We start from the raw sequence: 57,671 nt of genomic DNA, 5'->3' as shown, positions 1-57,671 counted from the left end.
GAAATCCAGTATAACGAAGGGGCAGTTCACTGGAATGCCAAAACTGCTTTTTCGTTTACCCATCATCGATTCTAACCTAAAGAATTTTACTTAATAATAGACTTTATTAGCTCAGGAACATTATCAGAGCTTTTGATACCTAACATAGGAATATTCAAGTTTTCCGCATTTATTCTATTACTAAGTTCACTCATAAAAATACCTTTACCGCTTATCTCTTTATTAAAATCTGATGTGGTTTCCACGCCACAGTTTGGCGAACGATTTGCACCAATAATCCCGATTATCTCAAAGCCATAGGTATTGTATTCTGTTATTTGTTTCATCACATAATCAACTTGGGCCATTAACGATTTGCGAGCTTCATCTTTTTGCATTTCCTTACGAATACGGGTATTTTCAATGACAACGGGAACATCTGCTCCATCGTTATTTCCTCTATTAAGCCCTAAACAGCAAAGTTCAGGACATGGCATTTGGACAATGCCAATATCAGCATCAAGAAAAATTTTTATTACATCCTTGAACGCTGCTGGAAAAACGGCTGTCCCGTCAGATATTGAATTTTGATTTAATATACAATGCGCTATAAAAACAACTTTTTTGCTTCGACCATCCGCAAACATAAATTTTCCTCTTTTCAATTCCGGATTTTAATTTTCTCTACAATTTCTGAAAAGGGAACATATGGTTCACAGCAGCTTTAACAGCTCAACATGGATATATCCATTTGTTCCCGCTACGCTGTTGCCCTTTTTGGGATCAAGCGGTTTCCCCATAAAATCAGTTACCTGTCCGCCAGCCTCCTGAATTAAAAGCATACCGGCAGCATAATCCCAGGGATTAAGGTATATCTCGAAATAGCCTCCCTGTCTGCCGCAGGCGGTATATGCCAGTTCCAGAGCAGCAGAGCCAATCCTGCGGACATCCTGGCACTGACCAAACACCCTGCGGAACCGGGCAAAGTTTTCATCGGCCAGCTCTCTTTTTGCTGTTCCCAACCCAATCATCGTATCGGATAGTTTTTCTGCGTTTGATACATGTATGGGGTGTCCATTTAGGAAGCTGCCCTTTCCCTTAATCGCTGAAAACACTTCTTCACGGAAGGGATCGTATACAATTCCCATAACAATTTCCCCCTGGCGGCAAAGTGCTAAAGATACAACGCTGTGCTGATAGTCGTGCATAAGGTTTGTAGTCCCGTCAACCGGGTCTAAAATCCAAAAGCTATCCGCTTTTATTTCCTGCAATCCGGTTTCTTCTCCAAGAAATTGAATATCCGGTGCAAGGGCAAACAGTTCCTTCTTTAAGAAATTTTGCACGGCAATATCTACCTGCGTTACATAGTCTGCAAGACCTTTCTCCTTCACATGAGCGGCCATTTCACGGTTCTTTATTAACCCCTGCGTCTTTGTTACTAAGCTGATAATTTTCTGAATATCCATATGCTTTTCCTCCATTGGATTAAACCATCCGATTACAAAACACTGTTCTCTTATTCATTGTTTCTCAAAACTAACTATGCTCTCCCGGATAAATACAATTAAACAAATCCATATTTGCTTATTCATCCGAAGCGTATTAACGATTCAGAAGTTTCGTTAAATCCTCCATGGAAGCATCCATTTTCACAGAGACTTCTTCCATAGTCATGCCAGAAGCAAGAAAACGCTTTATCACCATTTTCATATCCTCCCCAACCTCTATGATATGTCCGTCTAAATCGTAAAACCGAATAACCCGCTGGCCCCAACTATGCTCGATAACTTCTCCCAGATATTCAATGTCCGGGTATTTTTTCAGTTTGTTCAGAAAACCGTCAAAGTCCTGTTCCTCAAAGACGATTTCCGCATTGTTGGATTTCTTTAATACCTTTTCTTTCGGCAGATTCACAAGCCAGTCAAAATCCTGCTGCAATGCCAGACCGCAGGTAAAAGCGATGTTTCTTCCGTAATCCTGAAATACTTCCAATCCAAACAAATCCTCATAAAATTCTTTTGCAGCGTTAATGTCGGCCACCGATATAAGCATACACGTGTACTTCATATAAATATTCCTTTCAGTTTTGCTTTTCTCAATCCTTTTTTATTGTTGTTTGTCTCTGACAAATAATGATTGCTGTTTCCTAATCATCACTTTTTCTTGTGCAGTTTCAGATCAATCTTCCTATAAGATGCAGTATCTTGAAGCAGTCCTGTAACAAAAGCACTTTTTTCTTTGAGAGTCAGCATTTTTATGTCAGGTCTACGCTCAATTTCCCTAAGTACTGCTTGTAGCTCTTGCAGTTCCAAAAGATTTACTGCTACACAAAAGAGTGTCTTTTTCCGGCCATCATTATAGCCGGACAGGAGGATGTCCAGTATTCTTACCTTTTCTATCTGTTCCGCATTATAAGCTTCCACTCCAGACTGCCGAGCCTTTTCCAAATCAGCCTTTTGTCGGCGGTGCGTAATAAAGGAATCGAAGTCGTCAATATGATCGTATTTTTCACAAGGGTATTCACTGCACTGAAAGCAGTATTCTACTCCACCATGCTCTATGCTGCACCTTGCAATTTTGCATGCCTGGTTTCCTTCACCGCCGCCGCAGCCGGGGCAGTTTTTATTCAAAAACATGGGACAAAGCCCACAATTCAATCCACAGAGGGAAAATAATTGATTCTGTCGGTTAAATCCTTTCATGATACCTCCTTAAATCCTTTACCCGCATCCAATCCATCTGACGTGAGTGAATACTTGTACCTCTTCATGTTCCATGATATTTATCCCCTCTAACATTATATTGGGTCTGTAGAATTATTGTATTATTTAATGCTAAAGAATTTATTAATCATTTCCTAAGGTGTAGATAAATTATCATAATGCTTGAATCGCGCAGAAATAGCTTGCTCATAATCAACACAGACCTGATTTTTTAAAACCAGTAAATCTTCATAATGATTACCTGGCCGCAATGCTTCGGTCAGCATACTACTGGACTTACAGAGATTTGAAAACCCAAGATTTTCGCATATTCCTTTCAAGGTATGGGGTTCATAAACTTAATAACTCAAACTTCCTACACCCGATAGTGTGGAGAACCTTAAACAGCAAGGAGATTCATGCCATGTCAATCCCTATCCCGTACTTCGCTCCAAAGGGGCAGTCAGTGAACTGACGAATTCATAAAGACAGGTTAAAACGCATATCACAATAAGCATCCTAAGCTGTATGCGTTTTCCCACTACCAGAGGCCTCTTCGGCCGGAACCACATCCTCCCCAGGCAGCCATGCCTGCCCAAACTTCACATCGCGGAACAGGGCAGCCAGGCCAGTAATCTGCTTGAGCCTCAAAATCTCATCCCGGTCCATCCCCAGGTGTTTGGAAATCCATGCGTCAGAACGTCCTAACTCGTGCAGTTCCTTAATGATATTACTCATTAAGTCCACATCATGTGTTCCACGGGCGCGGTTATGCCGGATGGTGCTGGCCATACGGTCGGACAGCGGCTTATCGATTATCGAAACCGGCATCATCCCCTTCTCACGCTCATAAATATCCGGGTAATCCCGCATCACCCGCCAACGATGAAAGCCATCTACAATCACATACTTATCACTGCTTTTTGCATAATAACAGACAATCGGCATAGTATAACCGTCCTCCTTGATGCTGTCGTACAACAACCGCATTTCCGGTGGAGCCACGTTGTTCGGGTTATAGGTATTGGGTACAATCTTTTCAAATGGTACCGCAATGATGTTGTATACCGGGCTTCTGAATTCCTTATTTACCATCTATCATCCCTCCGTACTTGTATCTAATAATATCCACACGTTTTTGTTCTTGCCGCGTAAGCCCAAACCCCATAAACCGACAGGTATGGTCATTTTTCAAAATACAGTAGCACATCCGTTTCCAGCTTGGTATATCTTTAGTGCTTTTGATATCATCGGTATGATCGGGAATCGGTCCAAGAAAAATAATACGGGAATTTTTGTTGATTGTATAGTTAGAGATACCATTTCTCCGAATGTGGTATCCCTTTTCCACAAGCTCACGGATTGTTTCCTCCGGCAGCCCACCTCCGGTCTCATGCCAGAAATGGATGGAGGTGTTAAACTTTTTCACATAATTATTCCGCAGTCGGGCAGGCAATGTATCCAGCAAAAATTGGGTATAAGATTTCCAGGTATGACCTTCCGGTAACGTAATGCTGCGGTAACCCATCGCTTTTGTCTTTCCATAAATCGCACCAAAATTTGCTCCGCGCACCCGCCCCACCAGTTTCGCCCATATTTCCGGGTCGATGACCCGGTACAGATTCAAAGCGTCTTTGGAGTAGTCATTAAAAGGCGATGCTACCCGCATCTGGTCTATTTTTAATCCTGCCTTATAATACAGATCATATAAATTGTTGTAATCATAATCGAAGCGATAATTAGCGCACCATACGTCAGAATTTGACCAGTCGTATAAAGGTGAAGCACACCATACGTCTTTGAACTGCTTGGAAATCCAGCACTCGTTTTGATACCCGTATTTCTTATTGACAAACCCGCTGTACCGCTGCAAAGACTCATCCGCCCGCATACCAAGCAGGCAGACCGTCCTGCCATTCCCGTGCTCCTCCTTGTAGAATCGACCAAACTGCTTTGCCAAATCTTCCTGATGCATCCTGTAACGATAGTGGGTAAAAGGCTTCGCCAGATTGACGACATAGGAATACTCCGGTATCGGACGCACCCATATATCCTGTTTTGTATCATCCCAAGGATACCAATACATCTCATAACTACTCAGTGCTGTCCTGGTTGCCATAGGAAGGCAGACCCAGTAAAGATCTATGCCAGATTCGTTTTCCAGTCGCTTAAAAGTGCGGGTAATATAGTCCGTAGTCACGGTATACTGCGCCTCAAAATCCTGATGGAATACGCCAATCACACGATCTGAAGCATACTTATTCCGGTAATCCAGCAGCAAATTCAAAAGAACACCACTATCCTTGCCGCCACTGAATGAGATATAAATATTTTTAAATTCCTGAAACAAAAACGCAAATCTCTTCTGCAATGCATCGAATACATTCATATTAATGTATTCTTTTTTCATGTCTCTAATAAACTCCTTATCTTTCAAGTAAAAAACTTACAATAGCGTCTGTTGGGCAGCCGAATATCCTTCTAACTTTCCCAGACCATGACTGCCACTATCATTTTGTCTTGTCTCATTTATCATGTACTTTACTAAAATAATAATATGGATAACAGAAAAATTCAATATAATATATACTCAAATTGTGAATAATTACATTGAAGAAAATGCTGAAATTCAATTTTCTTTTTTCAGTCCTTATCCATCATTTTGAACTTCATGGAATAGAACACAATATACACAAGCATGGCAAACGGATACCCTCCTAATAATGGGGAGGGGATTTTAGATATATCTTTTGAAAAAATACATAATCAAAATTCCTGCTGCTATAATATTCCCACAGTGAATATCCATCCCACTTAAAAGCATATCAATTCCAGTTGCTGCTAATAAAGAAATCACTAAGACGGCAACATCACAAGTACAACTCTTCACAATAGTCTTTAATTCCTTACAAACCTTAAATCTTTTCATCTTCTCCCTCCCGGTTATATTGTTTAGGAGTAGTGGATTTATTCCTCCATACATGTCCAAGAATCGTCATATATACAGATTTTATCAAGGGTGTCATAGTTTGTTTTCTTTTCGTCCCTTTTTCGGGACCTGTACTCTGAGAAATGCAATAAAGGTAACAAATGCATTAAACATGTATTTCACGACCACCAAGATCATGGCCCCAAAGCGGTCGACAATCATAAAAAAATCCCCCTTCCTAATTATAAAACACCGCATAAAAGAACGGATATGAAAACACATCTGTGTAGCATATAGAGCTGGGCACAGATGTGTTAAATATCATTGGGAATATTTAAAATTACATACGCTATTTATTCCCAATACTGTTCCTTAAGCAGATTGTCTTTATTCCCATCAGCAGAACCTCCTTTTTGGGGTTTCATAGTCCCAACATCAAGGAGCAGACGCACGGCTCTGGATAAAAGGCAGCTTCGGGGTACGAATCATGTGAATAAACAGCGTCTGGCTCCACATGGATTCTACAAACCAGCCGGCCTGGAACATCCCCATATACTGCAGCTGAATTGCTGCGAGCTCTTTCCAAAACCATTAAGTCTTTTTCCAAAAGGATGATATCAGCTGATTCTTTTGCCACATCTACGGCTGTATCCACTGAAATACCGATGTCTGCGGACTTCATGGCTGCAGCATCATTGATTCCGTCACCCATGAAACCAACGGTATGGCCATTCTCTCGCAGTGCAGAAACCACACGTGCTTTCTGGTCTGGAGTCAATTTGGCAAATACATCGGTAGACTCCTTCGGTGGATCGAGGAACGCCAAATAGCCAATCAGCACCATATCGCATTCGTCCTTTACGCCAAAAGCGCCTACCGGGGATGGATTGCTTTTCTGTGCAATTGCAAGAACACGGAAGCCTTTGTCATTGAGTTTATCCACCGTTTTGAGAATCTGACAGCGAACTTCATCGGTTAGCGGCTGTACACCATCGTCACAATCCCCTCCAAAACATTGTTTTTCGTTTTCCCGAAAGAACAGTATTCAGCAACAATTTCAACTTTATCGCCAATAGCATCACCGCTTTCCAGATTAGCAAGCCAATTGCCGCCGTAAGCTCATATAAATCCCCTCCTCTAACCACAGGTAGTATATAAGCACCTCAAAGAGAATCACATGACTAAAATCTTGCAATTTTCTTGCGATTTGGCAAGATTTTGGTCAACGCCCAATTAATAATCATTCATGGATTACATATCCTTCCGGCCATCAGCCACAGCGTTTGCTGGATTTACATGAACCATGCAGTGTTTTACTTCCGGGAAGGAACTTTTCACGGCCTGCTGAACCTGTTCAGCAATGCAGTGTGCTTCCTTCAACTGCAGGTTTTCATCCACAGCGATCTCAACATCTACATATATTTTCTCACCAAACAGGCGGGTATGTAGCAGGTCAATATGTCTTACTCCGGAAATTCCAGCAATCAGGCCCCTGATTTTTTTTTCTTCAGCCTTACTGCAGGAACAATCCACCATTTTAGTAATTGCATCACGGAAAATATCTATGGATACCTTTGCAATCGCTACGCATATGATAACGCAGGCAATTGAATCTAAAACAGGATAGCCAAGCCTTGCCCCCAAAATTCCTGCAAGAGCGCCAACTGATGACATTGCGTCCGAACGATGATGCCACGCATCTGCCATCAGGGAACCGGAATGAATCTTTCTCGCCGCCAATCTGGTAAACCAGTACATCCACTCCTTTACAATAATGGATACAATAGCGGCTGTAAGCGCAAATGTTCCCGGAACCGTCAAGCACTCCCCCACACTTCCGGAAATGATTTTTTCCAACCCAACAATTCCAATTCCAATTCCTGTTGCCAGCAGCGCGCCTGAAAGAATAATAGATGATACACATTCGATACGCTCATGGCCGTAAGGATGTTCTGCGTCAGGTTCCTTACTCGACATTTTCACACCAACAATAACCACAATTGTGCTAAAAACATCGGATGCTGAGTGAACTGCATCCGAAATCATAGCATCGGATTTTCCAATGATTCCGGCAATCAATTTAAATAAAGATAAAAGGAAGTTAATTCCAATACTGATACAGGAAACGCGCATTACAGTTTTTTCTGCTGTATAATTGGAATTTAATTTTGTTTTCATATAATCCCTCTCTTCTGTCTTAAGAGTATTAATTAATCAGGACAAATCAATTCAATCCGTTCTCAAAACACTGGTATCCTATACGTTTGAGATATCCCTCCATGGAAATCGCCGGCCAATATTTTGCAGCATGCACGAATCTAATAGTATAATACAGGCAAAGAAAATCACATGGCGAAAATCTTGCGATTTTCTTGCTATTTGGCAAGAATTTAGGCAGGCTGTGTCCAGCCTGCCTATGTTACAATTGGTCATTAAATTTGTATCCGATGCCCCATATAGTCAAAATGTATTTTGGCGTGTCTGGAACAGGCTCGATTTTTTTTCGGAGTCTGCACACATTCAATTGGCTCTTCAGGAAATTACCGCAAGAGAAATCGTGCCACCCCGATGGCATAAGCAAAGGATAACCGCCCGGATGGATTGATGAAAATTTTGATATTGGTTCGCACATTCAAACAATTTCTTCATGGCTTTATACCTCCTGTTTTCCCAGATTTTTCATCTGTGCCATGCGGTGTTTCACGCAACGAATTGTGGCATACGGTTTATTCCCGAACACTTTTTAGCGTTCCCTGTCCTTTTTCCGTGTTACCTTCGGAGTCTACTCCACCGGGCAGATAAAGTCCTTTACCATCTCGGCATACTTTTCCTGTTCCTCTTCAAAGAACCGGATAAGAGGGGCATAATCGCCTTTCTGCTGGGCAATGTTCAGGCACTCATAATACTCTGCTTTCCTGTCATCCCCTATAATAAATGGCATGATATTGCTCCTCAAGCACTCCTTGAACAGGATGATCCGTCCCGTGCGGCCGTTGCCGTCCTGAAAGGGGTGGATCTTCTCAAACTTAGCGTGGAACTCTGCTAAATCTTCTAAATCATGGGGTTCTTTTTCATGATAGCTTTCCAACAGCAGCTCCATATCTTCCGCTACGTTTTCCGGGGAAGATGTGGTAATGTCAGACACCATGTTCCTTCTGTTTTTATACTCTCCGATGGGATAGCCGTTTGCGATATCCTCAAACACGCCCGCTTTCAGACGGTAATGATATGCCTTGATTAATTCCTGATTAAGCCTTTCCTCACAGGTGGAGAGCATATAGTTGAACATAGTAAAATGCCCTGTCATCTCTTCTACGTCCTTAGTCCGAAAGACACTGCCGTCTGCCCGGATGGTACCCGTCTCAAAAATGGAGGCTGTCTGTTTTTCCGTCAGCGTACTCCCCTCGATCCGGTTGGAATTATATGCCAGTTTCCTCTGCGTAAGCGCATAGACACCGCTTCTGTCCTGTCTCCCCGCCTCAATCTGAAACCGGTCTTTTAACAGGTATATCATCTTATTTTGCTCCATTTAGCCTGCTCCTTTACCAATATATTTTAATGAGTTTTACTCTATCTTTTCTGATGTGTCTTTTCACTTCTTCGATACCTTCTTATTATATATCAACAGCTTCCCTTTAAGCAACCGGAACCTCTGGCTTTCTTACCGCCACCACTACATTTCTGGCGCTTTCCCACTCATAAGAGCTTTACGAACAGCTCCTGAATCAGCAGGCCTGCACTGGCAGAGCAGATAATGACAAGCGCTGCCTGCAGGAAACGCATCTTATTTCGCTGTCTCTCATTGGTCTTGTCCGTTTCCCCTTTATGTTTCAGCTTTCTCTCCTTACTGTAGTAACCGCCAGCGCTGCGGCAGACAATCCGCAGTCTGCAAGCAGCAGCAACGGTTTCCACGGGTCATCCTCTGTCTTTGGAACAGAGGTCACTGGAGTTTCCGGTTTTCCGGTGTTCTCGCATCCTTCATCTCTACCTTCTGTACTTCCATCATATCTTCCAGTGTGAATTTCACATCTTCCGCAATCTCATAGCCTTCCGGCGCTGTGATCTCACGCAGGGTCAGTTCCACACCTACCGGAAGTTTTTCCACGGTATGGGGCTGTCTGTCACCCATTCTTCCAGAACTTTTTCTTCCTTATCCAGAATCTGAAGCTTTGCGCCCTCCAGTTCTTTTCCGGTGGTGATATCCGTCTTGGAGATCTCTGTCTTGGAATATTCGTCCTTCATCTCCACTTTGGTGACACTGCCATCCTCCAGCACTTCAAACGTGATATCGCTGGCAGACACATATCCCTCTTCGTAAGGAGCGAGTTCTTCATGCAGGGTATACGTTCCTTCCGGCAGGGCGTAGACCACATGCGGTTCCTTTGTACTGGTCCATTCCTCCACCACATTTTTATCCTGATCCAAAATCTGCAGTTTTGCACCTTCCAGTTCTTCCCCGATAGTGGCATCTGTTTTGGTAAACTGGCTCTCGGTGGGCTGGTTTTCAATTTCTCTGGTGAGGGTGATGGTGTCGATGTTCTGATCCTCATAGGACGCATCAAATTCCCATACTTCCTCATTTGGGACATAGCCCGGTTTTGGCCATCTCACTGCCCTGTCTTACGAACCCCTCCGGTGCTTTGACTTCTTCGATACGGTAGGTTCCGGCTTTTAATTCTTCCGGCGTTACCAGATAGCCTTCGTCATTGGTGGAAAATAACTAGCTTTATCTGCGTCCTGCATACCTTCGGGAGGGATTTGAAACCATCCCGATGGTTTTTATGTCAGGGCCAAACCCAATCCGTGCTCAGCAGATATCTGGGCCGGCCCGCCCGGAGTGTGGCACTTCTATGTTGGTTTTAGAAGTTTACCACAAAAAAACTGCACTATTTGAACGCTATCGAAAGGTTATGGGATATGGATAGCTCCATACGCCTTATTCTTTCTCTACCGTCAGATAGTGCAGCCTAAACCAAAAACAAAAACTACATAGGCAACGTCATGGCGAAGTTACATCTTCGCTCTTTTGCTATGCCGTTTTTTATTTCAAGTCTATTATACACCATTTTGGCCGATTTGCGAAGTTTCCTGAAAAGTAAAAAAAGCCGAAGCTCTCAAAAAAATCAAGAGTTTCGGCATAGTTTACTGGCGTTCCTGAGCGAATTTGGCTGCTTGGGCCGCCACCTTTTTATTCACAGATCTGTCAGAAACTTGTTTTTGTTATTTTATCATAGAATACTTGTTTTAACAATATCATCTCACGTCTCTGCCACTTCTTTCAGACGGCGGTAAATCTGGTTTTCACTTAATCCATATTCCTCCAGCAATTCCTCAGGTTTACCAGACCGACCGAAGATATCATTTACACCTATCTTTTTAAACTTCACACCGCAGCCTTCTGCCAGCAGCACTTCTCCCACCGCGTCCCCAAGACCGCCAATGACACTGTGTTCCTCCACAGTCACCACCTTGCTGCATTTTCCTGCGTATTTTATGATACAATCCCTGTCAATGGGTTTGATGGTATGCATATTGACTACCGTTATGAAGATGCCCTCAGCTTCCAGCTTCTTAGCGCATTCAAGTACAGTGGCAACCATAATCCCGCAGGCAAATACCACTACGTCTTTGCCCTCTCTCAGCACATTGGCCTTGCCGATTGTAAAGGGCATCTTCTCCTCAAATACAGGAGATGGCAGGCGTGCCAGACGCAGATAGGCAGGTCCCTGCATATCTGCCAGCGCCATAACGGCCCGGCGAGTTTCCTCTGCATCACAGGGAACCACCACTGTCATTCCGGGGATTACCCGCATGAGAGCCAGGTCCTCAATTGCCTGATGACTGCCGCCGTCCTCGCCCAGGGTGATTCCAGCATGGGTCATGCACAGCTTCACATTAAAATTGGGGTATGCACAGCCGTTTCTCACCTGATCGTAGGCGCGGCCTGCGCCAAACACTGCAAATGTGCTGGCAAACGGTATGTATCCCATGGTAGAAAGGCCCGCTGCCATATCTACCATATTGGCCTCAGCAATTCCCGCATTGAAAAAACGTTCCGGGAATTTATCTGCAAATGTAGCAGTCATAGTGGCATGAGCCAGATCCGAATCCAACACTACTGCCTTTTTATTCTTCTCTCCTAATTCAGCCAGCGCCTCTCCATAGGCGGCGCGAATTGCTTTTAACTCGCTCATGATTAATCCTCCAATTCCTTTAATGCCTGCTGACGCTCCGATTCGCTAGGCGCTTTGCCATGCCAGCCCACCTGGTTCTCCATAAATGACACGCCTTTGCCTTTCACTGTCCGTGCGATGATGCATTTTGGCCTGCCATCAGTTTCTGTGTCAAGAGCCTTGGATACAGCCTCCACATCGTTTCCATCTATCTCCAGAACATAGAATCCAAAAGATGTAAACTTGGCATTTAAATCTCCCAGACCCATTACCTGGTCATTAGTACCATCGATTTGAAGGCCATTGTTGTCAATAATAACTGTCAGATTGTCCAGTTTATAATGTGAAGCTGCCATGGAAGCCTCCCACACCTGCCCCTCCTGAAGTTCCCCGTCTCCCAACAGCGTATAGACCTTAACGCCGCTGTGATCCAGTTTCTTAGCACCCAAAGCCATGCCGACAGCAATAGAAATCCCCTGTCCCAGAGATCCGGTGGAGGCCTCCACACCAGGACATCTCTTAGCATCCGGGTGGCCCTGAAGGAAACTGTGAAGCTGCCTAAAGTTTTTAAACTCCGCCTTGTCAAAAAAGCCCTTCTCCCCCAGTACCGCATAGTAACAGGGCGCTGCATGTCCTTTAGACAGCACAAAACGGTCTCTGTCTGCCTTCTTTGGATTAGCTGGGTCAATATTCATCTTTCCAAAAAACAGGGTCGTAATAATCTCCACAGCAGATAATGACCCACCCGGATGGCCAGATGCTGCATCGGCTGTCATGTTAATAATATCACGGCGTACTGCCCGGCAAGTTTTTTCCATACTTGCAATATCCATTTGTTTTTCCTCCATACAATCAGTAAAATTTTTAGTTATAGCTTTACCGACATCATACAATCATACAATATAATCAAAGAATAACAGACGTATTCAAATATGTCAATAGTTACAAACATTAAATGATTCCATATGTCAAGCATTTTTGAAAATGTCCTAAAAAAGTTTATTTATGAGCACCGGCAACGCCGCTCATTGCCTTCATCGATAATAGTACCTTTCTCATTTCAAGTCTCCTCAATCTGTCTCATAGTCATGAGGGATAAGTATACCATCACATCTTGGAATGGGACATAATCATGTGCGGTATATAAGGACATTATCATAAATCAGCCAGATAGTTACAAACATTAAGATTCCATATTGACAAAACCATGCTTTGGTATTAGGATATAAAGACATTAAATTGTATGATGTATTACTCTAAGACAATTAAAGTACACTATAACATAAAGGGGGATTCTCATGGAGTCAGTAAAACGGGTTCCTGTTGTTCAGCAGGTAGTTGAAAAGATAAAAGAATATCTGTTTTCCGGTGAAGTATCCGTAGGAGATAAATTACCTGTGGAAAAAGAATTGTGCGAACAATTGGAAGTGGGCCGTGGTACTGTGAGAGAAGCCTTACGGATGCTGGAAGCCACTGGCTATGTGGAATTAAGACCCGGCAAGGGTACATTTGCCGCAAGGACTTCTGAAGTGGAACTGGGCGACATTATGCAGTGGTTCACAGAAAATGAGGTAGAGACCAAAGATTTTCTGGAAGTCCGTATGGCCATTGAACCTCTGTCCGTGCGTCTTGCCATAGAGCGCTGCTCCGACGAGGACGTAGCTCATCTTGAACGTCTTCACCAGAAATTCATCACCGCAGTGAATAACAAGGACGTTCCCAACATCGTGATTTATGATGAGAAGTTTCATGCTGATATTGTGGAATACAGCCGCAACCAACTGCTGATTAGCATCAGCAAGCAAGTTGAAAAGAATATGAAGAATTTCCGAAGCAGAACCTTCTATATCCCTCAGAATGCGGAAAATGCCATTCTTCCCCATCAGATGATTCTGGATGCCTTTAAGACGAAAGATGCAGCGGCAGGCGAGCGAAATATGCAGGAACATTTGAGCCTGATTGCAACTGATCTGGAAAAATCCACTACAAAATAATGAAGCCCAGTGATATGGCAATGCTGCCAATATCGCTGGGATTTTTTGTTATAGGCTTTAGCCTGTTGAGTATGTCGGAGTTTCTCAGGCAAGAAATGGAGACATGCGAAACTGAAAACCACCCGCTATGCGGATGTGAGTCTTTATGCTGACACATTTTTGTGCATATCGCACAAAATATTCATGTATTTTTATATCTTTTATGCATAGACAACCAATCTTATCATGTTATAATATTGTTAGCGCATAAGACATCATACAATCATACAATTTACTATTTTCAGGAGGGTTAAAATGAAAAGAATGTTATCTATTGCTCTATCCACTGCCATGGTGCTGTCCTTAGCAGGCTGCGGCGGATCAAGCAAAAACGAGATCACTACTGATTCCACCACTACCGCTACAGAAGCTGACAAACCTGCCGATGGATCCAGCGAAGCTGCATCCAATCTAGATGCATTAGAACCTGTTACACTGACCTTATATTCTCCCGGTAACGAAAATTCCGTTCCTACTAAGACCATACTCGAATACAAAAAGCTGGTTGAGGAGGCTTCCGGCGGCAAAATCACCCTGGATGCGCACCACTCCGGTGAGCTGGGCAACGATGCTGAAGCTCTTCAGTCCACGCGTATGGGTACTATTGATATCATTTTTGCAGGGACCTCCGGTTTTACAGAGTTCTATGACAAGGCCAAAATCCTGGATCTGCCCTTTATCTTTGACAGTGCAGAGCAGGCTTACGAGGTTGTAAACGGGGAAATCGGTGAAAAGATCTTCGCAGACCTTCCTTCCACCGGCCTGGTTTATTTGGCAGAGGGCGACAACGGAATGCGTCAGGTATCCACCACCAATCGAGCCGTACATACTGCTGCTGATGTAGAAGGACTGAAGCTGCGTGTTCCCACCAGCCAGATGTATCTGGACTGCTGGGAGACCCTGGGCGCCAACCCAGTAGCCCTGGCTTTAAACGAACTGGCAATTGCACTTTCCAACGGCACCGCAGAAGGCCAGGACAATGCCACCTATCATCTGGTAGCCAATGCCACCTACGATGATATCAAGTATTTTAGCTTTATCAACTATATGTGGATGGGCTGCACTATGGCTGTCAACTCTGATTCATTCGACAAGCTTCCAGCCGAATATCAGAAGATCTTAAAAGAACAGGCTAAAGCTGCCGCCAAATACTCCTTTGATACCATCGCTTCTGATAATGAAACTGCAACCAAAACTTTAAAAGAGGCGGGCGTGGAGTTTGACGAAAATCCTGATATCCAAAGTTTCAAGGATAAGCTGGGCGGCGAGGAATACTATGCGCGTTATGCCAACGAGCCTTGGTTCAACCAGGAGATCCTGGATGAAATCTTAGCTAAATAATAAGACTGACTGACAAAACAGGGGCTCCACTCCCGCCCGGGATGCAGCCCCTCTTAACTTCAAGGGAGTGATTACAGTGAATATATATAAGAAAATCACAGACATTTTCGTGAGAATTGTTTCCGCTGTCCTAATGCTTCTGGTGGCAGGCATTGTAGGAATCATGCTCTACGAGCTGTGTCTGCGCAACTTCTTGAACAAGTCTTTCCGTGCATCAACGGAAGCCTGCGGATTCCTGTTTATGTGGATGGCATTTCTGGGCATCATTGTACTTTATGACAAGGATCGTCTGATCACTCTGGACATGCTCTATGTACGGGCTCCCAGGAATGTGCAGAACATATTCTGGTTCATCAACAAGATTTTCAGCCTGGGCCTTGGCATTGTCATGATCGTGGCCTACGCAGGCATGTATAAAATCAACAGTACCAGCCATTTTTCAACTATGCAGTTCTTATCGAAGGCCTGGCATTTTCTTCCTATGGCAATCGCAGGCGGATTCATTGCAGTTAAAACCATCTATCAGCTTCTGGAGCGGATTATGTTAAAACACCAGAAGACAACAGTAAAGGAGGGATGATAAAATGACAATATTTTTCATCACTTTTATAATATTACTGCTGATTGGAGTACCCATCAGCATCTCCATCGGAGCCAGTGCGGTCCTGGGCTGTCTGGTCCTGGATTATCCTATGATGGTCATTGGCCAGAAGATGGTAACAGGTGTTGACTCCTATCTCCTGATTGCCATCCCTCTGTTTATCCTGGCAGGAAACCTGATGAACGCCGGTAAGATTACTGACAAGATTTTCAGTTTCGCCAAGGAACTGGTGGGCTGGATTCCAGGCGGCCTGGGTCATGCCAATATTGTAGCCAGTATCATTTTCGCAGGCATGTCAGGAAGCGCTGCTGCGGATGCTGGCGGCCTCGGCACCATTGAGATGGAAGCTATGACCAAGAATGGATACCGGGATGATTTTTCCGGCGCGGTAACGGCAGCCTCCTCGGTAATCGGGCCTATATTTCCTCCCAGTATTCCGCTGATTATATACGGTGCTACTGCCAGTGTCAGTGTGGCAAAGCTGTTTATGGGCGGCGTACTGCCTGGCCTTCTCATGGGGGTTGCCCTGATGGTTCTGGTTTTTATCTTTGCAGTGAAATACAAGTTTAAGCGTCATCCTTTCGATATAATAGCGCTAATCAAGCAGTTTTTTGGCTCCATCCTGTCCCTGATCACTCCACTGATTATCCTGGCTGGATTCACCTCTGGATGCTTCACTCCTACAGAAGCTTCCAGCATCGCTGTGGCCTACTCCCTGGTGATTGCAGTGGTGGTATATCACACCATAGATTGGAAAGCATTCAAAAACTGTTTGCTGGAATCAGCTATCACCTCTGCTAACACCCTTTTTATCATCGGAACCTCCACATTGTTCACTTATGTACTGGTGAAGGAGGGGGCTTCCAAGGCTATTGCAGACTTTATTCTGGGAATCAGCAGCAATCCTGAAGTGATTCTGCTTATCATTAATGTGGTACTTCTGATACTGGGTATGTTCATGGAACCAGGGGCGATCCTAACCCTGATGCTTCCGGTACTGCTGCCTATTGTCAAGGATCTGAATATTGATCTGGTACACTTTGGAGTTGTCATGGTACTGAATCTGATGATTGGCCAGGTAACCCCGCCCTTTGGTGTATGTCTGTTCGTCATATCCGACGTAGCTAAGATCAAGCTTGATAAGCTGTATAGATCCATTATACCGTTCCTGGCACCGTTAATCATTGTATTACTAATGTGTACCTATATCCCGGATATCGTTATATGGCTGCCCAACCTTCTGGTAAAATAAATATTTGCTAAACTCATCAATCATAAAAAGGAGAAAATAAGTATGAAAATCGCATTAATAAATGAAAACAGTCAAGCCGGCAAGAATAGTATGATCTGTGAGAACTTAAAGAAAATCGTAGAGCCAATGGGCCACACTGTATACAACTACGGCATGTATACCGCTGAGGACGAGGCACAGATTACATATGTTATGTGCGGTCTGCTGTCAGCTATTCTGTTAAACGCAAAGGCTGCTGACTATGTGGTTACTGGCTGCGGCACCGGTGAGGGCGCTATGCTGGCCTGCAACGCATTTCCGGGGGTACTGTGCGGACATATCGTGGATTCCGAAGATGCATACATGTTTGCCCAGATTAATGACGGCAATGCCATTGCCCTTCCATTCGCCAAAGGTTTTGGTTGGGGTGCAGAACTGAGACTGCAGTACATCTTCGAAAAACTGTTTGGCTGTGAGAGCGGCGGCGGGTATCCTAAAGAACGGGTAATTCCAGAACAGAGAAACAAGAAGATTTTAGACAACATAAAGGAAATTACCCACAAAGATATTATGACAATTTTAAAGACCATTGACCAGGAAGTTTTAAAAGCCGCAATCAGCGGCGAGAAATTTCAGGAATATTTCTTCGAAAACTGCCAGGTGAAGGAAATTGCGGAGTATTTGAAGGGTGTACTGAGAAAATAAACTTTAAGTATAGAAAGGCGCTGAATGACACATATTTAGCGCCTTCCTAATAAACGATTTAAATTAGTCGATATAAAATATGTTTTCTCTCCGAAGGAAAAACCGTTTTTTCTGAGAATGCTGTGGCTGCCGTCCAGAAATAATAGATGTTCAGCCGTAATGGCACTGGTATCATTCTCAAAAGGCCATGTCATAGTGTACCACCTTGTTTGGACATTTCCAATCGTTTTATTCAATTTCGCGCAATCTCTCCACAATGGATTTCTTTTGGAGAAAATAGATTGCTGCCTTTGTAATAATCACTGGCATCACAAGAACAACAACCGCATACAAGAGTGCAAACCATATCGGATACGCCCAGTGCAAATAATTCATGCCAATACTGTTCAGTCCCCAAATAAGCATAAACCCTAAAAATCCACCTACTAACAGAGTGATAATGATATTCCATACAGCAATCAATCCGGCTTCATACTGAACCATGTTATTGAGCTGCCGCTTTGTCATGCCAATAGACTGTAAAACCGACAATTCCCGCTTGCGGGTCATAATATTTGTCACCAGAGTATTGATAAGGCTGATCAGGCTGAACATCATGATAAAAATGCTAATGCCAATGATTGAAGTTAAAAGCGTGTTATACATTCCTGCCTTGCTATTGATAGAATCTCTCAAGGTGCGCATTTGCAAATCATCTGAGTTGGCAATAATTGCCTTCAACTGTTGCGTGATTTCCGACTCTTTGGAATCCCATTCTGTCGAGAGAAGCACTTCCGAATTGATATTGCAGCTTTCCGGCAGCATTGTATGAACGAGCTCGTCAGGCATTATAAACCAGCCAGATACACCGAGGGCAGTAAAACATTCTGGATTGCTGTATGCTTTTTCACTTGTAATTTCACCGCCAATGGAGAATACATCTTCGCGGTATTCTGTGCCGTCAAACCATTCAAATTTTATAGTGTCGCCGGGCTGGAATTTCCAGCCGTATATCTCTTCCACAGCGTCATTCTTTAAGACAAAGATTTCCTTGTTTTCTACAATATCCAAATAGCTCCGGTCTTGCGTTTCAATATACTTTGATAAATGAGTAAATTCTTCTTCCGTAAAGGGAACAATAAAATCATCGTCACGACGGCCATTATATTCAAATGTGCAGTACAGCTTCTCAAAAGGTATGATTTCTTTTACTCCGTTCACCCGGGAAATTTCCCGCACAAAAGTATCATTGAGCGGATTGTTGACTTGTATTCCTGCATATCCCTGTTCATTCACTTGTGCAGCGTTTTCTGATAAATAAATCCTAACTTCGCCATGTTCCATAATTCCATTTCTGGCATAAGCCTCCTGATTAAAGGAAGTCAAAAAGGTAGAACCAACCATAAAGATAATTCCACTGATTGCCAAAGAGAAAGAAGTCATAAGGAACTTTTTTCTGTTGCGGGAAGTGTTCATTTTTGCCATCGAAAAAGGAGTAATCCTCCTGAACAGGTGCTTAGGCGTCTTGAATTTTTGCAAAACTCCTTTTGTTTTATATGCTTCAATAGGTGATACCTTACTTGCAATTTTAGCAGGCTTACTAATAGAATATAAAACGGCGATATACTCTACCAAGATAATCAATGCACCCCAAATGAGAAAGTTTATCCATGACCATCCCTCTGAATTGAGAATCCACGCAAAAATTGAGCCCATGGCTAACCCCGATGGCGCGCCTATACAAAATAGTAAAGTACCCTCCCGTTTTACGATTCTTTTAATCTGTTTTCCAGTGGTTCCGATGGTTCTTAACTGTCCAAAATACTGAATACGGTTAATGATGGAGATATAGAAAATACTGTATATCACCACCACGCCGGCAAATAGAACTACAAGGCCAATGCAAACGGCAATAAGCATATTTTTCGGATTAAAGGTCAAAGACTGGACAAAAGCACTGTTTTCACCAATGCTCGGTCGTTCAATACCGCAATCCGCTCCAATCGCATGAATGGTATCAAGAAATTCATTTGCCGTCATACTTTTTGCTTCTTGTATCTGTGCAGCGGCTACAAACAAAGTATCTTTCAGTTGGCCTCCGGTTTCCGCATATTGTTCAGAGAAATAAACCGGGTACACATCAGAAGTAGAGCCGGTATCTGTAAGACCAGAAAGTACAAAGGATTCTTGTGTTCCGTCATAAAAAGAAAACGAAATTGTATCACCAATCTCAAGGTTTTCTCCAATCCGTTCTAAGTAAGACACATCAACGGCAATCTCGTTTTCAGCCGATGGGTATTGTCCCTCGGAAATTTCTGCGCTTTGAATTTTTCCCTCGGATTGCTCAATATACATCGGCCAGATTACATAGTTTTCAATTTCAGAACGCTTGCCGTACTTTGTAACCCTCATTTCCGAAATGCGGCTGTCCAGCCGAAGCGTATCACATTGCTGTTCTGTAATGTCGTAAAAAAATACTTGCTGCAAATTTTCCAGTTGCCGACTATTTGCGGTTTGCATGGAGGCTATATAGAGAGCCAGTCCAGACATTAATGCGATGGAAAGCGAGATCGTTAGGATAATCAAAAGGTTTCTCATTTTTCCGGACTTCAAACTGTTTTTAGCCAGCTTTTTTGTAATAGCGCTTGTATCATTCTCAAAAGGCCATGTCATAGCGTGCCACCTCCTTAATCCACAATCTTGCCGTCCTCAATACGGATAATCCGGTCTGCAAGGCGGGCAATGTCGTTATTGTGGGTAATCATCACAACGGTTTGGTGGAACTCCGCGCTGGTGCGCTTGATAAGCCCCAATACCTCGGCGCTGGTCTTACTGTCAAGGTTACCGGTCGGCTCGTCAGCCAGTACGATAGCCGGTTTAGTAATCAGGGCGCGGGCGATTGCCACACGCTGCTGCTGGCCGCCGGAGAGATTGTTCGGCATATTTTTGAGTTTATCTTCCAGCCCCAGCAGGTAAACAATCTCCTCCAAAAAGTGCTCATCTACCATGTCCCCGTCCAGTTCCACTGGCAGGACAATATTCTCATACACATTCAGAATGGGAACAAGGTTATAGTTCTGGAAGATAAAACCGATGTTGCGGCGTCGGAAAATCGTAAGTTCTTCATCATTTTTCTTTGCCAGTTCTTCACCCCGGACGATCACGCTTCCACTGGTAGGAGTGTCCAGCCCGCCCATCATGTGAAGCAGGGTGGATTTTCCGCTGCCGGAAGTTCCGACAATGGCCACAAACTCGCCCTCATCCACGGAGAAGTTCACGCCGTCAAGGGCTCGGGTGATGTTCGTCTTTGTGCCGTAATACTTTTTCAGGTCAATCGTTTGTAAAACGCTCATATTCAAAAAACTCCTTTCAAGGCTTCCTGCCTGTTGATAAGGACATTGTAAAACCCAAATGTCCGCGAAATGTTACAACGGACAAACTTTTCAAAAATTTACGGCGGGCAGCTTATAAGGCCATCCGCCGCTTTCTATCTTGGGGAAGCATAATGGAAAATACCGACCCCCGCCCCGGCTCCGAAACCACTTTGATGTAGCCGCCCTGCCGTGTCACAATCTCACGGGCCAGATACAGACCAATCCCCACGCCCTGTTGTTCGTGTACCTCTTCCTCCCGGTAAAGGCGCCGGAAGATGGCAGCCTGATTACTTTCGGAAATGCCCTTGCCGGTGTCGGCTACTTTGATCTCCACATACATTTCCCATTGAATCACGGACACAGAGATTTTTCCGCCTGCCGGGGTGTACTTCACCGCATTGTCCAACAGATTAAACAATGCTTCGGCTGTCCATTTGCTGTCATGGGAAAGGGTCAAATCTTCCGGGCAGTCCACCGACACGGTGATTTCTTTTTTCTCCGCCCCGTAGACAATGCCGCTCATGGCCTGTGCCACGGTGTCAAAGAGGCGGCCCGGTTTCTTCTCCAACTGGATAACGCCCGTTTCCAGCCGGGAGGTTTTCACAAGCGCCTGAAAGAGAAAGTCCAGCTTATCCGTCTGGGCGCGGATTCCCCGGATAAAGTTGGTGCGCTCCGCTTCGGTCACGGGCTTTGCAAGCAGGGTGTCCGTTGCCATTTTCAAATTGCTCACCGGCGTTTTCACCTGATGGGATATATCTGATACAAGGGTCTGTAACTCCTGCCGTTCTTCGTCCACCCTGCGGCGGTTCTCCTGCATGATCTGATAAAGCCGGGTCAGCCGGTGGCCGATTCTGGCAAGCTGGGTTTCACTATCCTCCGGGCGCTTTGGCGCTTCATTCCCGGCGATCATGTGGTCAAGGGTCTGACACAGATCAGATGTAAAGAGGGAAAGCCGCTTCCCAAATGCCTGTGTCAACACAAAGAGCCAGATAAGGGCGCAGAGAAGCATCCCCCCGCCTGCAAACAGCGCCGCCACATGCTTTGTCACAAGAAATAAAAGTACAGTGATGGCGGTCATGGAGAGGGTCAGCCCGATTGCCACCCATCGGAACAGCCGCCTTACCGAGAGGGTTTTAAGCTTCATTTTGCCTCGCCTCCCGTCCATTGATAGCCCATGCCGTAAACAGTCTTGATGTAGGGCGCGCCGCCATCGGATTCAATCTTGCCGCGAATCCGGCTGATGGAGGTTGTCAGGGTATGCTCGTCCACAAATTTCTCGTCTATATCCCACAGCTTTTCCAAAAGCTGTCCGCGGGTCAAGACCTGCTTCGGGTGTTTGCAAAACAGGTTCAATGTTTTATATTCCATCGGGGTAAGCAACAGGGGCTCGCCGTTGAGGGAAGCGGCCTGCTCGGAGAAGTCCAGAAACAGCCGCCCATCATCGTAAAAGTCCTTTGCGGGCTTGTGGTGTTCCAGCATGGCGAACATGGCTTTGATTTTTCGCTGCAAGGCCCCGATTACAAAGGGCTTTGTAATATAATCCACCGCGCCCACCTCATAGCCCCGTATCTGGTCTCTCTCCTGATCGTTGGCGGTTAAGAAAATGACTATGGTGTCCGGGTGCTGGGGCTTTACCAGATTACACAATTCAAACCCGTTCCCGTCCGGCAGGTTGATGTCCAGCAGCACCATGTCAAATTCCCGCTGGCGGAGGGCTTCGACGGCGGTTCTGGCATTTAAGGCGGCGGTCACAAAGTAGCCATCTGCGGTCAGATTATACGCCAACATCTTATTCAAAAAACTGTCGTCCTCGACAATTAAAATCTGCTTCATCTTGTCACTTCCTTTGCTTTTTGCAGATAGTATAACAGGCAAATGTCCGCGAAATGTTACAGCGGATGGATTTTCTCAAAAAATGCCTTTCACTTATTATAGGACAGCCCCTGGGACAGGACAAGGCAGAAAATGTGAATTATAAACTATACGTCAATACATATTAAGTCATTCCATAATTCAACTATACGATGTATGCGGAAACAGGATGGACACTATACTTAACAAGACGTTTCCAGTGGGGGCACTGCTTCCATCCTGATAACCGATTAAGGTAAGTCCCGATGTATGTAAGAAATCAGATTGATACCAGCCATCTGAAAAAGCATCTGTACCATACCACCCAGAGAAAATCCGGGAAATGACAACCAACTTTCCTATCAGCATCTTCCGAAAGGAAATAGGGATTGTCAGAATGTTTTTCAGAGTGTGGTCCGTCCGTTCCCGATCAATCATATATCCAGCAATCAGAACGATTGTTGCAGGATAGATTAAAACCAGATTGTTCCAGATGACGTTTGCAGAAAAATTAAGAAGCGTATGGGTTGCCCCATCTGAAGCTGTTGCCATAAATCGGGAAAGAAGCACGATGGTAGGCATTATCGCTACGCGCTTATTAAAATAATTCATCTCCACTTTTAAAATCAAATCCAGGGTGAAGGTCAAATTTTACTGCACCAACGTTTGCCATTCCTTTTACAGCTTTACTAATACGCGCAATACCTTCATTTCCAAACCCTGCACATAGTTCTATTGCTTTTACTCCATGTTCTGATAGTTCCCGCGCAACAGTTTCGGCTTCAGAATAGTTTTTAACCCCAACAACTGTCAAGTTGACTGTTGGCGTATTTATAACTGTTCTATGTTTCTTGTAGTCTACTTCTGGTGCGACAAAAATAAATGCTGCGTTTACTTTCATTCTAAACCTCCTGTGAAATTGTTTTAAGTATAGTTTCTTGAATAATATCAGTGATTTATTATTCGCTTATTATTACACCTCCTGCTTTAATGGTACAAAACAACCTGTTACAAACAAAGTAACAGGCTGTTTCTTTATATTCTTCTCGCAAGACATTCTAAAATAAATAAGGTTGGAACCTGTGTGGTTGCATTATAATCTCCATTCACACGTTGTTCCTTTATATTATATGAAAAACTCCAATCAGATATTTGGGCTAACGTGCTGTTTGGTGCATTGGTAATACTTAAAACCATACATTTTTTTTGCTGAAATTGCCGAACCATATCAACTACACCTTTGGTTTCCCCGCTTTCTGATAATGCAATAATCACTGCATTTTTATAAGAATATGTTTCAATTGGATAAAAGGTATCTTCCAATCCAACAGAAAACTTCCCCATATTGGAAAAAAGCCGCGCCCCGTATTTTGCCAAAGTGCCTGATGAGCCGTTTCCAATAAAAATCAGATAATCAGAATTTTTTATTATTTCTATAGCCGACGAAAGTTTCCTCTCAAATGCACTTGAATTTGTCCTTTGGAAGAAAAGATTAAGCTCCTGCAAATCTTCTAAAGGCGGTTGTGTTTTAAGGAGATGTATTTCATCATTTATAGCTTTCTTAAATTCGGAATATCCTTCAAAACCATTTTTATTACAAAAACGCAATAATGTTGAAGTTGAAATGTGTATATCACTTGCTAATTCTCGAATTGTCATATACGGAATTTTTTCGATATTAGAAATGATAAATTTATAAATCAAAATTTCTGTTTCGTTAAATTTTTGAATTTCTTCATACGAGAACATTCTACCGCCTCCCTATCACAAAATTATTATAGCTTAACTAAAACAATTCTACAATTACAGATAGCTCATATTTTTGCTGTACTGGCAATTTTAATTGAACAAAATCGCTGCGCGATGGCCTGTCGAGGCTGTGGCGCAGTATTTTCCGTTAAAAAAGCAGTCTGCCAGGACGTCAGGGATAGCTTCCCACAGTCCTTACGGCTGATGAGGTGTACAGGCTCCTGGAGGCCACGGACGACCCGAAAGATAAAGCGATGCTTTTCCATTAACTCTGCTGGTCACCCAGATTAAAATGTATTCGATTCACCAGATAAATCGGAACCGTTATCAGCTTACCCTCAGCAATTCCTCCATAAGTGTCTCCCTTGAGATAATATACATAATCCAGCTTTCCATCGACCAGAAGCCGGCTGACTGTTTTTCCGGTATTCCTGCCGGCCTTTACCTCAAGTCCATAGTTTTTGTAATCAAGAAGGCTTCTTACGTAGAAATCCAGTTCTCCTCCGGTCGCACGGTAAACAGCAAACCAGGGAGCGTCACCTGCAATGGTATCTGTAGTCTTTATTCTTTTTAAGATATCCAGGTAGACAAAGTTTTCACATAAGATTCCTCGGATGGTGTCCCGTGTTTCGCCGGTCCTCCGCAAAAAATAGGCAGCGACACCAAGATCCAGAAAATAGAACCGGCAGTTGTCAACCAGGTCCAGATGGTTACAGTCAATACTCTTGCTGCAATAGCCTATAACATGGGATAAATACAGCCAGCTGATGGCTGCATTCACCATCTTTTTTGAGATCTTCCCGCTCTCCTCTTTAAAGACTATCTTAGAAAAATCAGTTACAAAATCGTCCGTCCCCTTTTTCTCTTTCACCAGAGAAATTGCAATGGCCGAGAACATTTTGCCGAACAAGTCCAATTCAAGAGCTGTTTCAAAGTACCTGGAGGATTCACGAATAAATATTTCAACATTTTTTTCCACCTGTGCGCGGCACTGACTGATATCCTTTGTCTCCAGGTACGTCTCCACCACCTTGGGATAGCCGCCAATCTGGCAGTAAATTTCAAAAAGCCGGTTTATCTCATCGTAACACTCATGGGAGCTTTCCCCGGTTAATGATAGCTGTTCGTATCGTTCACGCAGGCCAAATGCCTCTAAAAATTCAGGAAATGAAAGCGTATTTAAAATCAGGTTGTCCGTATCCCCTGCGGATAAGAAAAAACCTTTCTCACGGGTTCGGCCCAAATAACTGCCGGTTACAATAAAGTCACAGGCAAACTCCCGTGCAAACTCCCGGATCCTGCTGTATATGGCCGCGGATTCCTGGATTTCGTCAATCACTACCACGGTTGACTTATCATCCTTAAATTCCGGATCGTAGGCTTTTATCACCTGATGCAGAGGCTGGCTGCGTACCGCATTTCTGTTTTCATATATTTCATGAAAGTAACCCAGGAAATCCTGTCCGGATTTTCCAATCATATTAATATAGATAAATTGGTCATACTGTTCCCTGGCGAACTTTTCTAGTATAAAGGTTTTTCCTACCTGTCTGGCGCCCTCCAATTCCAGGACCCTTCCGGTATTCTGGTTTTTCCAAAGAAGCAATTTCTCATATATATCTCGTTTTAAATACATGGTAATCCCCTTTTCTTTCCTCATTACAGATACTTCTTACACAAAGCATTGCCGCAGAGCATAAGTCGCAAACCTCGCACCTTCTTTAAGGGGCGTACAGGGTGCTCCTTGGATATCATTATATCAGCATCCAATATCTGAAAACAAGTACAATCTATTTTAATTATCTCCCATTTTTCCCTACTGTTGACACTTATTGTCGTCATCTGCACACTTTGGCCTCGTCTTAAATCACTATATGCTGAATATAATTGACCGAGGATTTCTTCGTTCCCTTTCTATGAACAATACAGTTTATTGAAAGAATCATACAGGAAAATGAAGCTCATGTAAATTACTTACTTTTTCGTGCATACACTAATAAGATATTCCTTTTTGATCCAGAAAGTCTGTCATGCCATGCTCCACCATGTATTCAATGCCTATGTCCTGCATTATTTTAATCGCTGCCAACATTTTTCTGCCTCTCTCAGTCAAAAAATATTCAACCTTCAAAGGGAAACCTTCATAAGAATTTTTATCAACCAGCCCAAATTCCTTTAGTTCCTGTAATTGTTCTAACAGCATTGATATCCCATTCCTGAGCTGAAAAATAATGATTGTTTTCCATTTTCCCTTTGTAATATCATGTACTAATTCTAAAGGACAAGTATATGTCTCACGAATTTTCATTTTTATAACTCCAGACAAGTAGGTATTCTCACCCGGGATTATCCTGGTTATAGATTATTATTTATTACGACAATGTGCTTTAATTGCCTCTCCGAAAAACTCCGCGATATTCCATGTGGCAAATCTATTGATATAGTCCGAAAATCGTTTATCAGTTTGATAGACTTCGCCCAAGCACATCAACATATCATCCGAGCAAGGGTAGAAGTTTTCAGAAATATACTCCTGCCATTCGATAACAATGGATTGAACAGCAGGTAATGTAGGTTCTTCACCTTGGAATTCAGCCAACCGTTCAAAAATGTCCTGGGAACGTATCAGAAAATCGTTCCATTTTTGGTTCCTTTCTTTTTCGGCCTTGGCTGAAAATAATGTAGAAAATTCTTGATACTCATGTGTACTACCCCAACGCTCAATGACCTCATTTCTATATTTCTCTTGTAGAGCGGAAATTTCAGAGTTAGAAAATGCCGTAAAGGAATAGTCGGTTTTTCCAGCCAAAGTATCATTAACTAAACAGATAAGTTCCTCTATTTTCTTTTTTCTAAGTTTAAGCAATTCTGAATGTCTTTCTAATGCTTCTCGTTTACTATATGCAGGTGCCGATAACAGTTCTTTGATCTCTTTTAATGAAAAGCCTACTTCGCGGTAAAACAAAATCTGTTGTAGTTTTTCTAAATCATTTTCAGTATACAAACGATATTTTGTTTTATCTGCCTTGGCGGGTTCCAGTAAGCCAATTTCATCATAGTAATGTAGTGCCCGTATCGTAATGCCGGTTAGCTTTGCAACTTCATGTACTGTCATTTTTTCAGACCTCATTCCAAAATTCCTCCACTTCTTTCAGTATTTCTTCAGCGGGTGTTAGAGTAGCTTCAATGATAGATTTACCCGTCTTTTGTAAATAATATTTTATCATATGATAGCCACAGGCATATCCAGCGCAATAGGGCAAACCAACAGGAAAATAGTTTTGCATTTTTGCCATTTCATCACCATATAGATATGCTGTCAGGTTATCTAAGCCCTGCACATCAAGACCTTCCCTTATGATAGGCTTGATATATCCATTCAAAGTTTCCATATCTGTCTTGCTTACCCACGGCCCAACATTTTCCTCACCATATAGGTAGGTAGCAAAGTTTTCAGCAAGGCCCTCACTAATCATCATTTCAGCAAGAGTAATATCATTGTGCCATTTAATAAACTGGAAACGGACGTTATGATTTGTTTCATGTGCCAACGCTACGGGAAGTCTGCGCTTTGTGTGTTCAGATGGAACAAGCCATGTAAAAATGTATCCGGGAATACCGCCATCACCACAGTAATTGTCATTCATAATCGAATAAGGGTTTTCTGGATCAGCCAGCAAAATGGTGTAGAGATATTCTTTTATTGGCAACTCAATTTCTGCATCAGTAAAACACTTTAAAGAACGCTCGATTGATTTTTGGCAGTTGTTCCAAAATTGGTTGTCTCTTAGTAGGATAATGCTTTCCGCCGATTTTTCATCAATTTTTTCTGGCAGAAGAAAGCCCAACATACCACTTGCCATAATGACATCATAGCCATTCGGTTGTACAGCCTTCATTGGCACATTGTAGCAGGCCCATTTCTTTTCAAAAGGCTTCATCATTTCATAACGGTAAATATCGTTCTTTTTGCAAAACGGAGCCTCCATAATTTTTTTATAGACCCCGTCAGAACGAACCGGCTGTACTTTAATAATGCTCATGTTTCGTACTTCCTTTCAATAGTTGGTAACTTTATTCTACGGTATGACGGAACGTCAAAGTCAATAGTCTTTTGCTTTTGATTTTGCTTTTGATTTTATGAAACCAAATACCTTCAAACATAAAATTTATTTCGTTCTCATATACACACAAGATTCATATTCTTTAATCATTATTTTGTAAATGAATTAAATCCTGAATTGATATATTGGGATTGTGGTAACGCTGCCTTTTTTGCGTTTTATTCTTATAATTAATTGCATTTTGAGGACATAACTGTATACATGCCATGCATTGTTGACAACGATGTTGAAAGCTGGGAAATCCATTTATTATTTCTATATTTTTTGCCGGACATATCATTTTACATTTTCCACATGATATACAGCTATTTGAAATTTGATATCCCATATCAGTTAAACCTGCTTTTTTAATCCGTATGTTATGATAGAAGTTTATTATGTCCAATTCTTTTTTATATTTTCTATAAAATCTCTAACCTGTGACAGCCTCATAGAACACCAGCCAGTCCCTTAACGTTTTGGGTGGTCTTATGGCATCCTGCAGATATCTGCGAACCGAATCGTATCCGTCTAATTTTGGCAATTGTATTTCAGCCGCAGCCAGCGGTTAATCCTTCAGACCTTGAACCACCGAATTATACAGAAATAAAAGAAGAATTGACAGAATTTTATGACGAATTTTGTGCGTGGTCTGATATACTCTATATTGACGAACCCTTACTATATCAAAATGTAGTAAGTGCATTAGAAACGCTTATTGATACGATAGTGCAATAAAAAAGGACAGAACAAATGTCTGCCCTTAGCCAATATACTTGATTTTTTATAAATATTCCCTTGAATGAAAAAATACATCTTCATTTTGAATATATTCCATGATATAATTGTCCAAACAGACTATCGGAACGAGGAAGATGTATGGACGATTTAGCATTAAACTATCAAAGTGATTTTTATAAAGCTATTGTCAAGGGGGAATGTAAGATTTGGATATTGGGCTCTTGTCTCTAGCAGAAAAAGCGTATTGAAAACCAAAACAACTTTTGCTATACTTTTTGCCAAGGAAAGATACAGTGAGGTTTATATCTATGATTACTCTGCATTTGAATGATCAAATCATCAAAAGCCTGAGCCGTCCGGAACTGAATATTCTGAAATATGCCTATGAGAACACGGATGAGCTTATGGAGCTGAGCATCCAGGATTTGTCGAATCGCGTCTCCTACTCACCCGCCACGGTTCTGCGTTTCTGCAAAAAGCTGGGCTACTCCGGCTTTTCGGAATTCAAATATGCACTGCGGGCAGAACAGCGGCGGAAAGGAGAAGACATTTCCTCCCACAGCAGCCGGAATTTCAGTACCGGGATGATGATTGACACCCTCAGCTCCAACATCCAGGCTACATCCAAGCTGATACAGGAAGAACAGCTCAATCAGACGTTCCGATACTTAGAGAGCGGCTGTCCCATCTACCTCTGGTCGCCGGGAGGACTAACTTCTGTGGCGGTGGAATATTTTGAAAAACTGCTGCTGTCCATCGGGCGGCAGGAGGTCTATTTTATCGAATCCGTAAAGATGTTTGAGCATATCCTGCGGAATTGCTCCCAGGAATCTCTCCTGATTCTCATCAGTACCTCAGGCAAGTATCCCACTACTATCCGTCTAGGAAAAATTGCCAACGCCAGCGGTATCCCGATTCTCTCCATCTCCCCCTACACCAGCAACGAGGTTGCGGACTTGGCGGATGTCAGCTTCCGTTTTTTCACCAACCAACGGGAAAACCTGGGAGCGGAGTTCACATCCCGGCTTCCTATCTTTTTTGTCATCAATACCATTATCCAATGTTATCTGCGCCATCAGACTCCGGTATGCGGCAATCAGGAGGACCAGAGAGATGCTCTCACTATTTGAAAAAGCCCATCAGCTCCCACTAACGGAAACTGAAAAAATAATCTTATCTTATTTTGAGGAATATTCCTCTGCTGTCATACATATGACGCTGAGCGATCTTTGCGCACAGTTATACACTTCTAATGCTACGATTGTCCGCTTCTGTCAAAAGCTTGGGCTCAGCGGCTACAACGATTTTAAGTACCTGCTGCGCAGCGAGCTGCGCGCAGGCAAAATGGCGCCCTTCTACGCTGATGAGTACATCAGCCGCAGCATGGCGCGCTTTCAAGACAGCATTGCCGCCCTGAATATCCGGCAGCTGGAGGAAATCACGGAGCTGCTGACCTCCAACCGGCCTCTGTATATCTACGGGACCAATCTCAGCGCCCTCCCGGCCAGATACCTGCAAATCGTACTCAATTCTTTGGATTATGCCTCTATTCTGATCGAATGGGAGAACCAGCTCAACGGATTGGTTCAAAACATGAACGATAACGCAGTCCTCCTGGTCATGACCGCCAGAGGACGCGGGGAGCGGTATTTGCGGCCCTTTGAGGTGGCAAAGAAGCGGGGGCTGACTACGGTTCTGCTTACCAGCAACCGGGAATCTTCTCTGATCCCCTACAGTACCATTACGGTCTGTACAAACGATCTGAACGAGGAATACCAGCATACGGATATCAATTCCCGTATTTTTCACCGTAATCCAGATTCTCATCGAGCTGACGGCGCAGAAAAAACGGGAACCAGTCGAAACAGCCGAAACGGCGGACTCCTGAACCGTGAGTCCGCCGTTTGCCGCTTTATCCGATTTTCGCCACCGTGGTTCTGCCCGCTTCCGCCGTGATGCCGGTGACGTACTCCGCCACCACCGGGTCCTCGTCCTCAATGAGGATGACCATGACATCCGAACAGAGCTTCTTCGACTCGATGAACTTTCTGGAGAAACGAAGGATCGGTTCGCCCAGCTTGATTTTCTCGCCCTCGGCTTTGAGCTGCTCAAAGCCCTCGCCGTTCAGGGCCACCGTATCCACGCCCACATGGATCAGGACCTCCTGACCGCTGTCGCTGCGCAGGCCGACGGCATGCTTGTTGTCCTCCGAGCAGTGGGTGAGCACGCCGTCGCAGGGGGCGACGATCACATTCTCCGCGGGGCAGATCACCACGCCGTCACCCAGGATCAGATTGGCGAAATTCTCGTCCTTTGCCTCGCTCATGGGCAGCACCTTGCCGCCCACCGGGGCCTTCAGCTCCAGCTTCTGGGCCGGGGCCTTCTTTGACGCCTTCGCGGGAGCGGCATCCGCCGCCGCAGGCATCTTCTCCATGAACGCCTTCGCCGCCGGGCCGGCCTTCAAGCACTCGCGCACATTGGCGGCAATGGCTTCCACCTTAGGGCCGTAGACCACCTGGATGTGCTTCTCGCTGGGGCGGATGAAGCCGGACGCGCCTGTTTTCTTCAGGATGTCCTCCCGCACCTTGGACGGGTCAACCAGATCCACGCGCAGGCGGGTCAGGCAGTTGTTGGCCGCGGCAATGTTCTCCACGCCGCCCAGGCCCTCGATGATCTGGTAGGCCTTGACCTTCTGCTGCTCATCCATGCTGAGGGAGGCGTCCTCTTCCTCCTCGTCCTCCGCCACGTCGATGGAGATGTTCTTCTTGGACAGGTAGTGCTTGAACACGATGTAATAGATGAGCGCGAAGGGGATGCCCACCACGATGACCCAGTACCAGTGGGAGCCGGGCTGGAACACGCCCCAGATCAGGTAGTCGATGAGGCCGCCGCCGGTGTTGCCGATGATGACATTCAGCACCGCCATGAGGGCGAAAGACAGACCTCCCATCACCGCGTGAAACAGGAAGAGCTGGGGGGCAATGAACATGAAGGAGAACTCCAGAGGCTCGGTGATGCCGGACACCACGCTGGCTGCTACGCCGGCAATCATCAGGGCTTTGACCTTGGGCTTTTTCTCCTCCGGGGAGGTCTGGTAGATGGCCAGCGCCGCCGCCGGCAGTCCGAACATCATCATGGGCATCTTGCCCTGGCCCAGGAAGATGGTGAAGGGATCCAGCTCGGAGAGAGGCACCTTGTCCACAAACTGGAGGAAGATGTTCAGGCAGCCCTCCACCCCCTCGTATACGCCGCCGATGGCGGTGGTGCGGAAAATCCCGTTGAGCACATGGTGCAGGCCGGTGGGGATCAGCAACCGCTCCAGGAAGCCGTAGCCGAATACGCCGAGGATGCCCGAGGCCTGGATGATTCCGCCCAGGCTGTTAATGGCCAGGGACACTGGGGTCCAGACGAAGGGTGCCACCAGGCCCACCACCGTGGAGGCCAGCATGACCGCCAGGGCCACAAACCGCTTGCCGCCATAGAAGGAGATGGCCACGGGGAAGGTGATCTTGTGATACTTGTCGTGGAGCTTTGCCGCCACTAGGCCTATGACAATACCGGCCACCGCGCCCATGTCCATGGTCTCCACACCCAGGATGTTGGAAATTTTCAGAGCGCTTAAATCTGCGAAGCCGCTGTTGATCATGGCGGCGGAGGCCACCAGGAAGGTATAGTACCCGATGAAGCCCGCAAAAGCGGCGATCTCCTTCTCCTCCTTCACCATGCCGAAGGCGATGGAGATAGCAAACAAGACAGGGATCAGGGTGAAAACCACGCCGGAGACCTTGTTGATGACGTAGATGACGAAGTGGATGTGGGTCTGGGTCAGGAGGGGCAAGGCCTCCTGTACCTGGGCCTTCATCAGCGCGGAGGAGAGGCCCAGGAAGATGCCGCAAGCCGCCAGGGCGGCGATGGGCATCAGAAGGCTTCGTCCCAATGCGGAGAAGAAGTCCATAATCTTGTTTTTTTGCACCGTTTTAACCTCCGATTCTTACTCTCTCTGTTCTTGCTCTGCCCTTCGGATCAGTCAGCTCAGGCCACATGCCCTGGTTGGCCTCAATGAGGGCGTCCAGCACCTTGCGGGCTTTCTTGGCGTCGCCCACCAGGCGGCTGAGGGTAAATGCCTCCAGGGCCTTCTGATAGGAGTGCTCGAAGAAGGCGTCCACCAGCAGCTTCTCTACGGAGACCTGATTCACCAGCAGGCCCAGGTGGAACTGGGGGATATTGCCCACGCCCAAGGGCCGGGGACCGTTGGCGCCCAGCTCGCAGGCCACCTCCACCATGGCGTCATCCTGCATGTTGGCGATGGCACCGTTGTTCTCCACGATAATAATATGGCGGTCGTTTTTGTTGAAGGCGATAGACTCGGCAACCTTTATCATCATCTCGGCGTGGGCGTCGGAGATGGCGTCGAAGCGGTCGCCCAGCTTGCCGGCGGCAATGACCTCCCTGCACTCAGTGAAGACCCTCCTTCACCTCGTCGGCCCGGGTGTAGTCGGGGTTGAGGTGGCTGGCCTTGTACTCGGGGTAGAGGTAGTACTGGTCATAGGTGTTGGGCAGGAAGTCGGGGAAGTCGTTCATAATGGTCTGAACCATGCCATAGGTATCCAGCCAGGACTGGTCCCGCTGCTCGGCGTCCTGGGGCAGGAAACCGTTCTCCTTGATGCGCCTGCGGATCTCGGGCATCAGATCCTTGCCGGTTTTCATGTCGTACATGTTGGTGAACCAGCCGTAGTGGTTCAGACCGAAGTACACGGGATCCAGGTCCTCCCAGTCGCAGCCCAGCAGGCGGGAGCAGGAGCGAACCACGTTCTCGGGCTGGTCGCAGATGTTCAGCAGGCGCTTGTCCCCGGGGAACTCCCGGCGCAGAGCCTCGGCCACAATGGCGGCGGGGTTGGAGTAGTTGAGAATCCAGGCGGCGGGGGCCAGGCGGCGGATGTCGTGGACAGCCTTGATCATGTCCACGCAGGAGCGCATGCCGTAGGCCATGCCGCCGGCACCGCAGGTCTCCTGGCCGATCATGCCCATGCTCAAGGGGATGTGCTCGTCCTTGGCCCGCATGTCCAGGCCGCCCGCCCGCATCTGCATAAAGACGAAGTCCATGCCGGTGTACGCCTCGTTGATGTCGGTGGTGTAGGAGAACTCCAGCTCAGGGAAGCGCTCACTGAAGAGGATCTCGCCGTATTTGCCGATAGGCTCCTGGCGCTCCGGGTCGATATCAAACAGTACCAGCTTCTTCAGCGGGAACTCCTCCCGCAGACGGACAAAGGATTTCAAAAATCCCAGGGTATAGGTGCTGCCGCCGCCGACGATACATACATTGAATTCTTTCATAAATAGTGCCCTTCCTCTTTTCATTTTTACATGATTTCATGTGATGCCTGCATTATAGTGAATTCTGCGGTGTGTGTAAATATTTTCTTTATATTCTGAAATCAATCCCCCATTTTATTGTTTATAACTATATAAGTAATTTTTTTCACAGCATATCTTTTGATGTTCAATAGGCGCTGACCATCCTGAACGAAAGCCCCTGCGTGAAGTGAGCACTGCTTATGGGATCCCGAATAAACCTGAATTCAACCGGCTGCTGGCGGACTATATCCTGCTCGGTCTGGAACTGCTGGGGAATAAGACCGGTATGTTCCGTGTAATATCGATTGTGGTTACTTCGGGGAAATCGAAGGGTTCTGCGCCTGCATTTGTAAGGGTGTCCCCTGGCTGGGAAAACGCACCTCTATCATGAAAAAATCCGACCCGGGAACAGTTTTCCTGCTCCGAAGCCGGATTAATTGAGGATACGTATCTAAACTTTCTCTATCACCTTTTTTATCCAATTCTTCTGGAACCATTGGATTAGCGGCCCCATAAAAGCGGCAGTAATCACGGTGGCAGCCCCTACAATACTTCCAAAAGCGAAGCCCACAATGACGCAGACAAAGTCTGTGGCAACTCTGGCAATTTTAAAGGGGATTTTCCCGCCGGTTTTTCTCTCTATGATAACGGCCAGCGCGTCATAGACAGCGATTCCCATGTTGGCCTCCATATACATAGCCGCTGCGAAGGAGCAAAGCACCACTGCCCCAGCCATCATCATGACGCGAACCGCCATGGGCAGGAGGGCGACATCTCCTACCGCTTTTGTAAGCATCACAACTATGATGTCCGCTATATAACCAATCCCGGCCATATTGACAATCGTCCCAGCCCCGATGCAGTCTTTTGCCTTCACAAGGACCAGCAGGAAGAGAAGAACGTTCACTAATAGCTGATAGGTTCCGAATTGAATCCGCAGGGTACCGCTAACGCCAAGATTCATGCACGTAAAAGGATCCGTACCGAACCTGGACATTCTGAGGAAACCCACCGCCGTTCCCATCAGAAGGTTTCCGATAAGCATCATTTCTGTCCTGGCTGCCAAACGTCTCTTTTTTTCTACATTCATAATACTTGTTCTTCCCTCTTTGTTCCATGCAGCACATAAATCTTAGACCAGAAATCCGTACACGTCTCGCCGCCGTCCAGCACCTGACCAGCAGACGCATCGGTGGTGATTAGCCCTGCATTCATCAGTTCTTTTCCTGAATAGGAGCCGTTTCTTCCCTCTATCACATAATCCATGCCGGCGTCCAGACCGCGGAGCTTTAACCTTCTGTAGGGACAAATCACGTCATTTAAAATTTTATAATAACCCATGACTGCGTCTTTCCTATCATCAGAGACAACCATCCATGCTGCCATGTTTCCTTCAAAGAGACTGAGCAGGCGGTAGAACGTCCCCTGGTAAATCAGCTTTCTGTACTTCTTTACAAATGAAATCTGCTGTTTGATTTCTTCCTGTTCCTCTTCAGACAGCTTATTAATGTCTAATTCGTAGCCAAAGACACCAAAATATGCCACATTTGCCCTGGTTGCCAACGGTGTGTTTCTGAACATCTGGTGGTTCGGAGTGACAGACACATGGGCACCCATGCTGCTTAAGGGATACACCATGCTGGTTCCGTACTGAATCCGGATACGCTCCACGGCATCGCTGTTATCGCTCGTCCAGGTCTGCGGCGCATAGTAAAGCATGCCTGGGTCAAATCTCCCGCCGCCACTGGCACAGGACTCAAATAAGATTTCAGGAAACCGTTTTGTAAGCCTGTCATACAAATCATACACACCCAGGATATACCGGTGGAAAATTTCCCCCTGCTGCTCTGCCGGCCAGCCGCTGCTGAAGCACTCAGTGATGCTCCGGTTCATATCCCATTTGATATAGGATACCCTGGAATTCACCAAAAGGTTCTCCATCTGGCTGTAGATGCAGTCCACCACCTCTTTTCTTGTGGTATCTTCCATGGGAAACCCTGCGGCCCGGTGTTTCAATCCGGTAATCTGGGTGGCTGCGGAACAGATTGCTGTTCTCATTGACCATCTCCGGCTCGAACCAGAGACCAAATTTCATCTGGCACTCTTCCTCGATTCGTCTGGATAAACCTGCTATTCCGTGCTCCAGCTTATTTAGATTGGCAGACCAGTCTCCCAGGCCCTGCCTGTCGTCATTCCTCGTCCCATACCAGCCGTCATCCAGTACAAACATCTCAATACCGGCCTTCTTCGCCGTCTTTGCAATTTCCACGATGGAATCCTCGTTGAAGTCAAAATAAGTTGCCTCCCAGTTGTTGATTAGAATCGGGCGCTCCCGATCTCTCCAGTATCCCCTTGCCAGCCTTTGACGGTACAGCTTGTGGAAGGTCTGGCTCATTCCGTTTAATCCGTCTTCAGAGAAGACAATCACTGCCTCCGTCCCGCCATCTTCTCAAAGGCCTTTAAGCGGCTGATGAAGATGTCGCCCAGCTCCTATCGGAAACAGCAGAACTCAAAGGGGATTATTTTAAAATAAAGCACCAGGGAATCTCCTTCTTGTGAAGGAGCTTTCTTCACATATAAAATAAGCGGCTGCCGCCTTTTTCAGCCTGCAACCGCTTATTCTTAACTCCAGGTATCCGTTCTGCATATCTGCAATCAGGATATTCTGAACTAATGGCTGTCAAACTCCTCCAGAGACGGCACATCTTCCTCAAAGGTTTCCTGACCCAGCTCATTGATCCGTGTGTTTCCCGCCTCTCCGTACTGGTACAGCTGATCTAACAGCTCGATGGCGGCGCGCAGTTTTGTACGCAGAAGATAACCGCCTGACTGAGTGGCCGCCAGAATGGTACCCATGGAGATATTTGGATTCCAGTCATAAGCCCGGCCGTGGAACACCTGAATCTTTTTTAAGACCTCCCGAATCTCACTGTCTGTCAGTGGGGCCAGCTGCTGGGCCCTGGTAATCAGATTTAAGACAGTCCGAACCGGTTCCTGCTGCTCAGGATAAATTTCTTCCAGGTTCTCATAATCATGCTTCGTCTCTATGACGTCCTCCGTATAGGAAGCGCCAAGTGCGAACAGGGTATAGATTCCTTCCAGCCGCTCATCAGGGAGCAGGAACTGGGCCATATTCCGATACGCGTTCAGCCGGGCTTTCTTGCTTAAGCGGCCGATCAGCTCCGTCTCATCAATCAGAATGACCCAGCCATTATATCCCATCAGACGGAAAAGACGGCTCAAAAAGGAAAAATAGTCTCTACAGTGCTTTGTTTTGCTGAAATTGACATTATATTTCACCCGCTCATTATAAATACGCCTGTATATCTGCTTGAGCAGCACGTTTGCTATAAAATCACCTTCCAGGTCCGCCTGAAGCATGAACTTCTCATCCAGATCTTCTGTGTTTAAATAGGCCCGCAGCAGATAATAAAGTTTGTCTGTCTCCAAATGTTTGGCCGCATAGAGCAAAAGCTCATTAGCAGCCGGACTTCCCGGAGTCATCTTCTCTAAAATCTGTGTAAAACCGGGCTGCACACGCTTTGGAAGAAAGGTATTGTTTACCAGCTTCTGATAGACCAGGTATAATTTGTCAAAGGGCGTTTCCTTGCTCAGAGAGAGGTACGATACCACCATATTGTTGGAATGGGCCATGCTGAAAACAGTGTTTAAAAGATGGGTCTTTCCCTCCCCATATTTACCCGCTATTATCATTCCCTTGGATTTTCCCGTCTCACAGGTCTCATCTAAATGGCCGGATATCTCCTTCATAATTCCAGGCCGTGCTTCTGAGAAATACTGCCCCACCGCCCGGGATGGAATTCCTGAACGCAGAGCCTCTATTACATGCCGCGCTTCAAAATCAAACATTATCTTCACCTCCCAGCGTTGCCATGTTCACCAGCCTCGGCAGGGAAACACTACCGTTCTTAGCCCGACTTATCAGGGCCTTACATGTCTCCAGGCTGATGGGACGGGCGGTGTCTCCAAGCCGCGTGTAGGTGTCGGCCAGCTTCCTTGACATCTCCATCAGGATCTGCGGCGTATACACCTCCGCCGCCAGGCGGTCTAAATCCACGATATCGGCAAATCGGTTAAAATGTTCGCCCACCACTTCATTCTGAATTCGCATCCACAGCGCCTGATAAGATTTAAGTCCGGCGCTGTCATGATCCAGAAGTTCCCGTTCAAAGGCAAATACAAACATAATGTTCTTCATGCTGTCAATGTCATCAATCAGCTGCCGGATGCTTTCATATGTATCTTCCCGTTTCAGCTTTGTATAGTGGACAGGGTCTAAGCTGGAACGGCTCAACAGAATCTCCAAATTATCCACGGTAATGAACAGCCCTGAATACCCCGCCATGCGGATTACCTCGGCCAGTGACCGGAGCATGTGCCTGGCGTTGTATTTTGTAATGCGGACAGGCGAAAGGCCGAGACTCCGTATGGAGGAAAGCTTTAAGCTTTTGTCCCCCTCCAGCCAGGATAACAGCATCTGCCGGTTCTGGTCTTCCAGAAAAGGATGGCCTAAAATCCCGCCGGTCAGCAAACTGCAGGCCAGCGCGAAATTATTATCGATCAATGGATTCTCCAAAAACATGGACTTAAGCTGAAGGCGGATCTCCCTGCGCGTGATGGCGTCCCCCAAATCGTTCTGGGACAAATAATCCATAAAGGTCAGCCCTTTTGGTATCTCCTCCGGGGTAAAGCCCAGATTCTTAATAATCTGTATGCCGCAGCGCCTTAAGCAGTCCAGAATGTCAGTCTGGCAAAGCGCCTGAATGTAAATCTCCTTAAAATCGTGAATCCAGATATCACGGGCGGAAAATCCCGCTGTCACGTAACCTTTCTCCCTGGCTGTCATGGCTGTATATTTAAGCAGGTGGCTTTTCCCGCTTCCGGGCCTGCCGGTTACGAACTTGATTTTGCTTCCGCCTTCCCGTATATACTCTTCAAGATAGTGCTTCTGCCAAAAATCGGTAATGAAATTCATGCCTGCTGACAGCTGGCGAAGAAGTTCGGTATCATCCGGCGCCTCTCCCGCGGATAATCGTTTCTTTTCAAACCCAAGCCGGTCAGCCGGAGTTTCCGGTTCTAATCCGGTCATTCTGTATTCGTCCGTCATACGGTTTTCTCCTTATTGAAAATAAAACGTCTTTTACCGGAAAAAGCGGATCGTTGACAGGTACTCTTCCCGTCCCTGGCTGTCCAAAATTCGGATTGCTTTATTTCCCTCACGGCTGGGGCCGAACTGGATTCTCCGCCCGTCTTTAATTTCCTTAATTCCGGAGCCGTAAAGTCTGGCTAAATCAAAGGCATAGCTCTGCTGGTCATAGTCTCTGCGGAATCTTCCCATAGGCGCCAGGAATTTATACAAATTAGTCAGGTAAATATCAGCTTCGGGCTGCCTTTTCAATTTCAGAAGCGCCAGGTCATAGACATCAGCCAGTTCATTGGCAAATGTAAGGGCGTTAAAGGACGCCTTCATCAGCTTGTCCTGTCCGGCCTTTACCTGCCTGGCAAAGCTCTTAGGACGCATACACTGTACCTTCTTCCGGTCCAGATAGAGATCCTGGTTCTCCGCGTCGATTTTCACCCTATAGGGAAACATCTCATAGACAGGGAACTCGCCTTTCACATCCACGCCCAGTTCCCCGCAGGCCTCCAGCATCTGGGCTGCAAATTCACCATCCCCAAAATATTCCCGGGAGTTAAAGCCTGCTTCCAGTTCCTTCATAGCGCTCAAAACGCGGGCTTCCTCAGCCACCGCTGACTCCAGAAGTGCGATGTCGCGGCGAAAACTCTTTAAATCCCCGTTCTCCATTTCTTTGGCAATCATTTTATGAAGCTTCTGAACCCCATTGATCTTGTCCTTCATTTCTTTCTCTAAAACCTGATATTCGCTGTATAATTCTTCGTAATTCATATGTCCCTTCCTTACCGTCTGTGTGACTGTTGTTTTTCTCAGTCCAGTATACTAGAAAAATGCGAATTTTACAATATTATATGTGAAATGTGATGTCCGCTGTGGTTGGATATGGTATACTATAGGCACTTATAATGCGGCCATAATAACAAAAGCGGCAGCCGCCCTACAGGAGGCTTTTATGGAATATCAGTTATATCTCTGGCAGGAGAAGTGCTTAAAAGAATGGAAGAAAAAGCACTGCCATGGAATCGTCAATGTTGTTACAGGAGCGGGAAAGACGTATCTGGCCTTAGCCGCCGGAGAGCTGCTTAGAGAGCAGACAGCCGTGTCTGATCTCAGGATTAAAATAGTGGTTCCCACTGCATCTTTGCTGGCGCAGTGGGGTGCTGCCATACGGAATTTTTTTGACGGGACCGTATCCCGCCAGGACATTGGTTTCTATTACAGCGGCCAAAGAGACACACCGGACCGTCTGTTTATGATTTACGTAATCAATTCCGCCCGTTATTCTCTTGCCCGCCATATTGTCAGGGATCTTGAAGAGGGATTCACGGTTTTTTTAATCGCAGATGAATGCCACCGCTATACCGGAGACGAAAATCGAAAGATATTTGACTTCCTTCCCTTTACTAAAAATTGCCCTGAGCAGTATGCATCTCTGGGGCTGTCCGCCACGCCCGGGCTAAACCGGCCAGAAAACGCGTCCGTTCTCATTCCCGCCCTGGGCCCGGAGATCTTCCGGTATGGACTTAAAGAGGCAGAAGAAGATGAGACGCTTTGCCCTTACGCCGCCTTTCATATCGCGCTTTCTTTTACCCCTCAGGAAAAAGCGGAGTATGAGGAGCTGAGCGGCAATATGAGGAAAATGTTCCTTAAGCTAATCTCCCATTACCCAAGCTTAAAAGGGCTGAACCGCTCCGCCTTTTTCCGCAGGCTCTGCCAGATTGCTAATGAAAAAGGGGACTACGCATATTTAGCCCGGTCATACTTAAACTCGTCTCACAAACGCAAAAATCTTACCAGCGAAGCCATGTCCCGTCTTCAGTGTGTCATAAAGCTCATAGGACTTTTAGATAAAAGCGCAAAGATTATTATTTTCGGTGAGCGGATTAAGCAGGCCGATATCCTGTATGAGAAGCTGGACCGTCTCTATCCCAACCAGGCCGCGCGCTGCCATTCCGCTATGGATCCCAGTGCAAGAAAGCTTGCTCTGGAACGTTTTCGTGACGGCGAAGTGCGTATTCTCATCAGCTGCCGCGCTCTGGACGAGGGCTTTGATGTGCCGTCCGCCAGCGTCGGAATCGTCATGTCCTCAGCGTCGGTCAACCGGCAGCGGATTCAGCGCCTGGGCCGTATCCTGCGGCGGCACGAGGGGAAAGAGATTGCCAGTCTATACTATCTATATATTGCGGAGTCCTCCGAGGAGGCCTCCTATTTTCCCGTAGAATCCCAGACATCCGCGGTCTGTGAGCTGTCCTACCATTGGGAAAATGATACGTTTTCACACCCTGCCTACGAAAGGCAGGTCCGAACTGCCATGCAGCGATTCAGGCGGGCGAAACCGGACGTCTCGCTTTTGTCCGAGGCAGCAGGCTGTTTTGAACGCGGCATCGTAGGGCCGGACTGGCTCATGGGCAGGGCATACTGTACTGTAAAAATCCAGTTGTCAAAGACAATCGCTGAAAGGAATTACTGGATTTGTATGAAGCAGATTGCCAGATAACTTAAATATATTTGCCTGCCCTGTTAATTAGGGATACTAAAATAAACCTGCCCTGCCTCCAACGGCACCCCTTTGGCCGCATACATCTCGCTGACCGTAACAAACTGGTATCCCTGGGCAGCCAGCAGGGGGATGACCGTCTCAAAGGCCTCGGCCGTGGCTGGATAAAGGTCGTGCATCAGCACAATACTTCCATCCCTTGCCTGGGAGAGCACAGATGCGGCAATGGCATCCTTGTCCTTACTGGACCAGTCCTGCGTATCGATATTCCACTGAATCATGGGGTAGGATACCAGACCAGGCACCTGGCTCTTAAAGGCGCCATAGGGGACACGCACCAGTTTTGGCCGAAAACCTGTTACAGCCTCCACCGCATCGTTGGTCATCTCAATCTGAGAAGCCACTTCTTCCGGAGAAATCTTTTCCAGATTCTTATGGTTGAATGTATGGTTTCCTATCTCGGACCCGGAATCCCGGATTCTCTTAAGGGTATCCTTGTAGTCATTGACGCGGCTTCCTACTATAAAAAAGGTAGCCCTGCCCCCGTAAGCCTGAAGTGTGTCCAGGATTCTTATATCCACGCTGTAATAAGGGCCGTCGTCAAAGGTAAATGCTATCATGGGCTTAGAGGCGTCAGCAGGCCCGGAAACAGGGAACAGCTCATTTTTGCCGCCTGCCGGGTCTAAGGACGCATCACTGGAGGGCGGGGCGGCCTGCACCACGTTTCCCGGCCCATCACTGGATTCTGCAAAAGGCGCAATGGTCTCCGGTGTCTGCTGCCGGCCTTTTTCAGAATCAGACAGAGACGGCCCCAAGACATTTCCCTGTTCTCCTGTTTTGATTGAATCCGACTGATTATTCCTTGCTTCGCTGTTTTTTGCTGCTATCCGGACAGCGGGACCATTGCTCCTGCCCGCCACCACATTCTTTCCATAAAAAAACAGCTGTGCACACCCAATCACAACTGCCAGAATCAAAACCAGCTTCACACCAAACTTCAGGGTAGACTTTAATTCCTTCTCCCGCATCTTTGCCTGTCTGGTCTTACTGATTCGTTTCTTCATTTTGGTATCCTTTGACATAAATTCTGGTCTCCTGTGTATTTTAAATGCAGCCAGCCTTTGACCAGCCTGTTTATTGTAAACAAATTAAGTAGTGCTGTCCATGGATTTAAAGAAATTGAAAGAATATGTCACAATAACTCAATAAACGTATAGGAATAGATACCACTATCAAAAAGATATCAGCCGTCACAACTGCGCGAAATGACGTGAGAAAAAATAGTACCGTACAAAATCTCCTAAAATGAATATGAGAAAAAATATCATGAGAAAAAATGTCCTCAAATCAATGCCGTTTCTTGAAGAATTTTAATTTATATGGTAGAATTATCCATGAAAGGAATTTGATGGTTTATATCGGGGTTTGATATAGATAAAATATGGGATTACCAGGAAACGGGGACTTACTGTGAGAAACGAGAAACTGATTGCACTTATGAATTTAAAGGGTATGACCCAGGCAACCTTATCAAAGGAGACACACATACCTGCCAGCACCTTGAAAAGAATTATAAACGGGGAAAACCAGAAGGATAAGATGGTGCACATGGAGTCCATTTCAAAGGCACTTGGCACTTCCGTCCATTCCATTTTCGACATTCCGTTGGAAACGCCCCTTGCTGCTGCGCTTCGCCCGGATGAAGCAGGAGCATCTGTCACCAAGCTTCTGACTTCAGACGAATCCCTGCTCATTTACTGGTTCCAGAATACATACCGCGAAGGCCAGGCAGCCATCCTTAAACGGGCCAAGGAAGAATACAACAAAACCCAAAACGAAATATCAAAAAAAGTGACGTCACTTGACAAACAAAAAGACAAACCCGATGATTTCGGCCAACTTTCCCTTGAGCTTAAAACGTAGCCAAGCTGCGGTGAGTTTTGCCTCATCGCAGCCTTTTTCTCACATTTTAAGCATTCTGTTTCGTCTGGCCGGCCGTTCTCTTAATCTGCAGAGGCATCCTGACTCCCATGGGATTGAGGATCACGCCCTTTGCCTCTTCTGTCATGATTTGTGGTATCTTGTCAGCCGTCACCACAAGGGGGCGCAGTTTTCCCTCCCGGTTAAACCTCTGGAACTCTAATATGTCTGTAAAGATGGCCTGGAATAACTGTTCGTTCACCTTTACAGCTGCCAGCCCCTTACCCTCCTTCTCCACAGGAACAATGAAACTGCCCTTGCCGAAATCATTGGAAATCTCATCCTGCCATTCCTTAATCTGCGGCAGGTTCTCCTGCCCCGGTTTCCTTCTCAGTTCCTGCATGTAATACAGCATGGTCAGATGAAGGGACGGATTCTCCACCCATATCTTCTCCCCCGACTCCTGTCCCTGCTGATTATTGCGCTTCACAAAGTCCTGCAGCTGAATCAGGCAGTCTCTCCCGCCGTCTTTTACCAGCAGCGCATTGACCCCAAGAGTATAAAGGCTGGTGTAGAACATCAGGAACTGCCTGTTCTCCAGCTTCATGGGCCTGACAGGTATTCCTGCCTCGGTCTGTTCTTTTGACTCCTTTATGGCTGCCTGACCGTCAAAGAAAACAATGATTTCGTCATCATAGGTTTCCTGGTCGCAGACCACATAGGGCTCTCCCGTACACATGGAAAGCAGAACGTAAAGCTCCCCTGCGTTCTTAAGACGGTACATGATTTCCTGTTTTCCTGTAGTTTCATTCGGTTTCATTTGTTTGTTTCTCCTTTATGGTTTTTCCCTCTTTTCAAATGATACACAGCTTTATTATTTTACCATATCATAAACCCATTGCCAAGCGAGACCTCCCTGCTTCGCTGTCCGGGCTACGGCTTTTTACCAAGTTATTTTCTGAATATATCCACATCCACATTGCCCGTGGAATAGATCCCGGTCCGTTTCTCAGCGCTCCTGAAGCCGGCTACCATGGCAGCCTCTGCTATTTCATTCTTTTTCAATCCAAGGTCATAGCCCTGCATGTTGTACGGAAGCCAGCCCAGCATCATGTCCCACGGGCCCGAGCCATCCCGTTCGATTCCCTCTGAATAGCAAAGCAGCACGCCGCCCGGATTCATGGCCTTATAAAGCTTCTTCATAAGGCTGGCCAGCTCCTGTTCCACGAAGCTTAAGGTGGCTATGGCCATAATCAGGTCATAGCCCTCCCCTATATCATCCGCCAGGTAATCCCCTGTCATAGGAACCGCCCGCCCTTCCAGGCCGGTGAGACGGATGGACTCCCGGATTGCCGGTTCCATAGCAGGGCGGTCATAGAGAATCCCGGATATATCCTCCCGTTCCCCAATCACTCCCAGGCCCAGCAGCCCCGTTGCGCAGCCTAAATCCAGAATTTTCCTGATTACCGGATATTCCGGAAGTTCTCTTACCATTCTCTGTATCTCAGTCTGGCGGAAGCCCATTTGAGACTCCCGCATGTTCTGTACGTACTGCTCAAAGGTCAGCTGCCCTCCCAGTCCATGGCCCCCGCCGGGGCCGTCTTCAACCAGCCTCTTAATATCCCTGCATCCCATGCACTCCTCTGCGCAGTTAAAGGCCAGATGGCCGCCGATGTATTCCGGCCTGCCTTTTACAAGGTAGCGGTCCGTTTCCCTGCAGTTACAGTACATCCCATCCCTTTTCCAGATAAATCCCAGACAGTAAAGGGCGTCCAGGAAATACCGCGTGTTATCTTCATTCCACCCTCTCTCCTCTGAAAGCTCCCTGACGCTCTTACGCTGGGTAAGGCCCGAAAAGACATCCAGTTCCACCGCCGCATTCAGTACACCGACATACAGCGGGAGATAGGGAAGCCTGATGAGCCTCCGTAAAATCCCCTCTGATGAAAATGAATCCATAGGCATTGATTTCCCCTCCAATCCCCCCATACACAGTTTCCGTTTATTACCTCCTCACTAATAGTATATGTTTATATCTCCGGATTGTCCTACTGTCCTGACGGTATATAGGCTCCCAGCACATCCCTGGACTTTCTGACCACCAGGCCGCTTCCTCCGGCGTTTTTCACATCCTCCACCATACTGACCATAAGAACCGGCTTCTGCATATCCGCATCAGCCGTGTACACGGCAAACCATCCCAGTTCCGTGCCGCTTGTATCTTCCTTGGATGCTTTTATCTCAGCTGTTCCTGTCTTTCCTGCCAGGGTGATGTCTGAACGCATGGCAGCGTGTCCTGTGCCGTGTTCCGAACTGATTACAGCCTTCATTCCGTCCTCCACGATCTCTGCTGTTTCCGGTGTGCAGGCATCCTCAATCCAGACCTCCGGCTCCGGTGTATCCTTGTATACAAGATAGGGCTTCAGGACCTTTCCCCGGTTGAGGTACATGGTATAAAGGGATGCCAGATGGACGGGATTTACCAGCACCTGGCCCTGACCGTATCCGCTGTCCGCCAGCTGGATTTCCGTTTCAATCTGGTCCGTATTGGAGTACTGGGATTCCGCCACCGAGATTTCAAAGGGAAGCTTCTGGTTAAATCCCAGCCGGTCCAGCCCTTCCATAAAATCGTCTTTGCCGATTTTCAGGGCTGCCCTTGCAAAGTATATGTTATCCGAGTAAATATAGGCATTTTTAAGGTTGACCGGGCTGTAGCCGTGAAGGGTGGTAACGTAATATCCGCCCCAGCCCGCATCCTTCTGCCAGCTTAGTCCTGCCGCGTCCTCCCCGAAATTCTCATCCGGCGTAAGGGCGCCTGTGGTAAGGCCGATGACGCCTGTGATGGGCTTAAAGGAGGAGCCGGGGGCAAAGCGCTGCCTGAAACGGTTTAGCATGGGCTTTCTCTCATCCTCATTCAGCCCGGCCCAGGTTTCCTCCGACATGCCCAGGATGAAGTCATTGTCATCATAGCTGGGGGTGTTCACCAGAGCCAGAACCTCTCCTGTGTAGGGATTCATGGCCACTGTACAGCTTTTGCTGTCCTCAAATGCATCATACACCATCTCCTGCAGGCTGCTGTCTATGGTGAGGGTAATATCCTGGCCGTCAATTCTGGGAATGGCTGCCAAAACCTGCTTTTCTTCTCCCTGGGACGTGACAATGGATATAATGCGGCCATTCTGTCCCTTTAACTCCTTCTCAAACAGACCTTCCATGCCGCTCCTGCCTATGACGCTGTCTGACAGATATCCTTCCCCCTTGTGCTCCTCAAGATCCTCTGCCGTCACATTCTGTACATAGCCCACCAGATGGGCCGCTTTCTCGCCCAGGGGATAATACCTGACAGGCGTATCTGTGATCATGACGCCCGGAATGGTCAGAAGTTCGTCCTGAAGCGCCCTGTTCTGTACATTCTCATCCTCCGGAAGTTGGGACTGGAGATTGAGCTCATCCACCTTCTTTAGCGTCTTAATGGGAACAAGGGAATCATCCTTAACCCAGCCAGCCGACAGCTTTTTGCGGATGCTGTCAGCAGAAACGCCTAAAAGCTCTGAAAGCCGGTTTAAGTCGTCCTCTGAATATTTATCCGCCTCCCGGCTCATCTTTCCCGGCACAAGCCCCACCATGGATGCGCTGCCCTTTCCGGCCAGCATAATACCGTTTCGGTCCAGGACGCTTCCCCTTACGGCCTTATCCGTGGTGACCCTTACCTTGTCGTTCCAGCTCAGGTTGGGAAATATGACGCGGTCGTTCCAGATCAGCCTGTATTCTTCGTCTTTCTTTCCATTCTTTTTCTTTCCGGCCTCTTCACTCTCATAGCCTTCTGTCCCGGCTGCCTCAGAGGATGCCTCCAGCTTAAAATCCACCCGGTTCAAAAAATGGATGGGGCCTGCGGAGCTCTCCATGCTGGTCTCATAGCTGACCGTCTGAATCCCCTGGTCCTCCTTCTCCTCCACTCCGGTAATATCCACCCGGATGGAGGAAGCGCCGATGCCCTCGTATATATTCTTATTTCTGGTGATAAAATCCTCCTGGCTGATGTCCATACGGCTTCCGGAATCCAGCATCCGGTACATGGCCTCGTAATTTCCCTCAGTCAGGTATCCTATATACTCCATGAACCGTTCATCCGGCGTGGCCCGCCGTACACCGGCCTGCCCCTTTGCAAACCATAAAAATGCCATGCCCGCAGCAGCGGCCGCAAGACACACCAAGACCAGGGGAATGATAATAACCGCCCTTGATCTTCTTCGTTTTCTTCTGCTTCTCATTTTATATTCCTCTCAAATATCCATGATTATACCGGTCCAGACATACCTTGGCTGAATCCATCTATAAATTGTTGCACATGCAGCAGGCAAAATCAATAGCGCAACCGAATAATTAAGAAAAAAAGAAGAAAACCCGGATAGTCTCCCTGCGTTGCTCCGGCTCCCAGGATGTTCAGGTCCAGGGTCCTGTCTATCTTCCACCCTTCCCCTGTTTTTACACACTGGAACAGTCCGGCAAAGCAGCAGACGCGTTCTCAGTCCGGTCAGCGTGAGCTATATGGGGAACCCGGCCGCACCCGGCCGTTCCTGTGATGACCGCCATGGCCGCGGCCGTGCCTAAGGACAGGATAATATTCCTGATATGATTCTGCAAACAGTCTTCTCCTTTTATCCGGTCACATCTGTACCGGCAGTACAAATTCCTGGTTCCATCCATAGGAGGGGCTTTGAAGCTTCAGCCGGATTACAGATTCCCCCTCCTGGTATACTGCCTTGAATCCGGCCAGCTCACCCGCATTATATTTGTCTGCCCCTGCCATATCCGCCATTGCGTATACGGTTTTTAAGGGGTCTTTGGAACTGTCCTCCTGGCCTTTCTCCGGCTGCACCGCATTTACGTAGTACAGGTTCTTATCCGCGTCCCTCATCTCTGCCCTGGCATCGATGTAGGCCATATGCTTGGTAAGAGGGTTTCCGTTTTCATCCGTGCCATATTGATAAAGTTCATCCATGGGACTGACTCCGTTCAGATATATCCTGCAGTCCCTGAATTCCACCACCATATCCAGAGGCTGCCGCTCCCCGGAAACAGGTATCTCCAGCACTGTTCCCTGCTCCGGCGATATGACGATGGGTTTCTCCGCATGCAGGGACGCTTCCGTAACCACAGCTCCCTCTGGTATCCTGTACAGTGTCTCCTGAATGCTTCTGGGCCGAATGCCGGACAGCTGGTCCAGTGATGTTGTCAGCTGTTCCCCCAGCACAGGCACCAGTTCGGTGGTCCTTCCATCTGACAGCGTAGCCATCAGTTTTCCGCGGCTGAATCCGATCCTGTATCCATCCTGTGAGTAGGTATAGGTGGTAAGCCTGAGACCGTCCTCCTCCACTCTCTCCTCTGCCATCCCGTAAAATCCTTCGTGGTCCACCATTCCCTTTATATCCTCCAGCGAATCATAGGCAGGCGCCCTCTTAAAAACGATTTTCATAGGTTCTTTAAAGCCGTCCAGCCAGAGTTCATAGACACCCTCCGGCTCATCCAATGTAAACCGGCCCTTTCCTATGGTTTTCTCCGACACTTCGGATATGTAGTAGCCGCCCTTTCCATTATCTTTGTAAGAGATGCTGTTTTGCTGCTGGGCAAAGCCCAGTCCGGCCATTCCCTTGCCGTTAATACGGTCAAAGGTGACCGCCCTTGCGCCTTCCTCCTTCTGCGCTTTCTTTTCCGCCCGTATTCTGTCCCGAAACGCACTGTGTCCGTAAATGTTTTTATCACTGTCAATACAGAAATAGCTGTCATCCCAAATTGTGTAAATCCCCTGTTCCTGTTTTTTCTGTTTTTCCTCCTCCTGTTTCAAAATCTCCTTTACCTTCTCATCCGGTATCAGGGTCACGGTATCATCCCTCAGCTTCACCCTGACGCTGATCACGTTATCCTGATACACCGCAGAAAGAAGCCTGGCGCTGACTCCATCCTCATCTGTTTTCATCTGGCTTGCGTCCATGTCCAATACATACAGGGCCGGTTCCCCCTTTTTACATATGCCGTATTCGGGAACCATCTGCCACCGGTCCACTGTCCCCGGACCGTCTGCCCCCTTCTCCGCCTTAGCCGTCTCCTGTCCATCTCCCATAGCCGGTGTTCCCGGCGCGTCCCTCTGCCTTTGAGACTCCTCTGCTTCCTGGACGTTCTCTCCTTCCGGGGCACCATTCTCCCTGTCCTTCTGTCCTGTGCCGCCCTGTCCCCGGACATCCGCGCTGCTCTCCTTCTGTTCCCCGGTCCCGCTGGCCGCTGATTGGCAGGCCGCCAGACTTACAGCCATGAACAAAAGACATGCCGCAAGTCCCGGGACTGTTATCCTGTGAATTCGTATTCTGCAGAGTTTTTTTCTGTAAGCTGATATTCCGTGGATTTTTTTCATATTAATCCTCCTCGTTTAGAACGCTGCGCCGCGTCAGAAAACGTCCGGCATAATTCCTATCCTAATTTTACCATATCATCTTTTTTCAGTGCTGAACTTTTCTTTAATAATCCTTACAATTACGCGGACCGCTTTATTCCGGGATAAATTTAACGCCCAATGTGTCTTGTCATATGTAAATATATGTGCTATACTGTTGCAGACATAAACAGAAAGCCAAATGAAAAGCCGGTGTCACTCTGCCGGCAGAACAGGGGAAATTATGACAAAGCAGGAAGAAATAGAGCAGTTAAAAGCAAAGCAGGACGCGGTCATCCTGGCCCATTACTATGTGGATCCCCAGGTACAGGAAGTGGCGGATTACATAGGAGATTCTTTCTATTTGAGCAAGGTTGCGGCCGGTCTTGACCGCAGAACCATGGTGTTCTGCGGTGTCTCCTTCATGGGAGAAAGCGGAAAGCTCCTGAGTCCGGACAAGGTGGTCCTGATGCCCGACGCACAGGCAGACTGTCCCATGGCCCACATGGTAACAAAGGAGGAAGTGGAACAATACAGAAGGGAATATCCTGACCTTGCAGTGGTCTGTTACATCAATTCCACTGCCGAAATCAAGTCCTGGTCCGATGTGTGCGTCACATCTGCCAATGCGGTCCAGATTGTAAGAAACCTGCCAAACCGGGACATCCTTTTCATACCGGATAAGAACCTGGGACGGTACGTGGCCAGCCAGGTGCCTGAAAAGCATGTGATGCCGGTAAACGGCTGCTGCCCTGTCCACGACCAGATGTCTCCCAAGGAGGTATCCGCCTTAAAGGAAATCCATCCAAACGCCCAGGTACTGGCCCACCCGGAATGCAATGCCCAGGTACTTGAGCTGGCTGATTATATCGGTTCCACCACCGGAATTCTCAAATTCGCCGCCGGCAGCACTTCCCGGGAATTCATCATCTGCACGGAAAACGGCGTGCGCCATGAACTGGAACGGCAGAATCCGGGCAAACACTTTTATTTTCCTGATACAGAACCAATTTGCCGGGATATGAAAAAGATAACACTGGACAAAATCATCCATGTCCTGCGCACAGGACAGAATCAGGCATCCGTACCCAAAGCCTATGTCCCGTCGGCCGGCAGGGCTCTGGAGCAAATGCTTAATCTGGCCCGGTAGCCGCCTGAAAGCAGATTTCAGGCGGTCGATTTCAGACAGTCGATTTCATAAGGAGGCATTAGGAAATGACAAAACATATATACTGTGATGTGGTGATCGCGGGGTGCGGGGCGGCAGGGCTTTACACTGCCCTGAATCTGCCAAAGGACCTGCATGTTCTGATGATATGCAAGGAGGATATGGACACCTGTGATTCCATGCTGGCCCAGGGGGGCATCTGCGTGCTCCGGGGCGAGGACGACTATGAGTCATACTTTGAGGACACCATGAGGGCCGGTCATTATGAAAACCGGAAGGAGAGCGTGGATTTGATGATACGCACCAGCCCCGGCATCATCCGGCATCTTCTGGAGCTAGGAGTAGGGTTTGACAAGAACCCGGATGGTAGTTTAAAATATACGAAGGAAGGCGCCCATTCCAGGCCCAGAATCTGTTTTCATGAGGACATCACCGGTAAAGCCATCACCACGGTTCTCCAGGAACAAACAGCCGCGCTCCCCAATGTGAATATCATGGAATACACTGTCATGACGGATATTCTGACCGCAAACGGAGCCTGTGCCGGCATCCTGGCCAGGACAGGGGACGGCAGTACCCTCTCCATACACGCCCGGGACACGGTCATGGCCACCGGGGGCATCGGAGGACTCTACCAGCATTCCACTAATTTTCCCTGTCTTACAGGTGACGCGCTGACCGTTGCCCGCAAGCATGGCGTAAAACTGGAGCACCTGGATTACGTCCAGATACATCCCACCAGCCTTTACACGGAAAAGCCCGGCAGGTCCTTTCTCATCTCGGAATCAGCCCGGGGCGAAGGAGCTGTGCTCCTTAACGGCAAAGGAGAACGCTTTGTCAATGAGCTGCTGCCCAGGGACGCGGTATCCCAGGCCATTGAAGCTGAGATGGAAAAAGAGGGAAGCAGGCATGTTTGGCTGTCCTTTGCGCCCATGCCCCGTGAAACCATACGGGAACATTTTCCACATATATATGAAACCTGCCTTGAGGAAGGTTATGACATCACAAGGGAGCCCATCCCGGTGGTGCCTGCCCAGCATTATTTTATGGGCGGCGTGTGGGTGGACCTGGATTCCAGAACCACCATGGAGCATCTGTACGCAGTGGGTGAAACCAGCTGCAACGGGGTTCACGGAAAGAACCGCCTGGCCAGCAACAGCCTGTTGGAGAGCCTGGTGTTTGCCGGGAAAGCCGCAAAAAGAATAGAGAACAGCCAGAAAGGGAGAATTAATTATGAATCCAATTACCATGCAGCTTGTTGCTGACAAATACATACGTCTTGCCCTGGAGGAGGACATCAGCAGTGAGGACGTGTCCACCAACTCAGTCATGCCCGAATACAAAAAAGGCGAGGTACAGCTTATCTGCAGGGAGGACGGCATCATTGCCGGATTACAGATTTTTGAGCGCGTATTTACCCTTCTGGACCCGGAAACCAGGGTTGTCTTTGATGTCAGGGACGGGGAGGAAGTAAAGAAAGGCCAGCATCTGGCTACAGTCACAGGGGATGTGCGCGTCCTCCTGTCCGGCGAACGGACGGCCCTGAATTATCTGCAGCGGTTAAGCGGCATTGCCACTTATACACATACCGTTGCGGGGATGCTTGAGGGTACCGGGACAAGACTTCTGGACACCCGGAAAACCACTCCCTGCATGCGTATTTTTGAAAAATATGCGGTGCGGATTGGAGGCGGGCAGAATCACCGCTATAACCTGTCCGACGGCGTGCTCTTAAAGGATAACCACATCGATGCAGCCGGAGGCGTCAGGGAGGCGGTGACCGCTGCAAAGGCATACGCTCCCTTTGTCCGCAGGATTGAAGTTGAGACAGAGAACCTGGATATGGTGAAGGAGGCAGTGGACGCTGGCGCCGACATCATCATGCTGGACAACATGACGCCGGAGCAGATGGCTGAAGCCATACGCTATATTGACGGCCGGGCCGAGACCGAGTGTTCCGGCAACATGACAAAAGAAAACATCCGGACCATTGCAGAGCTGGGTGTGGATTATGTATCCAGCGGCGCACTGACCCACTCTGCCCCGATTCTGGATATCAGCCTGAAGCACCTGAAGGTGTTGACGGATTAAACCGTAACTATGTTTTGCAGGAGGGAATGAGAAATGGAATGTGCAATGAACGGAACGCAGAGACGCAGAAAGCTTCTGGATATGATGAGGCAGGCTTCCACCCCTTTATCCGGAGGAGCCCTTGGCAGGGCAACCGGCGTCAGCCGCCAGGTGGTGGTCCAGGATATTGCTCTCCTGCGCACCATGGGCTATCCCATTCTCTCCACCGCCCGCGGGTATGTCCTCAATGAATCCAAACACGCATCCCGTCTCTTCAAGGTCTGCCACACCAATGAGCAGACCGAGGATGAACTGGTCACCATCGTGGACCTGGGCGGAACCGTGGCGGATGTCATGGTCAATCACCGGGTATACGGGAAAATGTCAGCCCCCTTAAATATCAAGAACCGCCGCGACGTGCAGTTGTTCATGAACAATATACAGACCGGAAAATCCACCCCTCTCATGAATGTCACCTCCGGCTACCACTTCCACCATGTCTGCGCCGAGCAGGAGGAGATACTGGATGAGATAGAGGAAGCCCTGAGAAAAAAACACTATCTGGCAGAGCTGCTGCCCTATGAGATGTCCGATAATGAGTAAACAGGAGCCTGATATGCAGAAAAAAACACATGCTGTAAACCCATTTTACTGCGGCCTTACAGTACACCGTTATACGGAATACTCAAAAAAGCTTACAAAACGCCTGCGGGCAGCGCTGATTACAGACCTGCACAGCACCATATACGGCAGCGCACAGGAGCCGATTCTTAAGGCCCTGCAAAGTCACAGGCCCGACCTGGTTCTCATGGCAGGCGATATTGCCGACCACAAAGTCCCACATAAGGGGACTTTACTGCTTTTAGAGGGCCTGAAGGGACAATACCCCTGTTATTATGTTACGGGAAACCATGAGCATTGGATTCACCAGATACCCGACATCAAGAAAATGTTCACCGGATATGGGGTTACTGTCCTTGGGGGCCAGACCATCCGTACAACAATCAAGGGGCAGCCCCTGATCATAGGCGGGGTGGATGACCCCCATGCCTTTACAGACTCCCACCACTCCATTAAACTGGATTCCAGATGGAAGGAACAGTTCTGGCGCTGCTGTTCCCGCACCTCCCCCGCCGTCTACTCCATCCTGCTGTCACATCGGCCGGAGCTCACCAAATATTACAGGGACAGCGGATTTGATCTGATTGTGGCCGGCCATGCCCATGGAGGGCAGGTCCGTATGCCCGGCTGCTCTGGCGGGCTTCTGGCGCCTCACCAGGGCTTCTTTCCCCGGTACGCAGGGGGACAGTATGCCCTGGGAACCACCTCCCTGATTGTCAGCCGGGGACTGTGCATCAACAGGCTTCCCCGTATTTATAATCCTCCGGAATTGGTGCTGGTGGACCTGAGCCCCATTTCATAGAGCGTACCATCCTCTCTATATGCTCTTCCCAGCGGGTCACAAATGGGTCTGGTCCTCCTGCCGGGTCTGGTCCTGCCGGATCTGCTGCCCGCTCCAGTCCCATTCCTTTGGAACCGCGTCCATAAACTTCTCCTCGTATATATCCTCTGTATCCGGCTCCTGAATATACAGGGTGCTGCCGCACATGCCGGTAACCCCATGGCTCTCCATGATGATTTCTGTTTCGCGCCTCCTGCAACAGCTTCCCACAAACGCAGCCAGTCCCCCCGCCAGCACAATCATGGCTATGACCACATAATTGATGATAAAAAACAGGACCATTCCATATTTCAGAATCAGCATCCCGTTCACACAATACCTTATGTCCTTTTGCCGGTATGCCTGGAAGGATCGGACCACGTTCAGTATTCTCAGCACAGCGACCGCCATTAGATAAATCAGCACCCCTGCTCCGTAAAGGCCCAGGCCCAGCCAGGAGCTGCTTTCCGCGTTACCGCTGCCTGCCAGTAAAGCACACTCCAACAGCATCATGTGAAGAGGTACACACAGGGTCATCACCACTGTATATCCAATAGGGAGTATATATTGCCTCACCTTGTTTTCTTTTTCCCACATATATCTTACCTCCCGGAGACGGCGGATTTTATTAAGGTTTTTCTAATTTTTCTTACAGTTGCTTCCAGCATCTTTACATTTTCCAATCGTATGATTACTATACAGTTTAAAGGAGGAGAACCCTATGATTCAAACGATGAAACACGATTTCCAGCTGTCTCCATTCTGCTGCTGCCTTGGAAAACTGACCATTGCCAGCTGGCTGCTGACAAATACCATGTTCCTTTTGGCCAGTCATGTTCCCTTTGTGACACTGGACTTTGTGAGACAGATTTCACTGGAAAGCTTCTTGGGCATCTGGCTTGGAATCTTTCTCTGCATGGTTATTCCCTATGTACTTCCCTCTGCCCGCTCCCGGATTCATTTTTCCCTGATTCCCAGCGTGCTCATGTATATTGCCACCCTGATGATAAAGGAAACGTTCATACTATGATAAAAACCATGGAACAATGGCTGACCGGAAAAAGACTGCTGATAATCCTCACCATCGCGGCGGCTGTCTGGTTTTCGTTCACCGCCGTCATGACAGTGCTGCGGTACCGGCTGAATTACGCGCCGGCTTATGATTTCGGAATTTTTTCACAGATGTATTACTATATGGATAAATGCCTGTCCCCTCTGACCACCTGTGAGCGCGACGGGCTTTTATCCCATTTTGCGGTCCATCTCTCACCTGTCTTTTACGTACTGCTGCCCTTTTACAAATTAGTCCCCCGGCCGGAAACCCTGTTGGTGCTCCAGTCTCTCGTTGTCATAAGCGGAATGGTTCCCTTATGTCTTTTGACCAGGGCATTTGGATTCACCCGCCTGCAAACCCTGTGTTTCGGTCTTATGTACTGCTTTTATCCGGCTTTTATGGGCGGATGTTTTTATGATTTCCACGAAAACAAATTCCTGGCCGTCATCATTCTCTGGTGCATGTACTTTCTGGAAACAGGTCATTTTAAATCCATGCTGGCCTCTGCCGCCCTTCTCCTTATGGTGAAGGAGGACGCGCCTGTCTATGCGGCCTGTATCGGACTTTACCTGTTCCTGTGGAAAAAACAGTACCGCTTGGGAGCCGTTGTCTTTCTGGCGTCATGCGCATATTTCTGTATTGCTATCTGGTATATCAACCGTTTTGGGGACGGAGCCATGATTAACAGGTTTGACAATTTCATATCGGACAAGCGCCTTGGCTTAGTCAGCATGTTTAAGACCATCCTGGTCAATCCGGCCTATGTGCTGTCCCAGATTGCGGTGAAGGACAAAATCCTGTTTTTCCTTGAAATGCTCCTTCCGCTGGGTTTCCTTCCACTCATGACAAAAGACTGGCAGAAATGGACCCTGCTCATCCCCTTTGTACTCATCAACCTGATGTCCAATTATAAATACCAGCACTCCATCTACTTTCAGTATACCTACGGTTCCGGAGCCCTGCTCATTTATCTGGCATTGGTGAATTTCCGGGATATGAAGCATACCTTCGGCCACAGGCGCAAAAACCGTACAGGATATGACGGCCGGCTTCCGGGCTCCGCCTGCGCCTGCGGCCTGCTATGCGGCCT

Annotated in this window: 57 protein-coding genes and 3 pseudogenes (1 of these 60 only partly in view); 16 read left to right on the top strand and 44 right to left on the bottom strand. The window is 47.2% G+C overall.

Features of this window, described 5'->3' with window-relative positions; translation table 11 throughout:
* Positions 1 to 86: 86 nt before the first annotated feature.
* The 17 genes and pseudogenes from G614_RS0125165 to G614_RS0125085 form a co-directional block, all read right to left on the bottom strand.
* Entirely contained in the window at positions 87 to 626 is a 540-nt protein-coding gene (locus G614_RS0125165; protein WP_027644063.1) for a CD3072 family TudS-related putative desulfidase, read from the bottom strand.
* Between the two features lie 66 nt (positions 627 to 692).
* Positions 693 to 1,445: an inositol monophosphatase family protein gene (locus tag G614_RS0125160; RefSeq protein WP_027644062.1), complete on the bottom strand. Its 753-nt coding sequence runs from the start codon at positions 1,443 to 1,445 to the stop codon at positions 693 to 695.
* A gap of 136 nt (positions 1,446 to 1,581) precedes the next feature.
* The gene (locus G614_RS0125155; RefSeq protein ID WP_027644061.1) at positions 1,582 to 2,046 is read right to left on the bottom strand and encodes a VOC family protein; all 465 of its coding nucleotides are present in this window, start codon (positions 2,044 to 2,046) and stop codon (positions 1,582 to 1,584) included.
* Positions 2,047 to 2,132: 86 nt separating this feature from the next.
* Positions 2,133 to 2,681: a DUF3795 domain-containing protein gene (locus G614_RS0125150; protein WP_027644060.1), complete on the bottom strand. Its 549-nt coding sequence runs from the start codon at positions 2,679 to 2,681 to the stop codon at positions 2,133 to 2,135.
* Between the two features lie 519 nt (positions 2,682 to 3,200).
* Complete coding sequence (locus G614_RS0125145; protein WP_027644059.1) at positions 3,201 to 3,776, bottom strand: IbrB-like domain-containing protein; 576 nt, start codon at positions 3,774 to 3,776, stop codon at positions 3,201 to 3,203.
* Positions 3,766 to 5,091, bottom strand: coding sequence for a phosphoadenosine phosphosulfate reductase (locus tag G614_RS0125140; protein ID WP_027644058.1), 1,326 nt, complete (start codon positions 5,089 to 5,091; stop codon positions 3,766 to 3,768). Before G614_RS0125140 ends, G614_RS0125145 begins: the two co-directional genes overlap by 11 nt.
* A gap of 327 nt (positions 5,092 to 5,418) precedes the next feature.
* Positions 5,419 to 5,610 (bottom strand): hypothetical protein, encoded by a 192-nt coding sequence (locus G614_RS0125135; RefSeq protein WP_027644057.1) that lies wholly within the window; start codon positions 5,608 to 5,610, stop codon positions 5,419 to 5,421.
* Positions 5,611 to 6,048: 438 nt separating this feature from the next.
* Positions 6,049 to 6,625 (bottom strand): annotated as a pseudogene (locus G614_RS0125125) (HAD-IC family P-type ATPase); the annotation flags it as partial.
* 236 nt (positions 6,626 to 6,861) lie between these two features.
* Positions 6,862 to 7,788, bottom strand: a complete 927-nt coding sequence (locus G614_RS0125120; RefSeq protein ID WP_027644055.1) for a cation diffusion facilitator family transporter — start codon at positions 7,786 to 7,788, stop codon at positions 6,862 to 6,864.
* Between the two features lie 241 nt (positions 7,789 to 8,029).
* A pseudogene (locus G614_RS34830) lies at positions 8,030 to 8,122 on the bottom strand (winged helix-turn-helix domain-containing protein); the annotation flags it as partial.
* Between the two features lie 270 nt (positions 8,123 to 8,392).
* Positions 8,393 to 9,139: a Fic family protein gene (locus tag G614_RS0125110; RefSeq protein WP_027644053.1), complete on the bottom strand. Its 747-nt coding sequence runs from the start codon at positions 9,137 to 9,139 to the stop codon at positions 8,393 to 8,395.
* Between the two features lie 167 nt (positions 9,140 to 9,306).
* Positions 9,307 to 9,522, bottom strand: coding sequence for a hypothetical protein (locus tag G614_RS31840; protein ID WP_027644052.1), 216 nt, complete (start codon positions 9,520 to 9,522; stop codon positions 9,307 to 9,309).
* A 28-nt stretch (positions 9,523 to 9,550) separates the two neighbouring features.
* Positions 9,551 to 9,739 (bottom strand): SpaA isopeptide-forming pilin-related protein, encoded by a 189-nt coding sequence (locus G614_RS34095; protein WP_027644051.1) that lies wholly within the window; start codon positions 9,737 to 9,739, stop codon positions 9,551 to 9,553.
* Positions 9,697 to 10,221: an MSCRAMM family protein gene (locus tag G614_RS34090; protein WP_027644050.1), complete on the bottom strand. Its 525-nt coding sequence runs from the start codon at positions 10,219 to 10,221 to the stop codon at positions 9,697 to 9,699. The genes G614_RS34095 and G614_RS34090 overlap by 43 nt, the downstream gene beginning before the upstream one ends.
* On the bottom strand, positions 10,187 to 10,303 hold the full coding sequence (locus G614_RS34825) for a SpaA isopeptide-forming pilin-related protein (protein ID WP_162142794.1): 117 nt from the start codon (positions 10,301 to 10,303) through the stop codon (positions 10,187 to 10,189). The genes G614_RS34090 and G614_RS34825 overlap by 35 nt, the downstream gene beginning before the upstream one ends.
* Before the next feature lie 565 nt (positions 10,304 to 10,868).
* Positions 10,869 to 11,804 carry a transketolase family protein gene (locus tag G614_RS0125090; RefSeq protein WP_027644049.1) on the bottom strand — a complete coding sequence of 312 codons (936 nt, stop codon included), beginning with the start codon at positions 11,802 to 11,804 and terminating at the stop codon, positions 10,869 to 10,871.
* Positions 11,805 to 11,806: 2 nt separating this feature from the next.
* Entirely contained in the window at positions 11,807 to 12,616 is an 810-nt protein-coding gene (locus G614_RS0125085; RefSeq protein WP_027644048.1) for a transketolase, read from the bottom strand.
* Between the two features lie 465 nt (positions 12,617 to 13,081).
* On the opposite strand from G614_RS0125085, the gene G614_RS0125080 reads away from it, so the two are divergent.
* The 5 genes from G614_RS0125080 (at position 13,082) to G614_RS0125060 (ending at position 17,694) form a co-directional block, all read left to right on the top strand.
* Positions 13,082 to 13,777: a FadR/GntR family transcriptional regulator gene (locus tag G614_RS0125080; protein ID WP_027644047.1), complete on the top strand. Its 696-nt coding sequence runs from the start codon at positions 13,082 to 13,084 to the stop codon at positions 13,775 to 13,777.
* A gap of 294 nt (positions 13,778 to 14,071) precedes the next feature.
* A complete protein-coding gene (locus G614_RS0125075) occupies positions 14,072 to 15,157 on the top strand; it encodes a TRAP transporter substrate-binding protein (protein WP_027644046.1) in 1,086 nt (361 codons plus the stop codon).
* Between the two features lie 76 nt (positions 15,158 to 15,233).
* Positions 15,234 to 15,737: a TRAP transporter small permease gene (locus tag G614_RS29060; RefSeq protein ID WP_044918929.1), complete on the top strand. Its 504-nt coding sequence runs from the start codon at positions 15,234 to 15,236 to the stop codon at positions 15,735 to 15,737.
* A gap of 4 nt (positions 15,738 to 15,741) precedes the next feature.
* Positions 15,742 to 17,010 (top strand): TRAP transporter large permease, encoded by a 1,269-nt coding sequence (locus tag G614_RS0125065; RefSeq protein ID WP_027644045.1) that lies wholly within the window; start codon positions 15,742 to 15,744, stop codon positions 17,008 to 17,010.
* A 42-nt stretch (positions 17,011 to 17,052) separates the two neighbouring features.
* The gene (locus G614_RS0125060) at positions 17,053 to 17,694 is read left to right on the top strand and encodes an RpiB/LacA/LacB family sugar-phosphate isomerase (RefSeq protein ID WP_027644044.1); all 642 of its coding nucleotides are present in this window, start codon (positions 17,053 to 17,055) and stop codon (positions 17,692 to 17,694) included.
* A gap of 228 nt (positions 17,695 to 17,922) precedes the next feature.
* On the opposite strand, the gene G614_RS0125050 is transcribed toward G614_RS0125060, so the two are convergent.
* From G614_RS0125050 to G614_RS35255, 12 genes are all read right to left on the bottom strand, one after another.
* Positions 17,923 to 20,346 carry an ABC transporter permease gene (locus G614_RS0125050; protein WP_027644043.1) on the bottom strand — a complete coding sequence of 808 codons (2,424 nt, stop codon included), beginning with the start codon at positions 20,344 to 20,346 and terminating at the stop codon, positions 17,923 to 17,925.
* A gap of 14 nt (positions 20,347 to 20,360) precedes the next feature.
* The gene (locus G614_RS0125045; protein ID WP_027644042.1) at positions 20,361 to 21,026 is read right to left on the bottom strand and encodes an ABC transporter ATP-binding protein; all 666 of its coding nucleotides are present in this window, start codon (positions 21,024 to 21,026) and stop codon (positions 20,361 to 20,363) included.
* 112 nt (positions 21,027 to 21,138) lie between these two features.
* Positions 21,139 to 22,191 (bottom strand): sensor histidine kinase, encoded by a 1,053-nt coding sequence (locus tag G614_RS0125040; RefSeq protein WP_027644041.1) that lies wholly within the window; start codon positions 22,189 to 22,191, stop codon positions 21,139 to 21,141.
* Positions 22,188 to 22,880 (bottom strand): response regulator transcription factor, encoded by a 693-nt coding sequence (locus G614_RS0125035; protein ID WP_027644040.1) that lies wholly within the window; start codon positions 22,878 to 22,880, stop codon positions 22,188 to 22,190. Before G614_RS0125035 ends, G614_RS0125040 begins: the two co-directional genes overlap by 4 nt.
* Before the next feature lie 180 nt (positions 22,881 to 23,060).
* Positions 23,061 to 23,510 (bottom strand): ABC transporter permease, encoded by a 450-nt coding sequence (locus G614_RS29480; RefSeq protein WP_080664623.1) that lies wholly within the window; start codon positions 23,508 to 23,510, stop codon positions 23,061 to 23,063.
* Complete coding sequence (locus tag G614_RS0125020; protein ID WP_022202508.1) at positions 23,497 to 23,799, bottom strand: DUF6506 family protein; 303 nt, start codon at positions 23,797 to 23,799, stop codon at positions 23,497 to 23,499. The genes G614_RS29480 and G614_RS0125020 overlap by 14 nt, the downstream gene beginning before the upstream one ends.
* A 134-nt stretch (positions 23,800 to 23,933) precedes the next feature.
* Complete coding sequence (locus tag G614_RS0125015) at positions 23,934 to 24,647, bottom strand: MurR/RpiR family transcriptional regulator (RefSeq protein WP_022202507.1); 714 nt, start codon at positions 24,645 to 24,647, stop codon at positions 23,934 to 23,936.
* 265 nt (positions 24,648 to 24,912) lie between these two features.
* Positions 24,913 to 26,283 carry an ATP-binding protein gene (locus G614_RS0125005; RefSeq protein WP_027644037.1) on the bottom strand — a complete coding sequence of 457 codons (1,371 nt, stop codon included), beginning with the start codon at positions 26,281 to 26,283 and terminating at the stop codon, positions 24,913 to 24,915.
* Between the two features lie 357 nt (positions 26,284 to 26,640).
* Positions 26,641 to 26,955: a winged helix-turn-helix transcriptional regulator gene (locus G614_RS0125000; protein ID WP_022202504.1), complete on the bottom strand. Its 315-nt coding sequence runs from the start codon at positions 26,953 to 26,955 to the stop codon at positions 26,641 to 26,643.
* Positions 26,956 to 27,012: 57 nt separating this feature from the next.
* Positions 27,013 to 27,777 carry a MerR family transcriptional regulator gene (locus G614_RS0124995; protein ID WP_022202503.1) on the bottom strand — a complete coding sequence of 255 codons (765 nt, stop codon included), beginning with the start codon at positions 27,775 to 27,777 and terminating at the stop codon, positions 27,013 to 27,015.
* Positions 27,767 to 28,690: a DUF2268 domain-containing protein gene (locus tag G614_RS0124990; RefSeq protein WP_155245161.1), complete on the bottom strand. Its 924-nt coding sequence runs from the start codon at positions 28,688 to 28,690 to the stop codon at positions 27,767 to 27,769. Before G614_RS0124990 ends, G614_RS0124995 begins: the two co-directional genes overlap by 11 nt.
* Positions 28,691 to 28,853: 163 nt before the next feature.
* A complete protein-coding gene (locus tag G614_RS35255) occupies positions 28,854 to 29,156 on the bottom strand; it encodes an EFR1 family ferrodoxin (protein WP_207637867.1) in 303 nt (100 codons plus the stop codon).
* Between the two features lie 643 nt (positions 29,157 to 29,799).
* Between G614_RS35255 and G614_RS29050 the strand changes: the two genes are divergently transcribed.
* Positions 29,800 to 30,621 carry a MurR/RpiR family transcriptional regulator gene (locus tag G614_RS29050; RefSeq protein ID WP_044918926.1) on the top strand — a complete coding sequence of 274 codons (822 nt, stop codon included), beginning with the start codon at positions 29,800 to 29,802 and terminating at the stop codon, positions 30,619 to 30,621.
* Positions 30,605 to 31,447: a MurR/RpiR family transcriptional regulator gene (locus G614_RS0124975; protein WP_027644035.1), complete on the top strand. Its 843-nt coding sequence runs from the start codon at positions 30,605 to 30,607 to the stop codon at positions 31,445 to 31,447. The genes G614_RS29050 and G614_RS0124975 overlap by 17 nt, the downstream gene beginning before the upstream one ends.
* On the opposite strand, the gene G614_RS29045 is transcribed toward G614_RS0124975, so the two are convergent.
* From G614_RS29045 to G614_RS0124940, 8 genes and pseudogenes are all read right to left on the bottom strand, one after another.
* Complete coding sequence (locus tag G614_RS29045) at positions 31,404 to 33,464, bottom strand: glucose PTS transporter subunit IIA (protein ID WP_080664620.1); 2,061 nt, start codon at positions 33,462 to 33,464, stop codon at positions 31,404 to 31,406. The two genes, G614_RS0124975 and G614_RS29045, sit on opposite strands and share 44 nt — an antisense overlap.
* Before the next feature lie 4 nt (positions 33,465 to 33,468).
* A complete protein-coding gene (locus G614_RS34085) occupies positions 33,469 to 33,897 on the bottom strand; it encodes a hypothetical protein (protein ID WP_330367118.1) in 429 nt (142 codons plus the stop codon).
* 49 nt (positions 33,898 to 33,946) lie between these two features.
* Positions 33,947 to 34,825, bottom strand: coding sequence for a hypothetical protein (locus G614_RS34080; protein ID WP_330367108.1), 879 nt, complete (start codon positions 34,823 to 34,825; stop codon positions 33,947 to 33,949).
* 472 nt (positions 34,826 to 35,297) lie between these two features.
* The gene (locus G614_RS0124960; protein ID WP_022202501.1) at positions 35,298 to 35,936 is read right to left on the bottom strand and encodes a YczE/YyaS/YitT family protein; all 639 of its coding nucleotides are present in this window, start codon (positions 35,934 to 35,936) and stop codon (positions 35,298 to 35,300) included.
* A pseudogene (locus G614_RS29035) lies at positions 35,933 to 37,280 on the bottom strand (alpha-galactosidase); the annotation flags it as partial. The gene G614_RS0124960 and the pseudogene G614_RS29035, both read right to left, overlap by 4 nt.
* A gap of 236 nt (positions 37,281 to 37,516) precedes the next feature.
* Complete coding sequence (locus G614_RS0124950; RefSeq protein WP_022202499.1) at positions 37,517 to 38,716, bottom strand: BREX system ATP-binding domain-containing protein; 1,200 nt, start codon at positions 38,714 to 38,716, stop codon at positions 37,517 to 37,519.
* Entirely contained in the window at positions 38,709 to 39,974 is a 1,266-nt protein-coding gene (locus G614_RS0124945) for a BREX system ATP-binding domain-containing protein (RefSeq protein ID WP_027644033.1), read from the bottom strand. The genes G614_RS0124950 and G614_RS0124945 overlap by 8 nt, the downstream gene beginning before the upstream one ends.
* Before the next feature lie 33 nt (positions 39,975 to 40,007).
* On the bottom strand, positions 40,008 to 40,775 hold the full coding sequence (locus tag G614_RS0124940) for a hypothetical protein (RefSeq protein ID WP_022202497.1): 768 nt from the start codon (positions 40,773 to 40,775) through the stop codon (positions 40,008 to 40,010).
* A 181-nt stretch (positions 40,776 to 40,956) separates the two neighbouring features.
* On the opposite strand from G614_RS0124940, the gene G614_RS0124935 reads away from it, so the two are divergent.
* Complete coding sequence (locus G614_RS0124935; protein ID WP_027644032.1) at positions 40,957 to 42,501, top strand: DEAD/DEAH box helicase; 1,545 nt, start codon at positions 40,957 to 40,959, stop codon at positions 42,499 to 42,501.
* Positions 42,502 to 42,524: 23 nt separating this feature from the next.
* Here the strand turns inward: G614_RS0124935 and G614_RS0124930 are convergent, their stop codons facing one another.
* Positions 42,525 to 43,583: a polysaccharide deacetylase family protein gene (locus tag G614_RS0124930; RefSeq protein WP_027644031.1), complete on the bottom strand. Its 1,059-nt coding sequence runs from the start codon at positions 43,581 to 43,583 to the stop codon at positions 42,525 to 42,527.
* 388 nt (positions 43,584 to 43,971) lie between these two features.
* On the opposite strand from G614_RS0124930, the gene G614_RS0124925 reads away from it, so the two are divergent.
* On the top strand, positions 43,972 to 44,424 hold the full coding sequence (locus G614_RS0124925; protein WP_022201154.1) for a helix-turn-helix domain-containing protein: 453 nt from the start codon (positions 43,972 to 43,974) through the stop codon (positions 44,422 to 44,424).
* Between the two features lie 46 nt (positions 44,425 to 44,470).
* Here G614_RS0124925 and G614_RS0124920 read toward each other — a convergent pair whose 3' ends face one another.
* The 5 genes from G614_RS0124920 to G614_RS0124900 all read right to left on the bottom strand — a co-directional run bounded on the left by G614_RS0124920 (position 44,471) and on the right by G614_RS0124900 (position 50,830).
* Positions 44,471 to 45,241 (bottom strand): SseB family protein, encoded by a 771-nt coding sequence (locus tag G614_RS0124920; RefSeq protein WP_022201153.1) that lies wholly within the window; start codon positions 45,239 to 45,241, stop codon positions 44,471 to 44,473.
* Between the two features lie 131 nt (positions 45,242 to 45,372).
* Positions 45,373 to 46,386, bottom strand: coding sequence for a class I SAM-dependent methyltransferase (locus G614_RS0124915; RefSeq protein ID WP_027644030.1), 1,014 nt, complete (start codon positions 46,384 to 46,386; stop codon positions 45,373 to 45,375).
* Between the two features lie 83 nt (positions 46,387 to 46,469).
* Positions 46,470 to 48,692, bottom strand: coding sequence for a penicillin-binding transpeptidase domain-containing protein (locus G614_RS0124910; protein WP_027644029.1), 2,223 nt, complete (start codon positions 48,690 to 48,692; stop codon positions 46,470 to 46,472).
* A gap of 214 nt (positions 48,693 to 48,906) precedes the next feature.
* The gene (locus G614_RS31620; RefSeq protein ID WP_155245159.1) at positions 48,907 to 49,065 is read right to left on the bottom strand and encodes a hypothetical protein; all 159 of its coding nucleotides are present in this window, start codon (positions 49,063 to 49,065) and stop codon (positions 48,907 to 48,909) included.
* Between the two features lie 22 nt (positions 49,066 to 49,087).
* Positions 49,088 to 50,830: a hypothetical protein gene (locus G614_RS0124900; protein ID WP_027644028.1), complete on the bottom strand. Its 1,743-nt coding sequence runs from the start codon at positions 50,828 to 50,830 to the stop codon at positions 49,088 to 49,090.
* A 262-nt stretch (positions 50,831 to 51,092) separates the two neighbouring features.
* Here G614_RS0124900 and nadA point away from each other — a divergent pair, with 262 nt between their 5' ends.
* From nadA to G614_RS0124875, 5 genes are all read left to right on the top strand, one after another.
* Positions 51,093 to 51,998, top strand: coding sequence for a quinolinate synthase NadA (gene nadA, locus G614_RS0124895; protein ID WP_027644027.1), 906 nt, complete (start codon positions 51,093 to 51,095; stop codon positions 51,996 to 51,998).
* Positions 51,999 to 52,063: 65 nt separating this feature from the next.
* Positions 52,064 to 53,281: an L-aspartate oxidase gene (locus tag G614_RS0124890; protein WP_022201148.1), complete on the top strand. Its 1,218-nt coding sequence runs from the start codon at positions 52,064 to 52,066 to the stop codon at positions 53,279 to 53,281.
* Positions 53,250 to 54,107, top strand: coding sequence for a carboxylating nicotinate-nucleotide diphosphorylase (gene nadC / locus G614_RS0124885; protein ID WP_027644026.1), 858 nt, complete (start codon positions 53,250 to 53,252; stop codon positions 54,105 to 54,107). Before G614_RS0124890 ends, nadC begins: the two co-directional genes overlap by 32 nt.
* Positions 54,108 to 54,140: 33 nt before the next feature.
* Entirely contained in the window at positions 54,141 to 54,689 is a 549-nt protein-coding gene (locus tag G614_RS0124880) for a transcription repressor NadR (RefSeq protein WP_027644025.1), read from the top strand.
* 13 nt (positions 54,690 to 54,702) lie between these two features.
* Positions 54,703 to 55,509, top strand: a complete 807-nt coding sequence (locus G614_RS0124875; RefSeq protein WP_002583528.1) for a metallophosphoesterase — start codon at positions 54,703 to 54,705, stop codon at positions 55,507 to 55,509.
* A 36-nt stretch (positions 55,510 to 55,545) separates the two neighbouring features.
* Here G614_RS0124875 and G614_RS33260 read toward each other — a convergent pair whose 3' ends face one another.
* A complete protein-coding gene (locus G614_RS33260) occupies positions 55,546 to 56,124 on the bottom strand; it encodes a hypothetical protein (protein WP_242828217.1) in 579 nt (192 codons plus the stop codon).
* 124 nt (positions 56,125 to 56,248) lie between these two features.
* On the opposite strand from G614_RS33260, the gene G614_RS0124865 reads away from it, so the two are divergent.
* Both G614_RS0124865 and G614_RS0124860 read left to right on the top strand, forming a co-directional pair.
* A complete protein-coding gene (locus G614_RS0124865; RefSeq protein WP_027644024.1) occupies positions 56,249 to 56,557 on the top strand; it encodes a hypothetical protein in 309 nt (102 codons plus the stop codon).
* Positions 56,554 to 57,671 carry the 5' portion of a DUF2079 domain-containing protein gene (locus G614_RS0124860; protein WP_027644023.1) on the top strand. Its footprint extends 475 nt past the window's final position, so the window shows 1,118 of its 1,593 coding nt (coding positions 1–1,118); its start codon is at positions 56,554 to 56,556; the stop codon falls past the right edge of the window. Before G614_RS0124865 ends, G614_RS0124860 begins: the two co-directional genes overlap by 4 nt.

Source organism: [Clostridium] clostridioforme AGR2157, from assembly GCF_000424325.1.
Classification (GTDB): Bacteria; Bacillota; Clostridia; order Lachnospirales; family Lachnospiraceae; genus Enterocloster; species Enterocloster clostridioformis_A.
Note: the sequence above shows the minus strand (reverse complement) of the source record. Positions and strands in the feature narration are given on the sequence as shown.

Coding starts and splice junctions, on each gene's coding strand:
- G614_RS0125165 (WP_027644063.1), bottom strand. CDS start 626: ATGTTTGCGGATGGTCGAAGCAAAAAAGTTGTTTTTATAGCGCATTGT.
- G614_RS0125160 (WP_027644062.1), bottom strand. CDS start 1,445: ATGGATATTCAGAAAATTATCAGCTTAGTAACAAAGACGCAGGGGTTA.
- G614_RS0125155 (WP_027644061.1), bottom strand. CDS start 2,046: ATGAAGTACACGTGTATGCTTATATCGGTGGCCGACATTAACGCTGCA.
- G614_RS0125150 (WP_027644060.1), bottom strand. CDS start 2,681: ATGAAAGGATTTAACCGACAGAATCAATTATTTTCCCTCTGTGGATTG.
- G614_RS0125145 (WP_027644059.1), bottom strand. CDS start 3,776: ATGGTAAATAAGGAATTCAGAAGCCCGGTATACAACATCATTGCGGTA.
- G614_RS0125140 (WP_027644058.1), bottom strand. CDS start 5,091: ATGAAAAAAGAATACATTAATATGAATGTATTCGATGCATTGCAGAAG.
- G614_RS0125135 (WP_027644057.1), bottom strand. CDS start 5,610: ATGAAAAGATTTAAGGTTTGTAAGGAATTAAAGACTATTGTGAAGAGT.
- G614_RS0125120 (WP_027644055.1), bottom strand. CDS start 7,788: ATGAAAACAAAATTAAATTCCAATTATACAGCAGAAAAAACTGTAATG.
- G614_RS0125110 (WP_027644053.1), bottom strand. CDS start 9,139: ATGGAGCAAAATAAGATGATATACCTGTTAAAAGACCGGTTTCAGATT.
- G614_RS34095 (WP_027644051.1), bottom strand. CDS start 9,739: ATGGGTGACAGACAGCCCCATACCGTGGAAAAACTTCCGGTAGGTGTG.
- G614_RS0125090 (WP_027644049.1), bottom strand. CDS start 11,804: ATGAGCGAGTTAAAAGCAATTCGCGCCGCCTATGGAGAGGCGCTGGCT.
- G614_RS0125085 (WP_027644048.1), bottom strand. CDS start 12,616: ATGGATATTGCAAGTATGGAAAAAACTTGCCGGGCAGTACGCCGTGAT.
- G614_RS0125080 (WP_027644047.1), top strand. CDS start 13,082: ATGGAGTCAGTAAAACGGGTTCCTGTTGTTCAGCAGGTAGTTGAAAAG.
- G614_RS0125075 (WP_027644046.1), top strand. CDS start 14,072: ATGAAAAGAATGTTATCTATTGCTCTATCCACTGCCATGGTGCTGTCC.
- G614_RS0125065 (WP_027644045.1), top strand. CDS start 15,742: ATGACAATATTTTTCATCACTTTTATAATATTACTGCTGATTGGAGTA.
- G614_RS0125060 (WP_027644044.1), top strand. CDS start 17,053: ATGAAAATCGCATTAATAAATGAAAACAGTCAAGCCGGCAAGAATAGT.
- G614_RS0125050 (WP_027644043.1), bottom strand. CDS start 20,346: ATGACATGGCCTTTTGAGAATGATACAAGCGCTATTACAAAAAAGCTG.
- G614_RS0125045 (WP_027644042.1), bottom strand. CDS start 21,026: ATGAGCGTTTTACAAACGATTGACCTGAAAAAGTATTACGGCACAAAG.
- G614_RS0125040 (WP_027644041.1), bottom strand. CDS start 22,191: ATGAAGCTTAAAACCCTCTCGGTAAGGCGGCTGTTCCGATGGGTGGCA.
- G614_RS0125035 (WP_027644040.1), bottom strand. CDS start 22,880: ATGAAGCAGATTTTAATTGTCGAGGACGACAGTTTTTTGAATAAGATG.
- G614_RS29480 (WP_080664623.1), bottom strand. CDS start 23,510: ATGAATTATTTTAATAAGCGCGTAGCGATAATGCCTACCATCGTGCTT.
- G614_RS0125020 (WP_022202508.1), bottom strand. CDS start 23,799: ATGAAAGTAAACGCAGCATTTATTTTTGTCGCACCAGAAGTAGACTAC.
- G614_RS0125015 (WP_022202507.1), bottom strand. CDS start 24,647: ATGTTCTCGTATGAAGAAATTCAAAAATTTAACGAAACAGAAATTTTG.
- G614_RS0125005 (WP_027644037.1), bottom strand. CDS start 26,283: ATGTATTTAAAACGAGATATATATGAGAAATTGCTTCTTTGGAAAAAC.
- G614_RS0125000 (WP_022202504.1), bottom strand. CDS start 26,955: ATGAAAATTCGTGAGACATATACTTGTCCTTTAGAATTAGTACATGAT.
- G614_RS0124995 (WP_022202503.1), bottom strand. CDS start 27,777: ATGAGGTCTGAAAAAATGACAGTACATGAAGTTGCAAAGCTAACCGGC.
- G614_RS0124990 (WP_155245161.1), bottom strand. CDS start 28,690: ATGAGCATTATTAAAGTACAGCCGGTTCGTTCTGACGGGGTCTATAAA.
- G614_RS29050 (WP_044918926.1), top strand. CDS start 29,800: ATGATTACTCTGCATTTGAATGATCAAATCATCAAAAGCCTGAGCCGT.
- G614_RS0124975 (WP_027644035.1), top strand. CDS start 30,605: ATGCTCTCACTATTTGAAAAAGCCCATCAGCTCCCACTAACGGAAACT.
- G614_RS34080 (WP_330367108.1), bottom strand. CDS start 34,825: ATGAAAGAATTCAATGTATGTATCGTCGGCGGCGGCAGCACCTATACC.
- G614_RS0124960 (WP_022202501.1), bottom strand. CDS start 35,936: ATGAATGTAGAAAAAAAGAGACGTTTGGCAGCCAGGACAGAAATGATG.
- G614_RS0124950 (WP_022202499.1), bottom strand. CDS start 38,716: ATGTTTGATTTTGAAGCGCGGCATGTAATAGAGGCTCTGCGTTCAGGA.
- G614_RS0124945 (WP_027644033.1), bottom strand. CDS start 39,974: ATGACGGACGAATACAGAATGACCGGATTAGAACCGGAAACTCCGGCT.
- G614_RS0124940 (WP_022202497.1), bottom strand. CDS start 40,775: ATGAATTACGAAGAATTATACAGCGAATATCAGGTTTTAGAGAAAGAA.
- G614_RS0124935 (WP_027644032.1), top strand. CDS start 40,957: ATGGAATATCAGTTATATCTCTGGCAGGAGAAGTGCTTAAAAGAATGG.
- G614_RS0124930 (WP_027644031.1), bottom strand. CDS start 43,583: ATGTCAAAGGATACCAAAATGAAGAAACGAATCAGTAAGACCAGACAG.
- G614_RS0124920 (WP_022201153.1), bottom strand. CDS start 45,241: ATGAAACCGAATGAAACTACAGGAAAACAGGAAATCATGTACCGTCTT.
- G614_RS0124915 (WP_027644030.1), bottom strand. CDS start 46,386: ATGCCTATGGATTCATTTTCATCAGAGGGGATTTTACGGAGGCTCATC.
- G614_RS0124910 (WP_027644029.1), bottom strand. CDS start 48,692: ATGAGAAGCAGAAGAAAACGAAGAAGATCAAGGGCGGTTATTATCATT.
- G614_RS0124900 (WP_027644028.1), bottom strand. CDS start 50,830: ATGAAAAAAATCCACGGAATATCAGCTTACAGAAAAAAACTCTGCAGA.
- nadA (WP_027644027.1), top strand. CDS start 51,093: ATGACAAAGCAGGAAGAAATAGAGCAGTTAAAAGCAAAGCAGGACGCG.
- G614_RS0124890 (WP_022201148.1), top strand. CDS start 52,064: ATGACAAAACATATATACTGTGATGTGGTGATCGCGGGGTGCGGGGCG.
- nadC (WP_027644026.1), top strand. CDS start 53,250: ATGAATCCAATTACCATGCAGCTTGTTGCTGACAAATACATACGTCTT.
- G614_RS0124880 (WP_027644025.1), top strand. CDS start 54,141: ATGGAATGTGCAATGAACGGAACGCAGAGACGCAGAAAGCTTCTGGAT.
- G614_RS0124875 (WP_002583528.1), top strand. CDS start 54,703: ATGCAGAAAAAAACACATGCTGTAAACCCATTTTACTGCGGCCTTACA.
- G614_RS33260 (WP_242828217.1), bottom strand. CDS start 56,124: ATGTGGGAAAAAGAAAACAAGGTGAGGCAATATATACTCCCTATTGGA.
- G614_RS0124865 (WP_027644024.1), top strand. CDS start 56,249: ATGATTCAAACGATGAAACACGATTTCCAGCTGTCTCCATTCTGCTGC.